At 46.2% G+C, this 57,671-nt stretch carries 45 protein-coding genes and 1 pseudogene (2 of these 46 cut by a window edge); 4 read left to right on the top strand and 42 right to left on the bottom strand.

Going from position 1 to position 57,671, the window contains the following annotated elements:
* On the bottom strand, positions 1 to 208 hold the 5' portion of the coding sequence (locus K401_RS0117520) for a hypothetical protein (protein ID WP_024294172.1). Its footprint begins 1,223 nt before the window's first position; the window shows 208 of its 1,431 coding nt (coding positions 1–208); the start codon lies at positions 206 to 208; the stop codon falls past the left edge of the window.
* Between the two features lie 254 nt (positions 209 to 462).
* Here K401_RS0117520 and K401_RS0117515 point away from each other — a divergent pair, with 254 nt between their 5' ends.
* Positions 463 to 5,601 (top strand): DUF7601 domain-containing protein, encoded by a 5,139-nt coding sequence (locus K401_RS0117515; RefSeq protein ID WP_024294171.1) that lies wholly within the window; start codon positions 463 to 465, stop codon positions 5,599 to 5,601.
* A gap of 158 nt (positions 5,602 to 5,759) precedes the next feature.
* Here the strand turns inward: K401_RS0117515 and K401_RS31950 are convergent, their stop codons facing one another.
* Positions 5,760 to 6,734, bottom strand: coding sequence for a DUF4489 domain-containing protein (locus K401_RS31950; protein WP_024294170.1), 975 nt, complete (start codon positions 6,732 to 6,734; stop codon positions 5,760 to 5,762).
* A gap of 227 nt (positions 6,735 to 6,961) precedes the next feature.
* Between K401_RS31950 and K401_RS32495 the strand changes: the two genes are divergently transcribed.
* Positions 6,962 to 7,450 carry a DUF4489 domain-containing protein gene (locus K401_RS32495; protein ID WP_024345159.1) on the top strand — a complete coding sequence of 163 codons (489 nt, stop codon included), beginning with the start codon at positions 6,962 to 6,964 and terminating at the stop codon, positions 7,448 to 7,450.
* A gap of 100 nt (positions 7,451 to 7,550) precedes the next feature.
* On the opposite strand, the gene K401_RS0117505 is transcribed toward K401_RS32495, so the two are convergent.
* The 10 genes from K401_RS0117505 to K401_RS0117460 form a co-directional block, all read right to left on the bottom strand.
* On the bottom strand, positions 7,551 to 8,867 hold the full coding sequence (locus K401_RS0117505) for an ABC transporter substrate-binding protein (RefSeq protein ID WP_024294169.1): 1,317 nt from the start codon (positions 8,865 to 8,867) through the stop codon (positions 7,551 to 7,553).
* A gap of 92 nt (positions 8,868 to 8,959) precedes the next feature.
* Complete coding sequence (locus K401_RS0117500) at positions 8,960 to 9,628, bottom strand: response regulator transcription factor (protein WP_024294168.1); 669 nt, start codon at positions 9,626 to 9,628, stop codon at positions 8,960 to 8,962.
* Positions 9,621 to 10,934, bottom strand: a complete 1,314-nt coding sequence (locus K401_RS0117495) for a sensor histidine kinase (protein WP_024294167.1) — start codon at positions 10,932 to 10,934, stop codon at positions 9,621 to 9,623. The genes K401_RS0117500 and K401_RS0117495 overlap by 8 nt, the downstream gene beginning before the upstream one ends.
* Before the next feature lie 8 nt (positions 10,935 to 10,942).
* Complete coding sequence (locus K401_RS0117490; RefSeq protein ID WP_024294166.1) at positions 10,943 to 11,890, bottom strand: sugar ABC transporter substrate-binding protein; 948 nt, start codon at positions 11,888 to 11,890, stop codon at positions 10,943 to 10,945.
* A gap of 99 nt (positions 11,891 to 11,989) precedes the next feature.
* On the bottom strand, positions 11,990 to 12,958 hold the full coding sequence (locus tag K401_RS0117485) for an ABC transporter permease (protein ID WP_024294165.1): 969 nt from the start codon (positions 12,956 to 12,958) through the stop codon (positions 11,990 to 11,992).
* 19 nt (positions 12,959 to 12,977) lie between these two features.
* Positions 12,978 to 14,465 (bottom strand): sugar ABC transporter ATP-binding protein, encoded by a 1,488-nt coding sequence (locus K401_RS0117480; RefSeq protein ID WP_024294164.1) that lies wholly within the window; start codon positions 14,463 to 14,465, stop codon positions 12,978 to 12,980.
* Between the two features lie 128 nt (positions 14,466 to 14,593).
* On the bottom strand, positions 14,594 to 15,688 hold the full coding sequence (locus K401_RS0117475) for a sugar ABC transporter substrate-binding protein (protein WP_024294163.1): 1,095 nt from the start codon (positions 15,686 to 15,688) through the stop codon (positions 14,594 to 14,596).
* A 119-nt stretch (positions 15,689 to 15,807) separates the two neighbouring features.
* Entirely contained in the window at positions 15,808 to 16,485 is a 678-nt protein-coding gene (locus K401_RS0117470) for a D-lyxose/D-mannose family sugar isomerase (protein WP_024294162.1), read from the bottom strand.
* 21 nt (positions 16,486 to 16,506) lie between these two features.
* The gene (locus K401_RS0117465; protein ID WP_024294161.1) at positions 16,507 to 17,367 is read right to left on the bottom strand and encodes a class II fructose-bisphosphate aldolase; all 861 of its coding nucleotides are present in this window, start codon (positions 17,365 to 17,367) and stop codon (positions 16,507 to 16,509) included.
* 30 nt (positions 17,368 to 17,397) lie between these two features.
* A complete protein-coding gene (locus K401_RS0117460) occupies positions 17,398 to 18,513 on the bottom strand; it encodes a carbohydrate kinase family protein (protein WP_024294160.1) in 1,116 nt (371 codons plus the stop codon).
* Positions 18,514 to 19,079: 566 nt separating this feature from the next.
* Here K401_RS0117460 and K401_RS0117450 point away from each other — a divergent pair.
* Positions 19,080 to 20,855 (top strand): methyl-accepting chemotaxis protein, encoded by a 1,776-nt coding sequence (locus K401_RS0117450; protein WP_024294159.1) that lies wholly within the window; start codon positions 19,080 to 19,082, stop codon positions 20,853 to 20,855.
* Positions 20,856 to 20,931: 76 nt separating this feature from the next.
* On the opposite strand, the gene K401_RS0117445 is transcribed toward K401_RS0117450, so the two are convergent.
* The 9 genes and pseudogenes from K401_RS0117445 to K401_RS0117405 form a co-directional block, all read right to left on the bottom strand.
* Complete coding sequence (locus tag K401_RS0117445) at positions 20,932 to 22,815, bottom strand: ABC-F family ATP-binding cassette domain-containing protein (protein WP_024294158.1); 1,884 nt, start codon at positions 22,813 to 22,815, stop codon at positions 20,932 to 20,934.
* 58 nt (positions 22,816 to 22,873) lie between these two features.
* On the bottom strand, positions 22,874 to 24,175 hold the full coding sequence (locus K401_RS0117440) for a DUF1576 domain-containing protein (RefSeq protein ID WP_024294157.1): 1,302 nt from the start codon (positions 24,173 to 24,175) through the stop codon (positions 22,874 to 22,876).
* Positions 24,176 to 24,285: 110 nt separating this feature from the next.
* Positions 24,286 to 26,889, bottom strand: a complete 2,604-nt coding sequence (locus K401_RS0117435; protein ID WP_024294156.1) for a cation-translocating P-type ATPase — start codon at positions 26,887 to 26,889, stop codon at positions 24,286 to 24,288.
* A gap of 366 nt (positions 26,890 to 27,255) precedes the next feature.
* Positions 27,256 to 28,272: a zinc-dependent alcohol dehydrogenase gene (locus K401_RS0117430; RefSeq protein WP_024294155.1), complete on the bottom strand. Its 1,017-nt coding sequence runs from the start codon at positions 28,270 to 28,272 to the stop codon at positions 27,256 to 27,258.
* A 264-nt stretch (positions 28,273 to 28,536) separates the two neighbouring features.
* Positions 28,537 to 29,025 (bottom strand): annotated as a pseudogene (locus tag K401_RS0117425) (ABC transporter ATP-binding protein); the annotation flags it as partial.
* The gene (locus K401_RS0117420; protein ID WP_024294153.1) at positions 29,018 to 29,833 is read right to left on the bottom strand and encodes an ABC transporter ATP-binding protein; all 816 of its coding nucleotides are present in this window, start codon (positions 29,831 to 29,833) and stop codon (positions 29,018 to 29,020) included. The gene K401_RS0117420 and the pseudogene K401_RS0117425, both read right to left, overlap by 8 nt.
* Positions 29,823 to 30,794, bottom strand: a complete 972-nt coding sequence (locus K401_RS0117415; protein WP_024294152.1) for a branched-chain amino acid ABC transporter permease — start codon at positions 30,792 to 30,794, stop codon at positions 29,823 to 29,825. Before K401_RS0117415 ends, K401_RS0117420 begins: the two co-directional genes overlap by 11 nt.
* 11 nt (positions 30,795 to 30,805) lie before the next feature.
* On the bottom strand, positions 30,806 to 31,672 hold the full coding sequence (locus K401_RS0117410; protein WP_024294151.1) for a branched-chain amino acid ABC transporter permease: 867 nt from the start codon (positions 31,670 to 31,672) through the stop codon (positions 30,806 to 30,808).
* A gap of 70 nt (positions 31,673 to 31,742) precedes the next feature.
* On the bottom strand, positions 31,743 to 32,954 hold the full coding sequence (locus K401_RS0117405) for an ABC transporter substrate-binding protein (RefSeq protein ID WP_024294150.1): 1,212 nt from the start codon (positions 32,952 to 32,954) through the stop codon (positions 31,743 to 31,745).
* 389 nt (positions 32,955 to 33,343) lie between these two features.
* Here K401_RS0117405 and K401_RS0117400 point away from each other — a divergent pair, with 389 nt between their 5' ends.
* Positions 33,344 to 34,030: a GntR family transcriptional regulator gene (locus K401_RS0117400; RefSeq protein ID WP_024294149.1), complete on the top strand. Its 687-nt coding sequence runs from the start codon at positions 33,344 to 33,346 to the stop codon at positions 34,028 to 34,030.
* An 82-nt stretch (positions 34,031 to 34,112) separates the two neighbouring features.
* Here K401_RS0117400 and K401_RS0117395 read toward each other — a convergent pair whose 3' ends face one another.
* From K401_RS0117395 to K401_RS0117290, 21 genes are all read right to left on the bottom strand, one after another.
* The gene (locus K401_RS0117395) at positions 34,113 to 34,502 is read right to left on the bottom strand and encodes a DUF1667 domain-containing protein (RefSeq protein WP_024294148.1); all 390 of its coding nucleotides are present in this window, start codon (positions 34,500 to 34,502) and stop codon (positions 34,113 to 34,115) included.
* Positions 34,496 to 35,758, bottom strand: coding sequence for an NAD(P)/FAD-dependent oxidoreductase (locus tag K401_RS0117390; RefSeq protein WP_051464056.1), 1,263 nt, complete (start codon positions 35,756 to 35,758; stop codon positions 34,496 to 34,498). The genes K401_RS0117395 and K401_RS0117390 overlap by 7 nt, the downstream gene beginning before the upstream one ends.
* Positions 35,743 to 37,221, bottom strand: a complete 1,479-nt coding sequence (locus K401_RS0117385) for an NAD(P)/FAD-dependent oxidoreductase (RefSeq protein WP_024294146.1) — start codon at positions 37,219 to 37,221, stop codon at positions 35,743 to 35,745. Before K401_RS0117385 ends, K401_RS0117390 begins: the two co-directional genes overlap by 16 nt.
* A 191-nt stretch (positions 37,222 to 37,412) precedes the next feature.
* Positions 37,413 to 38,087 (bottom strand): FadR/GntR family transcriptional regulator, encoded by a 675-nt coding sequence (locus K401_RS0117380; RefSeq protein WP_024294145.1) that lies wholly within the window; start codon positions 38,085 to 38,087, stop codon positions 37,413 to 37,415.
* 83 nt (positions 38,088 to 38,170) lie between these two features.
* A complete protein-coding gene (locus K401_RS0117375; RefSeq protein ID WP_024294144.1) occupies positions 38,171 to 40,300 on the bottom strand; it encodes a polyribonucleotide nucleotidyltransferase in 2,130 nt (709 codons plus the stop codon).
* A 352-nt stretch (positions 40,301 to 40,652) separates the two neighbouring features.
* Positions 40,653 to 40,919, bottom strand: coding sequence for a 30S ribosomal protein S15 (gene rpsO / locus K401_RS0117370; protein WP_024294143.1), 267 nt, complete (start codon positions 40,917 to 40,919; stop codon positions 40,653 to 40,655).
* 273 nt (positions 40,920 to 41,192) lie between these two features.
* A complete protein-coding gene (locus tag K401_RS0117365) occupies positions 41,193 to 43,079 on the bottom strand; it encodes a sigma 54-interacting transcriptional regulator (RefSeq protein ID WP_024294142.1) in 1,887 nt (628 codons plus the stop codon).
* Positions 43,080 to 43,198: 119 nt separating this feature from the next.
* Positions 43,199 to 44,158, bottom strand: a complete 960-nt coding sequence (locus tag K401_RS0117360) for a D-2-hydroxyacid dehydrogenase (protein WP_024294141.1) — start codon at positions 44,156 to 44,158, stop codon at positions 43,199 to 43,201.
* Positions 44,159 to 44,175: 17 nt separating this feature from the next.
* Positions 44,176 to 45,078 (bottom strand): sugar phosphate isomerase/epimerase family protein, encoded by a 903-nt coding sequence (locus K401_RS0117355; RefSeq protein ID WP_024294140.1) that lies wholly within the window; start codon positions 45,076 to 45,078, stop codon positions 44,176 to 44,178.
* Between the two features lie 63 nt (positions 45,079 to 45,141).
* Complete coding sequence (locus K401_RS0117350) at positions 45,142 to 46,053, bottom strand: sugar phosphate isomerase/epimerase family protein (RefSeq protein ID WP_024294139.1); 912 nt, start codon at positions 46,051 to 46,053, stop codon at positions 45,142 to 45,144.
* A gap of 6 nt (positions 46,054 to 46,059) precedes the next feature.
* The gene (locus K401_RS0117345; RefSeq protein ID WP_024294138.1) at positions 46,060 to 46,992 is read right to left on the bottom strand and encodes a transketolase family protein; all 933 of its coding nucleotides are present in this window, start codon (positions 46,990 to 46,992) and stop codon (positions 46,060 to 46,062) included.
* Positions 46,989 to 47,819, bottom strand: a complete 831-nt coding sequence (locus tag K401_RS0117340; protein WP_024294137.1) for a transketolase — start codon at positions 47,817 to 47,819, stop codon at positions 46,989 to 46,991. The genes K401_RS0117345 and K401_RS0117340 overlap by 4 nt, the downstream gene beginning before the upstream one ends.
* A gap of 4 nt (positions 47,820 to 47,823) precedes the next feature.
* Positions 47,824 to 48,489, bottom strand: a complete 666-nt coding sequence (locus K401_RS0117335; protein WP_024294136.1) for an aspartate/glutamate racemase family protein — start codon at positions 48,487 to 48,489, stop codon at positions 47,824 to 47,826.
* 18 nt (positions 48,490 to 48,507) lie between these two features.
* On the bottom strand, positions 48,508 to 49,338 hold the full coding sequence (locus tag K401_RS0117330) for a sugar phosphate isomerase/epimerase family protein (RefSeq protein ID WP_024294135.1): 831 nt from the start codon (positions 49,336 to 49,338) through the stop codon (positions 48,508 to 48,510).
* Between the two features lie 19 nt (positions 49,339 to 49,357).
* Positions 49,358 to 50,344: a Bug family tripartite tricarboxylate transporter substrate binding protein gene (locus tag K401_RS0117325; protein WP_024294134.1), complete on the bottom strand. Its 987-nt coding sequence runs from the start codon at positions 50,342 to 50,344 to the stop codon at positions 49,358 to 49,360.
* A 21-nt stretch (positions 50,345 to 50,365) separates the two neighbouring features.
* Positions 50,366 to 51,883 (bottom strand): tripartite tricarboxylate transporter permease, encoded by a 1,518-nt coding sequence (locus K401_RS0117320; protein WP_024294133.1) that lies wholly within the window; start codon positions 51,881 to 51,883, stop codon positions 50,366 to 50,368.
* A gap of 16 nt (positions 51,884 to 51,899) precedes the next feature.
* Positions 51,900 to 52,349: a tripartite tricarboxylate transporter TctB family protein gene (locus K401_RS0117315; protein ID WP_024294132.1), complete on the bottom strand. Its 450-nt coding sequence runs from the start codon at positions 52,347 to 52,349 to the stop codon at positions 51,900 to 51,902.
* A 22-nt stretch (positions 52,350 to 52,371) separates the two neighbouring features.
* The gene (locus K401_RS0117310) at positions 52,372 to 53,379 is read right to left on the bottom strand and encodes a PdxA family dehydrogenase (protein ID WP_024294131.1); all 1,008 of its coding nucleotides are present in this window, start codon (positions 53,377 to 53,379) and stop codon (positions 52,372 to 52,374) included.
* 352 nt (positions 53,380 to 53,731) lie between these two features.
* A complete protein-coding gene (locus K401_RS0117300) occupies positions 53,732 to 54,853 on the bottom strand; it encodes a glycoside hydrolase family 18 protein (protein WP_024294130.1) in 1,122 nt (373 codons plus the stop codon).
* Positions 54,798 to 56,615 carry a polysaccharide deacetylase family protein gene (locus K401_RS0117295; protein ID WP_024294129.1) on the bottom strand — a complete coding sequence of 606 codons (1,818 nt, stop codon included), beginning with the start codon at positions 56,613 to 56,615 and terminating at the stop codon, positions 54,798 to 54,800. The genes K401_RS0117300 and K401_RS0117295 overlap by 56 nt, the downstream gene beginning before the upstream one ends.
* A gap of 14 nt (positions 56,616 to 56,629) precedes the next feature.
* Positions 56,630 to 57,671: the 3' portion of a glycosyltransferase family 2 protein gene (locus K401_RS0117290; protein ID WP_027352407.1), read on the bottom strand. 830 nt of this gene lie beyond the right edge of the window; 1,042 of the gene's 1,872 nt are visible here — the last part of the coding sequence; the start codon falls outside the window, past its right edge — the gene reads right to left on this strand; the stop codon is at positions 56,630 to 56,632.

The following is a 57,671-nucleotide window of genomic DNA, read 5'->3' as shown; positions in this document are numbered from 1 at the left end:
TTAAATAACAGCCATGTCCATACAGAACTTCTGCAAAATATGCGGCGGCCTGCCGGCAAAATGCCCTCTTTTCCTTCAGAAAAGGCAGCCTTCCCCCTTTCAGAATCTTGCTTAATCCACTTGGAGTCATGTTCATGCTGATTGCAAAATCTGTTTTCGGAATATCCGCAATTTCGATCAAATCCTCCAGCAATTTACCGGTTTTCATTTCCTGATCCCCACTTTTTCTTATTTTGGAAAATATTGTAACACGATTTTTTCTTTTTGTCTATTTCGGTGTAACTTTTTTTCTGCATTTTCAAGCACCAATAAACAGGACCTTATATAATTTTAACAGGATTCCTTTCGCCAAGGCAAGCAGGGCCGGCGGCAGAGGAATCACTTTAAATATAAAGCCGCGATTCTCACTCAGGCACACGCTTGAAATCGAATGAAGGGCATTAACAAAAGGAGGAATGAGAATTGAAAAAAGGGAAACAAAGGCGGCTGATCAGCTGGCTGTTGATCCTGATGATCGTGTTGAATGTGTTTTCGCCGCTCAATACGGTATGGGCCGAAGGGCTTGGAATATCAGATGAAAACGCAGTCAGTGCGGACACAGGAACACCTTCCAATGCGGACAAAGATCCTGCGGCCACCGGCAATGAGAAAACCGATCCCACAAAAGGAACACCTTCTGATGCGGATCATGGTTTAAGCAAAGGCTCATCAGGTTCTCCAAAGGCAACACCTTCCGGTGCAATGCCTTTGCTGTTGAATGCAGGGCCTCAAAAGCTGATCGACTCAGCAATACTGGAACCGGAAATTGAAGTAAAGAAAAACGGTTCTCCGCTTAATGACGGTGACACCATCATAAACACGGATACCCTGGATATTAAGTTTAAAATAAAGGTACCGGTAAAATATGATACTCCTGAACCGCCGGTATATGTCAGCAAAGGCGATACTGCCACCGTTGAACTGGGCAAAGGCTTTACATTAGCTCCGTCCACAGCAGTGCTGAAGACAGATGATGGGACTGTCATCGGTCATGCAACGCTGTCAGCCAATGGGGAAGGCATGATGACCGCCCAGATCCTATTTGACTGGGATGACAGTGTTGACGATGAAGAAGACCCTGCAATCAACATAGCGGCCGGTTTCAACGCAACATTGAAATACGATGAAAGCAATGCGGAAACCGAAAACGGAAAAAAGGTCATTAAAATTCTGGAAAAGACCTTTATCGTTACCACTCCGGCCGCCGAGATTATTTATAATGTAAGTAAGGAAGGCACTGTAAACTGGAGTGATAACACGGTGGAATGGGAGGTCGTGATCACTGCAACACAGGGCGGTAGCTCCGTTGACTTAGAGGGCTATAAGTTCAGTGATAACCTGGCTGCTGTAGGGACGTATAAGGCCAATTCATTGATCGTAGGCACCAGTTCTGTCACACCCACTGCCCTATCCCCGCTTACATACCTCTTCCCCAGCGGCTCTATATCGCCGCAGACTGTAAAATTTAAGACAGAAATCCCGGAGAGTAAATTTTTCTCCAACAGCGAGCCCTCCATCACGAATAACGCCAAACTCTTAAATTCAGATGACCAATCTGTGAAGGAAGGTTCCGATACAGTCAAGCTTGAAAAGAAATGGATTACTAAAAAGCATGTTAAGACCAATGATGGTACAGGAGATATTTATAATCCCGCAAACCGTACCATTGAATGGGAGATCATCGCCAACCAGCGCGGGGCCGACCTAAAGGGTGTTGTGATTACCGATATTGCCGATAACGGGCAGGCCATCGATTCGGTAGAGTTGTTTTTTTCTGATGGGTCGGGCGGCTGGATAAACAAAGTCACCCTTACCCCTGATGCAGAAGGAAAGATCACCGTAGGTGACATCACCACTCCCATCAGGCTGCTCGTTACAACCAAAGTGCCGGATGATGCAAGCGGTTCTGTATCAGGCATAAAAACGTACAACAATCAGGCTGCCATCACATGGACAGGCGTACCTGACGGCACGGTTATTGGCACCGGAAACGTGGGCATTGGGGTCGGTTATAACCCCATTTCAAAAGATGGTACTCTGGTCGGCAGCAGATCGGACCGCCAGATTCAGTGGACCGTAACGGTGGACCCTAAGGGGCAAACACTTGCTTCCCCCAGTCAGGCTTTAAAGGTCTACGATTTGTTGGTTTATGGCAAGGATAATGCTGGTCTAAGCGGCAGCACCGGCTGGCCGGAAGACATGAATCACAACAGTTTTACTCCCAGCTTTAACCAGAAATATATCACAGGAAGCTTTGCGAATACCACAGGAACTCCCAGTCTGACTAAAGTCTATACAATTAAGGACAGCAACGATGCCCCCATTGCCGACTTACTGGAGGTCTCGGTAGATAAGAACGGGAAAAACAGTTACACCTTCAATTCCCAAGTGGTAAACCCGGCGATCTTTGCCGGAAATGAAACAAAAAGTGTTCGGAATACCGCTTCCCTGTTCCGTGATACCACTTATTTAAACTCCAATTATAAAGATGTAGATATCACAAACAAGATTCTCAAGAAAGATATTCTAAAGCGGGATACGGAAGTAAACGATGCTGCCGGCGTCAATGGAGGAAACATCGGCGATGCTGATTCCGGATTTGACCATGAAACCAAAACGGCAATTTTCCGTCTCAGCGTCAACGCCGACAGCCTGAATTTCACTGATGCCGCAGGAATTAACAGCGGTGCCGTTACAATTACAGATACTCTGCCAAAAGGATGGGTATTTGACAAGACCTTTTACAAGATTTTCGAAGGAACGACAACAGGAGGTACGGTGAATGCAGATAATGATGTAACCGGTACGATCGGAATCATTCCGTCCTTTACAGATTCCAATGAAACCGATGGTGCAAAAGCGTCCTTTGTCTTCACCACACTGGACCGGCCCTATGTCATCCTTGTAAAGGCCCAGTTGACCGACAAGGCCTACGAAGAGTATTTGCAGTCAAATGATTCACATAAGACAGACCTCAATACGGTTACGCTTAGTGCCGAAAAATGGACACATTCTGTAACCGCCACCCAGGATGTAAAGATCATTACCAGAGTACTGGACAAAACATTCAAGTTCAGCGAAGAGGAGGCAAGACTGACCTGGACCGTAGATTACAATCCCTTTGACTTAAGTCTTACAAATGTAAAAATTGAGGACACCATGTCAGAAGGAATGGAACTTCCTGTTGATTCTGCAGGCAAGCCCGTATGGGACAATATTACGATTACCAAGATGGTTATGGGTTCAGACGGAAAATTGACCGCAGCCGGCGATACGGTGAACCCTTCAACCTGTGTCACCTATGATGCTGCGATCCGTACGCTGACCTTTACGGTTCCCGATGTAAAACAAGCTTACCGCCTGACCTACATAACCGATATTACCCTTGAATCAAATGGACAGGTCAAGAATACGGTCAAGCTGACAGGCAGTGAAGCCGGCGGGGCAAACACAGGCCAGATCCATCCCGTTACCTATCAGAGCGGATGGGCGACGCTGGAACGGGGAGGCAATTTAACCATCACTAAAGTGGATGGCTCCAGTCCTGCCACTCATCTCCAGGGGGCACAGTTCACCCTTTATGCACAGGATGGGGTAACAGTAATCCGTAAGGGTACCACAATTGCTGACGGCACGCTTAAGATGCGCGCAATCCCTGTTGGAACTTATACTTTAAAAGAGACATCAGCGCCTGCCGGCTATGCACCTGACACCAACGCTTATATTGTAGTTGTCTCTAAGGGAACAGATAACAAGATTAACACCTCCATCAGCGGTAAAACCGGGGAAAGCTCCAATAAACTTACGGTAAAGAACTACCTGGACGGCTCTGCTGTTGATTCAGGGAGCCTGACCATTTCGAAAAAGGTTGTGGGAAATGCAGACGATAAGACCAGAACATTTGAATTCAAATTGATTTTAAGCGATACAGACAACGAGTATTTCTATACCGGAAGCGGGGTCGCAGACGGATTTATTAAGAGCGGGGATCCGATTTATCTGGCAGATGGGCAGAGCATCACCATAACCGGGCTTCCAAAGGATATTACCTATCAGGTGACGGAAGAAAATTACTCCGGTGATGGATATGAGACTCTCAGTACAGATGAATCCGGTACTATCGTTGCCGGAGAGAATCAGACAGCTGCCTTTATCAACACAAAATTCAAGCCCGGAAGTCTGAATATCATAAAAACCGTTAAAGGAAACAGCAAGGAAACCGGTCCGTTTGAGTTCACTGTAACCTTCACAAAACCGGACGGTACACCGGATGGCAATACATATCACTACAGCTACGCCGGATCAGGTGAAACCAGACAAATTAAGAGCGGTGATAAAATTTCTCTCTCTCATGGGCAGATCATCACCATTACAGGACTTCCAAAGGATACTCATTATACGGTAGCTGAAAAGGATTATTCCGAAGACGGCTATGCCACTTCTGTCTCCGGCAATCCATCCGATACCATTGAAACAGATGCAGCAAAGGCAGTTACCTTTACCAACACAAAGTACATTGGAAGCCTGACCATCAAAAAAACAGTCGCAGGAAACAGCAATGAAACCGGCCCGTTTGAGTTCATTGTAAGCTTTACAAAACCCAACGGTTCACCGGATGTCAGTACATATAACTACAGCTATACCGGAACAGATGAGATCAGGCAGATTAAGAGCGGTGACAGTATTTCTCTCTCCCATGGGCAGAGCATTACCATCACCGGACTGCTAAAGGATACTCACTATACAGTGGCTGAAAAAGATTATTCAGGAAGCGGTTATACCACTGCCTCTGATCAGGCATCCGGCACCATTGATGCAGTCACGGAGAATATAGCCACCTTTACCAACACAAAGCTTTTGCCCGGAAGCCTGACTATCAGTAAGACCGTTGCAGGAACAGGAGCCAGCACAACAAAGAAATTCGATTTTAAAGTAACCTTTACAAAGCCGGACAAAACAATTGATACGGCTCCTTACAAATTCACCGGAAAAGGCGAATTCCCAGCCGATGAAATTAAGAGCGGGGACACGATTTCTCTTGCTGACGGGGAGAGCATCACCATTACTGGACTGCCTGACGGTACGGGATATCAGGTGACTGAGTCCGATTATTCTTCTGAACGGTACACTGGGACCAAAACAGGAGATGCAGGTACGATTGACACGCTTAAGACGTCAGTTGCAGCATTTACCAACACTTACCGAAGACCCACTGGCGGCGGCGGTGGCGGGGGTGGCGGCGGCAGTGAACCCAAACCACAGCAGCCCTCTCCGACAACTCCCTCCGGACCAGGCATATCTCCTCCAACATCAACGCCTGCGGCAGCACCCACGCAAAAACCCAGAGAAGAAATGACTCCTCAGGAACTGTATGACATATACGGCGAAGTGCCGCTGGGCTATATGGTAGACGTGGATGGGCAGCTTATTCCTCTTGGCCTTCCAAAAACCGGGGATGCCGGATCCGGCGAAATAGCAATTTACGTCCTGCTCTGCTTCTCAGCAATTTTAGGCTTAACGTCTTCCATAGGCATACTGAGAAGAAAACATGTTGACAAATAGCTGCTAAAACAAATTTAAAGAAAACATCTGTTCAATAACCAGATACCTCAGAAACAGGATTAAATCTAATAAAGAAAGAGTGTCTTAACAGCCGGCAGATATTAACCTGGCGACTTTAGAGACACTCTTTTTGTATACCGTATCTGAATCCATTTTTGCTAACAAGGGCAGTCAATGATGGTAGCCCGAAGAGTGGAATTTCTAAACAGCGTTGCTGCCTCCCCAATAGCAGACTGAACTGTCAGAATTGCGTAATAAGTACAGCATCCTTCCTTTTTGTCTAAACAATCGTGAATATGGAAAGTAAAGGTGTTATAATTGGATTCCGGCAACGCATGTTCCAGCAGCCATACAGGGCCAATCGGGATTTGGGCCATTTGGCAATCACATTGTTTGTATATCTGAATAAAAGCAGTTAATAATGATTCAGGAAATACAGTATTAGTAGAAAATTCCAGCTCAATACATGGATGATTGAACTTTTCGGTATTAATTGATAAAGATACAAGTGTGACAGTGGTTCCCGCCGGTGTTTCATCAGCTATGGAAACATTTGACAGAGAGCTGCACTTTGAAAAGATCCTGCCGCACAGCTTTCCCCAACGGCATTTGCATACGAACGGATTTATATCATTGCTGCAGAACAGTTGTTTATCAGCTGAACAATAATCTACAGAAACCAAGGCACTTAAATTGGCATTGTTAATAGATATTGTGCCTTCCGTGACAGCTGAGGCAATTGTTACAGCAACATAATAGGCACAGCACTCATCATATATTTCATCACATGCCTTGAAAGAAAATGCAATTGCTTCTGAGCTTATAAATATATTTGTGTAACTCCAGACTGAACCTACAGGTATAGGTACTATCTGTTCAGGACATTGCTTGAATATCTGGAAGTTGACCGTCCCAATAAATGCATCTGTAACCAGGTTGCTTGAAAAATTGAATCGGATTTTAGATTTTCTTCCGTGTGAACTGTCAATAATAAGGGATGTAATACGAAAAGACGTCCCCACACTTGTACCTGCTGGAATTGAGAGGGTATCCGTCGAGCTGTAGCTTAAGAAGGCATCATAAGTTACTATAAGATTTTCAGTTTTGTTACAATCACATGGCATATCCAGCATCAATAACCTCCATTTATTTGTGAAACCATGAAGGACTCACTCTCTTTATGGTATAGTATTATTTTTTTATAATGTATGTGAATGAAAACTTAGAAAAACACAGACAGTCAAAGAATGGCCTTTTCAGATTAGTTCACCAATTATGAATCACCTTAGCCGGTTTTATTAATATAATGTAATATAAATAAATTCAGCTATAATATTCCCAGAAAAACGGAGGTAAAAATATGGATGGGAGACAATGTTGTTTATTAGAGGATTGTCAGGGAAAATATGAAAAACGTAATAAATTTTTAATAAAATGCAGCTCATCTAATAATCTGATCGTACCGGCCGGCATTACTGCGGGAACAACTTACATTGTTGCATCACTTGATCTGGACTTAGCTTGCTTTTGCAATCCGTCTGTCAATCTGGAATTCAGCAGTAACATTCTCTCTCTCATTTCTTTTATAGAAATTGATTTTCAGGTTTTCAGACAATGTAAAAATGAATTGAGCCCGACTGCAGTCAGTTCTATATGGACATATAATTCATTGACGCCGGGTTCAAACAGCAGCACATTTACATTTTTATCTTGTGATTGCGATCTCAACAATTGTAGCTGTTGTACTTACACGGTTATTGCAACAATAAGATCCACCGTGGAGGCTAATCCTGCGACTGTTAATAATGCAATGCTTGATGCCTTTGTTACAGAAAATTTGGTCTGCTGATTGTTAGGTATTTGTCAGAGTGCATGATAAATATAAGCATGAAAAAGGAGGCCCCATGTCATGAAATGACAGAAAGAGGCCTCTTATTTATAAAACACTTTCATTTCTGCTGCTGCAAATACTTGCTGATCGTCCTCTGAAATATTTTCATGCTGCTGTCAACATTCTTATTTTCCTGCAGGATCTTTGACACCTCTCCATCGGCCAGATTCATGACCTGCTGATACTGCAGAAGTTTAGGCTCAATGATGCCATCCTCTATCACATTATACAGAAGGGTGCTGCTGATTACCTGTTCCCCCTCATCCATATCTTCCTGTATGATATTCGCCCCTTCCTTAGAGGAAGCCACGCTTTTTAAAGCCGGAACTCCCTGGGAATACAGGTACACATCCATTTGCATCTCTTCTGTGTAAGTCAGCTGCTTTAAAAATTCCCATGCCAGTTTATCATTCTTTGTTTTGCTGTTGATCCCCATCAAAAGAGCCTCAACCTTTGATATGTTTTCTCCTTCTTTTCCGGCAGGAAAAGTGATGCAGTCCCATTGAAATCTGGTGTATTTCTTGATCCGGTAAGGATAGGTCTTGTAGGTGCGGTATTCCGCAAAGGTCAAAGGCATGAAGGCCACCCTGCCCTCATTAAAATCTTCCTGAGTGACGCTCTGGCCCTGGTTTAAGTCGCTGAGCCGCTTAATGTATTTGATGGCATCCAGCACCCGGCTGTCTGTAAAGGAAAGCTGGTCCTGATTCTCGTCATACAGCTTGCCTCCGCTGGTGTAAAAGGCATCCCGCCAGCTGTAATTATAAGTGCCAAACTGATCCAGAAGTCCATCCTTGTCCGTGTCCTTTGTCACCTTCCTGCATATTTCATACATATCCTCCCAGGTCCAGTCCTCCTTGGGCATCTGGATCCTTTCCTTAGCCAGCAGGGACTTGTTTACAAACATGAGAGACGGAACAGTTTCATAAGGCAGGGCATACTGGCGTCCGTTGCGACGGCCCGTATTTAAGGCCGTAGTAAAAAAGTCCTCTTTATGAAACTCCCCATCTCCTGCCATCATTTCGTCTAAATCCTTCATGACTCCCAGGGAAGTGAATTTGTCAAAGTCCGAATCCAGTATCATAAACACATCCGGCATCTTCCCCTCCAAAAGCTTTCGGGCGCACCATTCAGAATAGTCCTCCTTTGCGATTCCGCTGTAATAATGGATCTTCACATTTGGATGAGACTCTTCAAAACGTCTGACTGCCTTGTCTATGATCTTAAAGCTGTTGGCACTGGCCACATCCCAGTTGCTTCCCGTAAACATGCCGAATTCCAGAATTATTTCCCTGTTCTGACTGCGGTAAATCAAGGCCCCCGTTATCAGTGCGGCTATGGCGGCACTGATGCAAAGGCTCTTTTTCCACTTCCCCATTCCCGCTTCCCCTTTGCCTTTGATTTGTTATTGTCTTCTATACTCTGCACTTTTTTGTTTCTGCTGCTCTTTTCGTTTTCCTCTTACCTTTATTAAGTCTCTACCCGCTTTCTCACATTGGTCTGGACCGCCCATATGGCAAGCTGAGTCCTGTCCCTTAAATCCAGCTTGTTTAAAATTGTGCTTAAGTAATTGCGGACCGTTCCCTCAGAAAGGTTCAAAGCCTTTGCGATCTCCTTATTGCTGGCCCCCTTCTCCACCTGGGCGATGATCTTCCATTCTGTCCTGGTCAATTCCTCCATGTTCTTTTCCATGACTGATATGGTATCATCCGCCTGGGCCATCTGGGAAAAGAAACGCAGTACCTTTGCCGCAATATCCGGATTGATCATGGCCCAGCCGTTGTAAACAGTGGTTATGGCCCCTACCAGCTCTTCCATGGAAACACCCTTTAACATGTATCCGCTTGCCCCGTATTTTAAGGCGTTATACACGTATTCATCATCATCAAAGGTAGTCAGTATGATGATCTTGATTTGGGGATAGCTTTCCTTTATGATCTTCGTGCACTGCACTCCGTCCATCTTTGGCATCCGCACGTCCATTAAAATCACATCCGGCACATTCTTCCTCACACACCGGATCACCTCCTGGCCGTCTGCGGCCACATCGGTCACCATGATATCCTGTCTGCTGTTTAACACGATCTGCAGGCTCTGACGGATCAACTCCTGATCATCCGCGATCAATACTTTAATCATAGGTCTCCCCCCTCCGAATCGGTATCCTTGCGTTGACGATAAACCCATTGCTTCCGTCAAACGTCACAACTCCGCTTAACATCCTGATCCGTTCTTTCATGTGCTTCGTGCCGAAGCCGTTCTTTATTTCCTTACAGCCGATTCCGTTGTCCTTGATCTGGATCAGGATGTCCTGATTTTCTCTTTGTATGGTGATCCATATCTCCCTGGCGTGCCCGTGGCGGATAGCATTGGTAATCCCTTCCTGGACAACCCGGTAAATGGCATTTTCCTCATCTTCATCAAACTTTAAGTTCTGGACCTTGCAGTCAAAATATACCCTTGTCTCAGACACCGCATTAATATCCGTGACCATTTTATTAATGGCATATTCCAGGCTGAAACGGTCCAGGGCATCGGGCCTTAGTTCACTGACAGAACGGCGGATATCCTTTATCCCGTCTCTGGTTACCTTGGAGATCAGCTCCAGCTGCTTCTTTGTCTGATCCGGCGACGTCCCGATGATGGCAAGACAGGCATCGATCCCCGCCGCAATCCCGGTCAGGGTATGGCCCAGGGTATCATGGATCTCCCTGGCCAGGCGGTTTCTCTCCCTTGTCTCAGCCATTTTTTCAGCCATAAGGGAATATTTTTGAAGCTGTTCGTTGACCTCCTGAAGCTTTTCATTAAGCCCATGGATCTCATCTAAGTTTCCCTGCTGCTCATTGATGATATTGACACAATATACAACAAACACAATTACATTTAAGGATATTAAAATATTGTATACACTTAAAAGATACTGCTGCACCGACGCACTGTAATAGGAAATATAATCCTGAATGGAATACAGGCGGTAGGAAATGGACAAAAGCTCATAATCAGCCAATATGAAGCTTCCGATGGCAACGGCAGCCAGGATATACCTGGACTTTCCGTTTTTCACATACATAATGACGTTGGAAAATACCAGGAGCAGGATTCCGTTATAATTAAAATTCAAAAGGATGATGATCCCAAAGCAGATGAGGAAATCCGCCACCAGACTGGTGAGGATGACCTTGCTGTTATTGGGAAACAAACGGTCCCGGATCACCATGCTTAAGGTAAGCAGCACCAATAAAAGGGCGCAGAGCCAGATCTTTGCATAAGGATACCAGACAATGGCCTGGATCTCGTTTAAGAATTCTCTTGCAGCGTATGCCCTCCGGATTTTTTCAATTGTCCAGTAAATAAAAATGCTGATTCCCATGACCGATATCATGTTTAAGGCCAGGATGCCCACCTGAAGAAGGCCGATCCGGCTGTTAAATTTTTTCTCTTCCATCTCTCTACCTACTGCCAGCCGTCAATTTCGTAATTATCAAGATTGTCCTTTGTAATAAGGGTGCTGGGAAGGCTGATGTATTGATCCACCGGCTCCCCTGCCAGATACCGGTATGCCGTTTCAGCCGCCACCCTGCCGATGGACTTGGGACTCTGGGCACTGGTCCCGGTAACATAGCCCATATCCAGAATGGCCTTAAAATCAGGGGAACCGTCGATTCCATAAATCAGGATCCCCTCCTCTTTCCTGGCCTGCTGCAAAGCCGCAAGAGCTCCCAAAGCCGTGGGATCGTTGCCGCCAAGAATCACATCAAAATCAATGTTTTTACGCAGGACCTCCTCCATCACCTTGGAGGACACCTCAATTTCCCCGCCGGCCGCATGGCGGTACACCACCCGGTAGTTGCCGTTTCCTGCAATGGCATCGGTAAATCCCTGGGCACGGTAGGTGATGGACATTTGTATGGGGTTGTCCAGAATTACAATATTGGCGGATTTCTTCCGCTTCATCATATCCAGGGCGCAAAGCTGGCCTGCCTGGTAATTGTCCGTTTCTATGATGGATATGACAGAATCCCTGTCCTTTACAACGGTATCCACATTGATGACGGCTACTCCCGCCTTTTTGCACGCATCAAGGGCAGGAGAAACAGCCTCCCAGTCCACCGGATTCAAAAACAGCATGCAGATCCCCTCATCGATCAATTCCATGATCTGTTCATTCTGCTTCTCCTGGTCCTGAAGAGGGTCCCTGGTGAGAAGAATATCCCCATTGGCCTCAACCACCTCTTCGATTCCCTGGTTCAATATGTCAAAATAGGGGTTGTTTCTGGTCATATAGGTTGCTCCGAAAAGTTGGGCCTCGTGCTGCCTGGTCCTGCTCTCATTCCTCTGGCAGCCGGGCAGAAGGGCCAATATTCCAATGACCAGAAAAAATAATCCTGTCCTTGCCTTCATGCTTTTCACTTCCCAATTTGGTTTATTTACTGTAACGTGGATAGTATACCACAAAAAGCGTCTCTCCGTTAAGGAAACGCTTTTTGCAAGGACATAAATTTAATCCTTCTTTTTGTTTCTTAAATAATCGATGAATACAGCCAGAAGAATGACGATGCCTTTCACCACATACTGCCAGAAAGAATTGACGTTCATCAGGTTCAGACCGTTGTTTAAAACACCGATGATAAGGCCGCCGATAATGGTTCCGCCGATCTTGCCGGAACCGCCTGCCATGGAGGTGCCGCCTACCACGACTGCTGCAATGGCATCCATTTCCGCACCGTCACCTGCCGTAGGCTGCCCGGAATACATACGGGAGGCCAGGACCACTCCTGCAAGGCCGGCCATGATGCCGGAATAAGTATGAACCAGAAGCTTTACCCTGGCCGTGCTGATACCGGAGAATTTCGCCGCCTGGGCGTTGCCGCCCACCGCATAAATGTGCCGCCCCAGCTTTGTCTTATTCATAATTATTGCCGTAATAATCAGGACAAACACCAAAAGTATGACAGGCGTGGGAATTCCCCCGATGTAACCGGCGCCGAGAAACTGCCATGCCTTTGTAACCACCCGAACCGGGGAGCCGCCAGTATACACATACGCCAGACCTTTTGCCACGTTCATGGTAGCAAGGGTCACGATAAACGGGGGAATGGTCGTTTTGGAAATGACCACACCGTTCATCATTCCCACTGCCATGCCGATGAGCACGCCGATGATGATGGCCGCAAATATGGGAAGATTATAACGGGCTACACAGCCTGCCGCCACGCAGCCGGACAAGGCTATGATAGAGCCTACGGAAAGGTCGATGCCTCCCAAGATGATGACCATAGTCATGCCGCATGCCAGGAATAAGTTTGATGAAATCTGCCTTAATACGTTGAACATGTTTTTATGGGAAAGGAAGGCGCTGCTGGTCTTTGGAAATATGGATAAGAAAATACACAGGATCAGCAATGCCCCGATAATGCCGATATTGTCTTTCAAGTATTGTTTTATGTTTTTTTGAAGTCTTGTTGTCATTTGATTTTCCCCCTCTTTCCTACTTTGCAGCCAGCTTCATGATCTGTTCCTGGGTAACGCATTCCTCATGGCTGAAACAGCCTGTGATCCTGCCGTCGCACATGACATAAACGCGGTCGCTCATATTGAGTATCTCCGGCAGCTCGGAGGAAATCATGATGATGGACATCCCGTCCTTTACCAGATCATTCATGATTCCGTAAATCTCTGATTTTGCCCCCACATCCACGCCCCTGGTAGGCTCGTCAAGGATCAGGATCTTTGGCGAGGTGGCAAGCCATCTGCCGATCATGACCTTCTGCTGGTTCCCGCCGGATAAGTTTCCGATCAACTGCTCCTGGGAGGGCGTCTTGGTATCCATCATATCAATATATTCCTGGGTAATGTTTTCTTCTTTTCCCGAATCCACCCAGATTCCTTTTATAAAGGATTTCAGCACTTCAATGGTAGAGTTAAAGCGGACCGTCTGTACCTTGTAAATTCCCTCCTGCTTCCTGTCCTCAGGCACCAGGGCGATTCCGTACTTCATGGCATCAACAGGGGATTTGATCTTCACTTCCCTGCCTTCCACATAAATCTCTCCGGTAAAGCCGGGGGTAAGACCGAAAATGCATTTCATGGCTTCACTTCGTCCTGCTCCCACAAGTCCTGCAAATCCTATGATTTCTCCTTTACGCAGTTCAAAGCTGGTTCCTTTTACCATCTTTCCGTCTGCAATGTTTTCACATTTTAATACCACTTCCCCCGGTTGTAAGTAATCACGGGTGTAATATTTGGTCAGTTCCCGGCCGACCATCATGGCGATCAGCTTATCCCTGGTGGTATCCTGAACCACTTCCGTTCCTACGAACGCTCCATCTCTCAATACCGTTACCCTGTCACAAATCTGCTCCAGTTCATCCATTTTGTGGGAAATGTAAATGATCCCCACGCCCTTCTCTGTCAGCGTCCGCATGGTCCGGAATAAGAATTCCACTTCTTTATCCGAAATAGAGGAAGTAGGCTCATCCATGACCAGGATCCTGGAATGATAGGAAATGGCCTTTACAATCTCCACCATCTGCTGCTGGGCGATTGTCAGATTCTTCACTAATGCCTCTGCAGAAATGTTCATTTGATAGGCATCAAGTAATTTCTGGGCTTCCTTTTCCATAATATCATGGTTGACCCAGCCGCCCTTTCCAGGCTCCCGCCCCAGAAAGATATTTTCCGCCACAGTCATATGAGGGACCAGCACCAGCTCCTGATGGATAATGGAAATGCCGCTTGCATGGGAAGCATTTACTCCATCAATGACCACCTTCTGGCCATCAATGAAAATCTCCCCCTCGTCCGCAATATAAATGCCGCCCAAAACCTTTATCAACGTTGACTTGCCGGCTCCGTTCTCCCCAAGAAGCGCATGGACCTCACCGGTACGGAGTTCTAAATCCACTCCCTGAAGCGCTTTGACTCCCGGGAAGGATTTATGAATATTTTTCATCTGAAGCAGAATCTTTTCGCTCATAAACTCACCTGCCTGTTCTCACTTTTGCTTTGCCTTCTGGGTTTTCCCGTTAAAAAGCGCCCGGAGGGCGTCCCAAAAGCAATGTTTCTCCTGTTTTGAGACGCCCTCCCACAGCACTTTCTTTATTCTTACTGCCAGCCGTCTGTTCCGTAGTCTTTAACATTCTCAGATGTGATCAGGAAGGTTTCTACCGGATAACGGTCATCTACTGTATCGCCATTTAAATAAGAATACATTATATTTACTGCAGACTGTGCGATCTTAACCGGTGACTGTGCGCCGCTTCCTTCAATGAGGGAATCGCCGGAAGCCATCTCTGCCTTAATATCAGGAGATCCGTCTACGCCGTAGATCTTGCAGTCCTTAATGCCTGCCGCATTGGCTGCTGCCAGTGCTCCAAGTGCGGTGGGGTCGTTGCCGCCGAAAATAGCAACTACATCGCCGTGTGCCTGAAGAAGGTCTTCTGCAATGCCCATGGCAACCTGTAAGTTGCCCTTTGCATCCTGCTGGGCAACGATGTTAAAGTTATGTCCCTTGATCGCATCTAAGAAGCCGTTGGTTCTGTCCGTCACGGAATTCATGGTAGGGGAATCCAGAACAATGATATCTCCGCCGTCCGGACATTTCTTAACTAAGTCCTCGCCGCATACGAAACCGGCATTATAGTTATCGGAACCTGTGTAGGAAACCAGATAGGATAAGTCAGCCACTTCCGTGTCAAAGCCTACGATGGGAACATTTGCATCCTTTAACTGATCCAGGGCCGGAAGAATACCTTCTGCCTCAGCCGGGTTCATGAACATGGCATCAATATTCTGGGAAATTAAATCTTCCACCTGGGTAATCTGAAGAGTTACATCATTGGCCGGATCCACAGAAATAAGCTCATCACCCTGGGCCTCAACCATTTCCCGCATGGTCTTCTCAATGGTAACGAAGAACGGGTTTGTGCCATCCATACAGGTATATCCGAATTTGTAATGCTTGCTTGGGTCCTTCTTCTTTACATTGGCATCAGCCATGTTTGCACCGGAATCGGATTTAACTGGTGCCTTCGTCTCCGCAGCGGCAGCGGCGGTTGTTGTCTCTGCTGCCGTAGTTGCGGCTGCCGTTGTCTCAGGCACTTTTGTCTCCGGTTCCCCATTGCTGCAGCCTGCCAGTGAAAGTCCCGCAAGTGCTGCACAAACCAGCATTGCAGCTAATTTTTTTGTGCTTTTTTTCATGTTACGTCCTCCTTGTACACTTTTTATTTGTTTTAATTGCTACTTTTTCATCATATCATGACTTAATTTTTAAAACATGTGCACAATGTAACAAGTTTTATGTGACAATTGTAACATCTTTATACTGCCGGATATTCGTTGCAAAGAAGCCGGTAGGGAGGCTCATCCTCTTCTATCTTTGGAAAACGCCCGGCAGGTAAGTAAAACCGGTTATCCCCGTTGTCGTCGTTGCACATGGACACCTCTCCCAACAGGACAGGACCGGTTCCCGGCTCCAGTTCAAAATCGTGGTACAGATAGGGATATATGGTAATACTTTCTCCGGGACACAGCTTAATCTGGGTTCCTGCTGCTACCTTGTATTCCCTTCCATCGCTGTGAATGTTCACATCCTCATGGGCAAATTCCCCATCAGGGGTGGACTGGTAGACACGGATCAGCACATTTCCGCCTCCCCGGTTTATAATGTCCTCCATTTTATTCCAGTGGAAATGCATGGCCGCGGACTGACCCTCCTTAATATAAAGCAGCTTTTCCGCATAGGTCTTCGGATACTTCTCCATTTTCACATTGCCGTTTCGCAGGGTGATCAGGGAAAAACCCACCTTATCAAAGTCGCCCATTCCAAAATCCGTAATGTCCCACCCCAGCATGTTGTCACGGATCTCATCATAGTCATGCCCTTTTTCCTTCCACTCCTCCGGTGTAAAGCCGCAGAAAGGGGGAAGGGCAAAGCCGCATGTCTTTGCCATCTCTTCCATATCCTTTAATGCCTTGTTGATTTCTGAACGTTTCATTTAGGACCTCCTGTCCCTTCATTATTCCAGATTGGAAAATACCTTTATGGTATGAAGCACATCCTTTTTCATTGCCTCGATCCCCCATAAGGTCACATCATGATAATATACGTAGCCCTCCGCCTCTATGGCCTTTTCCTTAACATGCATTCCGCCTGCTTTGGCTAAATAAGTATAGTAATTGATCTTGCGGACTCCGTTTTCAATGCACCTGCGGAAATCCTGGTCACTGACACCGGAGCCTCCGTGCATGACAATGGGAAGCCCGATCCTGTTTCGTATCTGGCTGATCCGGTCAAAGTCCAGCTTGGGTTCCGTAATGTAAAGTCCATGGACCGTGCCAAAGGAGCATGCCAGGGCATCAACTCCCGTAGCCTCCACAAACCGTTCTGCCTGCTCCGGGTCCGTGTAACAGCCTTCCGTGGCTTCTCCTTCTTCTCCTTCCCCAATGCTTGAGAACTCCTGCCTTCCCATGGCGCCGATCTCTGCTTCTACAGAAGCCCCATATGCGTCCGCTATTTCAACGGCAATTCTTGTATTAGCCGCATTCTCCTCAAAGGACAGGGCGGAGCCGTCGTACATGACCGAAGTAAATCCCATATCCAGGGCCTTTTTTAACAGGTTTAAATCATCCCCGTGATCTAAATGCACCGCTACCGGCACCGTGGCCCGTTCCGCCATCATGACCATAATAGGACCGATGACTGACATGGGGATGATGGTCTCGTGTACAGGGGCAAACTGTAAGATTACAGGCTGGTTCAGTTCTTCAGAAACCTCAAGCACTGCCTGGATCCCTTCCAGGGAAGTGATGTTAAATGCCCCTATTGCTATGTTTTTTGCATCCGCCAGTTCTAAAATAGCCTTCATTGTGATCAGCATATCTTTTTCCTCCTGATTTTTATTTTTTTGTTATGGATGAATAATTTTTTGTTGTTCCCATCCCTTTTGTATCTTTTCTTTAAGTGTCTCAAAAGGCAGAAGTCCGCTGACGGCATCATACGCCGTCACGCAGGAAGCCCCGGTTGCCACCGCAAGCTCCAGGCATTCCTCCGGCCTTAATCCCTCCAGCATGGCCTTTATAAAAGCGGCAATGCTGGTATCCCCTGCTCCTGTTGCCGACAGGATCTTATCAGGCACAAAGCTGTTCTGAAAACAGGCAATGCCGCTCCAGCCCTCCATAAAATGCCCGGCAGAAGTCTTTAAATACATTCCGGCTGCCCCGCATTTTAACAATACGGTTTTGGCTCCCAGCTTTAAGGCCCGGTCCGCAAGGACCTCCACATCCTCGTTTAAGGAAAGTATGGATGTGATGTCCTCTCCTCCTGCCTTTTCCTGCCATTTGTCATACAGTTCCTTATCAAGCATGTACCCCAGTTCCTCAATGCTTGGAACAAAGAAATCCACATAAGGAAGCACAGATGCCAGGATCTTTTCCCAGTCACAGCCGGCCGCCTCAGAATCAGGATCCACTGCCGTCAAATCCAGGGATGTGGTAAGGGAAAGCTCCTTGACCCGACGAAAAAGCTCAACCAGCTCCTCTCCCTCATTCTGATAAAATCTGCGCATCAGCGTTGGATATCCGAAATGAAAATGGGCTGCCCCAGCCACCTGCTCAAAATCTACATCCCCGCAGCAAAACGTATCATTGCACCCCGGATCATGGAGAAAAAACCGGTCAAATCCCTTGGGTGCTATGACCACCGTATAGGAGGTGGATTCCCCTTCCACTGCCGGAATGCTGCTATCACAGCCGCTCTGTCTGATCTTTTCCTTTAGTATCAGGCCGAAATCATCATTTCCAACCTTTGCCATCAAAAGCACATCCCCGCCCAGGGCATGGAGCCCCAAACCCGTATTGGAGACGGCTCCGCCTGTGGATACCTGCGCCTTTCCCACCCGCAGGAGCTTTCCCGGTCGCAGCAGTGCAGAAAACTTCTGGCCGCCGCTGTTTTTAAAAACCGGCGTAATGTCCAGGGAAATATGTCCGGCCACCACAACTTTCTTCTTCCCTTCCTGATATTTCATGTTTTACCCCCTCTCTCTGTACTCATCATAACAATTCCAAAGGAAAAGTCAATATTTTTTATGCATTTATTACTATTGTAATGAACAATATGACATTTGTCATGTATATATTGCACAACACAAAAAACGAGTTTCTCTATCTCACGCTGTAGGGATCTTCATAGGGACCGGTCAAGAGGATATTCCCAATCCGCTCCGTTGTTTCATACTTTTCGCATTAATAATGGAGTACTTCCTGGATTCGGTAAAAAATTCACTTAAAAGCTTTTCATTTTCTATTAAAATGATTTTGAATTCTATCATTAACACTCTTTTTCTTTAGATTGACAAACAATAATCTTGTATTATATAATGAACAATGTCGATATTTGCCTAAAAATGGATGAAACGGCCTGTTTTGTAACCGCCATCCACCGATGTTCACAAAATATTAATTCATATAGTATACCAAACGGAGCTTCAGACGTTGTAATGCGTATACACCAGTTCGTGTTTTGAGGAACATGACAGACCAAATTGAAGCGATTATACATAAGAAACTGATGAGAAACCAGGAGGATATCAGTATGAAGAAATTCAGGGATTACAGTATTACCAGGAAATTACTTACAGCCTTTCTTGGCATGGTATTAATTATGCTTGTAATCGGCAGCATGGGCATATTTGGCATGGCCCGCATCAACCAGATGGATACTTTTTTGTATAAAAACCAAACAGCTCCCATGAAAGACCTGATCTTTGCCACAAAAAGCCTGTATCAGCTCCGTGAAGATTCCAATGCCATGATCATCCATGCCGGCGATACCATGGAGCTGGAAACTCTGGAACAACGCTATATAGAATCAAAGAACAACTTCCTTAACGGTTCTGCCGCATACCGGACCAGCATTCAAAACTCGGAAGCCCTCTCTTTGATCGACGAAGCGACCCAGCTGTTTACAGATACCTTTGATCCCGCCATACAAAAGTGCTTAAACACAGCCAAGCAGGGGTCTAAGAACACGGCATTGACCGCTTTTGATCAGGATAAAGACAAAATCCAGAAAATATATGATAATTTCGACCGCCTGGCGGAGATCCGGCTGGAAGATGCTCACCAGACCAGCAAAACCAATGATTCAACCGCAATCATCCTCACCGTTATGCTTTGTGTCATCCTTGCAGCAGGAACAGCCTTTAACATATTTTTAGGCTTCCGGATCTCCCATATGATCAGCCTGCCTATTGGACAGGTGGTAAAGGCTGCTGATAAAATCGCTCTTGGACATTTGGATGTGGATCTTACGGATGTGGATTCCAAGGATGAAACCGGCCAGCTTGCCTCTGCATTTACAGCCATGCTGGAAGGCATTAAAAGCCAGGTGCTCATTGCCGAAAAAATCAGCAACGGAGATTTTACACAGGAAGTTCCTCTCCGTTCCGAGGAAGATATCCTTGGCCTTGCACTCCGTAAAATTGAAAAGGATCTTAACAAGACCCTGCTTCTTATAAGCACGGCGGCTGACCAGGTTTACACCGGCGCAGAGCAGGTATCCTCCGCAGCCCAGGCCCTGGCCTCCGGTTCCACGGAACAGGCTGCAACCGTTGAAGAGCTTAACTCCGCCATTACCACAGTAGCAAGACAGGCCAGCCAGAATGCGGAGAATGTCCGCCTGGCATCTTCATACGTGAAACAAAACGGAACCGGAGTGACGGAAAGCAATTCTCACATGCAAAGCTTAAATACCTCCATGAATAAGATCAGCGCAGCTTCAGAAGAAATTTCCAATATTACGAAAGTGATTGAAGATATTGCATTCCAGACAAATATTCTTGCATTAAATGCCGCTATTGAAGCCGCCCGGGCCGGAAGTGCAGGAAAGGGATTTGCGGTGGTCGCAGATGAAGTCCGGAACCTTGCCACAAAATCTGCGGAAGCGGCAAAAGAAACGGCAAATCTCATCGTTCATTCCTCGGAAGCCGTTACCGAGGGCAAGAAGATGGCAGCCAACGCCGCAAGGATCCTTCAGGAAGTAGGAGAAAAATCCAGCCTTGTGGAACAGGCCATCCAGGGAATCCAAACCGCTTCTTCGGAACAGGTAATGGCAATCGAACAGATCAATCAGGGACTGTCACAAGTATCTGCAGTCATACAGACAAATGCAGCTACTGCAGAAGAAAGCTCCGCTTCCAGCGAAGAGCTGACCGCCCAGTCCCAGACCCTGCAGCAGGAAGTGGGGAAATTCAAACTAAACGGAGAACAAGTTGATTTTCATGAAGAGTACATTCCTTCCTCCAGGATCACGGAACCGGGATCATATACAAGAGCGGAACCAACCTATGATTATTCCGGAAAATATTAATCAAGAAATACATTCTCATATTACATAAGAAACGCAGGGCATTGGCGGATGATCCGTCAATGCCCTGCGCTTCTTTTTACATCTCTTCCTCATAAGCCGTATCAAACCATTCCAGACACAGCTCATGCCAGTTTTCCCATGCCTTCTGGCACTCTTTTTTCAGCTCCTCATACCGGCCGGATTCCTCCCACTCTTTTCCCTTCCAAAAGTCTTCCGATTCCAGCCACTCATCCTTCAGCCCTTCCATGGCGGCTGTCAATTCCATCACCAGGTCCCTTTCCGGCAAAAGCCGCTCCAGAACCAGGCCAAGCTTCCATTCCAGATAAGCTTCCTCCACCGGTATCTCTTTTAACCGGTGCCGTTCTGCCTTGGGAACTCCGCGCATTCCGGCGATCAAAGCCTGCTCCTCCGCTTTGATCTGCGCTGCGATTCCTCCTCCCCGCTCTGCCTTTCTGCGGCCTTCCAGATAATGCTCATAGCCAAAAGGATAGTAAAAGGCAGACTGATTCTCAAATATGAGAACCGACTCCGCCACCCGGCTTAAAAAGTAACGGTCATGGGATACGAACAAAATCGTTCCAGTATAAGCCCGGAACGCGGATTCCAAGGTCTCCTTTGCCCTGATATCCATGTGGTTGGTAGGCTCATCCAGGATCAGAAAATTAGGCCGGCTCTGCAAAAGCTCCGCAAGGACGAGCCTTGCCTTTTCCCCTCCCGACAAAAGGCCCACCCGTTTTCCCGCCTCTTTTCCGCCAAACAGATATGCTCCCAACGTGCTTCGGACTTCTTTTTCCGTTAAAGAGGGAAAGAGATCATGAAAATGCTGTGCCACGGATTTATCAGAATCAATTTCCGAAGAATGCTGGTCAAAATAACCTATGGTGATCTGATTTCCCAGGGAATACTCCCCGGAAACAGGAGAGATAAGGCCTGCCGCAGTCTTTAAAAAAGTGCTCTTTCCGGCCCCATTGGGTCCCAGGATCCCTATCTTCTGCCCTCTGCGGATCCTCATTGTCAGTTCAAGGAGAGGGCGGTCATAGCCGAGTTTTAAGTGCTCCGCTTCAAAGACCCATTTGCTTCCTAAAAAAGCCGGCTCCAAGGGTCCTGTGAACATGTGGATGTCATCCTCCTCCGGCTTCACTGCCTGGCCCAGCCTTTCCATTGCCTTTCTTTTGGACCTGGCAAATGCGGCCTTATTTGGCTTATGCTTAAACCGTTCCACCAGATCATTTAAGCGCTTCAGCTCCTCCTGCTGCCGCTCATAGGCCTTTGTCTGTATCCGTATGGCCTTTCTCTTCTCTTCCCGGTAATGGGTATAATTGCCCGGATATTTTGTCAGTTTTTTACCTGACAGCTCATAGATCACCGATGCCGTCCGGTCCAGAAAAAAGCGGTCATGCGATACCATGATCACCGCTTTTTCATATTGATCCATATACTGCTCCAGCCACTCTGTTGCCTGGATATCCAGGTGGTTGGTCGGCTCATCCAAGAGGAGGATATCCGGCTTTAACAGCAGATGGCGGATAAGAGCAATCTTCGTCTGCTCCCCGCCGGAAAACTGGGAAAGCCTTTTCTTTTTATCTTCCCTTGTAAATCCAAACCCGGTAAACAGCGTATCATATTCCCGTTCATACTCAAACCGTTCCATTGCAAAGGAATCCGCAAAAGGACAGGAGGACAGCAGCTCTTCCCCTACTGTCCTGCCCTTATCCTCAAATGCCTGCTGCTTTAAGTAACCCACCGTCAATTTTCTGGAGCTGGTGATCCCCGGACCTTCCCTCTTGTCATCCCGGTCCAGTTCCAATTCTCCTGCTATCAGCCTTAAAAGAGTGGTTTTTCCGGCTCCATTGTTTCCAACTACCGCTATCTTTTCCTTGCCATGTATTTCAAAATCAATATGTGACAGGATCAGGCTGCCCCCGGCAGTGACTGTCCCATCCTTTATCTGATACAACATTTCAAAATTTTCCTGTTCTTAAGTATTATTCTGTTCCGGCTTCCGTTTCCCATAAAAACTATAAGGAATCATGAACATGTGCATGTGCCTTTCTGTCCCGGATGGACTGGAGTACCGGCACCAGGAAGGTGGCTATGAGGCCTCCTGCAAAGCCATTGTTATAAAGGTTCATACCGCCGTAAACAATGCCTACATTAAGCGCTGCGGCAGAATGAAGAAATCCGGCTATAATCCCCGCAACAACACCGAACTCACCGGCAATGGGCGCAAGGGTGGTAGACAATAAAAGTGCCAGAAGGGCACTGGGATCCGTAATGCTCCAGTTCTGGACCAAGCCTCCCAGAATTACTCCCATCATAATGGGGAAAATGTTTCGGATATGCTTTCCCGTTGCGCTGAAGCCTACAATGGTGAATATTCCTCCAATAGTCGGTCCGTTTAAAGCTCCTCCTATCATGACAAGGATAAGGGTTGACATGACACCGTTAATCCCCATATTAAGAAGAGTAGGTGCAAATCCTTCGCTTTTTACATAATCCGTCCCGCTGAGGCCGTATGTTTTTAGTATGTCCAGATAACGCCTTCCAACATTCTCTGACAGCAGAAATGCAAAAATTATCATGCCAAAGAACAAAAACAGAAGCAGCTTTGCAAAAAGCTCATTGTTTCCCTCAGACCAGATGAGCCTTGCCTCTATATTAATTCCAAAGGACTTCATCAGGGAGACAATAACAACAGCAATGATTCCAGCGGAAAAACCCACATTATAAAGAGAATATCCCTTGTGGGCGTAATGCGTATGTGTGGATAAGGGCGGAAGCACAAATCCAATGGCCAATCCGACAAGAATGCTTAAAATCAGCCTGGAAGCCAGATGCAGATTACCGATCTGCATGATCTGAGTAATGATCGGTGACAAAGAAGTCCCGTAAAAGCCAACATAGATATAACGTGTTATGGAAGTTTTGTGATAATAAGAATACAGGCAAATCCCCATCATAATAGCCCATATATTCATGATATTTTTCCCGAAAAGGGAAAAACCAAACATGAGAAAGCATGAGGTTATAGTATGGCCGCTCATCTCCATACCAAGAAAATACACAATTGCAATACTTAATAAGGTCAATACACCCGCATTAACAAATGCAGCTCCTACTCCGCCAATAGCAAAATAATCCGTAATCAGGAAATCCGGTTCCCTGACAATCGTAATAATACCCCTCCAAATTCCATCAAACGGCTGCAGAAAGAAGCCTGCAACAATAAAATAAATCGGCACCAGGGCAAGAATCTGAAATTTCGTCCGCCTGGACAGCGGTCCGCAATTTCTTACTTTAAATGAAGGTTGTCCTGTCATGTGTCGTCCTTTCTCCCATATTAAATTTTTAATTACTGAAGTATTTTATCATTTTTAAAAAAGAGGTTCAACACTTTTTTTCGGTTGAACCTCTTTTTTTTTTGATGCAATTATTTCCTGTTTTCTTTTATGACCTTTGTAAGCTGTATGATTGCGGTCGGGATAACCGCAAGTCCGTATACCATGCCGATCTGGCCCCCGGTAAGAGGAGTTACGGAAAACAGCTTTTCAAGAACAGGTACAAACATGACAAGGCTTAATAAGGAAACGCCTGCCAGGAATGCTCCCAGGCTGTACCAGTTGGTTGCAAAGCCCAGCCGGAAAATAGAATGGCGGCTTCTGCAGTTAAATCCATGGAACAGACGGGAAAGGGTCAAGGTACAAAAAGCCATGGTGCTTGCTGTGGCAGCACTGCCCTGTCTTAAGCCTATATGGAAAGCAGTCATGGTACATGCGGCAATCAGTCCGCCCTGAACCAGTATCTTAAGTAAAAACTCTTTCGTCAGGATCCCTTCTTTTGGATCTCTTGGCTTCCGGTTCAGAAGGCCATGCTCCGCAGGCTCCATACCAATAGCAATAGCCGGAAGGGAATCAGTAAGCAGGTTAATGAATAACAGATGAACCGGGGCAAAGGGAACGGGAAGGGCCATAATGGAGGTGTAAAGGACGGAAAGGATTCCTGCCGTGTTGCCTGAGAGCAAAAACTGGATGGCATTTTTTATATTCCGGTACACGTTACGTCCATTGGCAACCGCCTTTATAATGGTGGCGAAATTATCATCCGCCAGAATCATGGACGCGGCATCCTTGGAAACCTCTGTTCCCGTGATTCCCATGGCAACTCCAATGTCGGCCTTCTTTAAGGCAGGCGCATCGTTGACTCCGTCTCCTGTCATTGAAACAACATTTCCCCGCCGCTGCCATGCGTCCACAATACGGATCTTGTTTTCCGGTGACACCCTGGCATATACGGAAGTCTTTGCTATATTTGAGTCCAGTTCTTCATCGGTCATGGCGTCTAATTCCGCGCCGGTTACCGCCATATCTCCATGTTCAAAAATTCCGATCTGCTTTGCTATGGCAGTTGCAGTGATCTTATGGTCTCCGGTGATCATAACCGGCCGGATTCCTGCCATTTTGGCATCGGCTACGGCCTCCTTTGACTCTTCTCTAGGCGGGTCCACCATGGAAATAAGCCCAAGGAAGATAAAGCCGTTTTCTGAGTTTAAGGAAAGCACGTGGTCCTCTTCCACTTCCTTGTAGGCAAAGGCAAGCACCCGGAGTCCATTTTCTGAAAATCTCATATTCTGATCTAGGATATCCTCCCGGTCCTTTTCCGTCAGCTCCTTAATTCCCTCTGAAGTACGGATGTGGGTGGTCCGGTACAGCAATACATCCACCGCGCCCTTTGTCAGTACGGTAGGAATTCCATGGAGCTGGTATTTGGTACTCATCAGCTTCCGGTCAGAATCAAAGGGAAGCTCTTCCAGACGATGCATCATTTCCCTGATGAGATCATGGCTTAAACTGATTTTCCCTGCCATTTCAAGGAGGGCAAACTCCGTAGGATCTCCGATCCCCTTTCCCTCCACAATGGAGGAATCATTGGTTAAGAGTGCATCATAAAGAATATACCGGTGAAGCTGATTGCGAAGGTCTAATTCATCCGGCTGACAGACTTTTCCATCCACATAGATTTCCTGTACGGTCATCTTATTCTGGGTCAGTGTACCGGTCTTATCGGAACAGATGACAGAAACGCAGCCAAGGCTTTCTACTGCCTTTAATTCCTTGATAATGGCATTTTCCCTGGCCATACGCTGGGTTCCCATTGCCTGTACAATGGTTACGATGGAGCTTAAAGCCTCCGGAATGGCAGCAACTGCAAGTGCCACCGCAAACATCAGGGAATCCAAAAGAGGCATTTTACGGTAAATGCTTATCAGGAATACCAGGGCGCAGATCACCATGATGACCATGGCAAGGCGGCTGGAAAACTGGTCCAGGCTGATCTGTAAAGGCGTTTTCTTCTCTTTTGTGGCATTCATTAAGCTGGCGATCTTTCCGATTTCCGTATCCATTCCGGTTCCGGTGACAGCCACAACCGCCCTGCCGTAAGTAACAAGGCTTCCGGAATAAACCATATTGGTCCGGTCAGCCAGGGGCGCTTCCATGTCAAGAGTCCCTTCTTCCTTGTCCACATTGGTGGATTCGCCGGTCAGGGAGCTTTCATTGACCTGTAAGGAATAATTATTAAGTATCCTTCCGTCAGCCACCACCATATCTCCGGCTTCCAGAAGAAGGATATCTCCCGGAACCACGCCTTTTGAGGGAATCTCGATCTTTTGACCGCTGCGGACCACCTTGGCCGTTGGCGATGATAAAGATTTTAAGCTTGCCAGGGACTTTTGTGCTTTTTCATGCTGCACCGTTCCAAGAATTGCATTTAATACAATGACCGCCACGATGACGATGGTGCTTTCCACATTTCCCGAAAGCATGGAAATGACAGCGGCTGCGATCAGAATGACCACCAGCAGATCCTTAAACTGCTCGGCAAATACCTGAAGGGTGCTTTTTTTCTTCCCTTCCTCCAGGACATTTTCCCCTTTGCTGGCAAGAAGTCCGGCAGCTTCCTCTGTGCTCAAGCCTTCCTTTGATGTACGAAGCTCTTCTAATACTTCCTCTTCTGTTTTCTGATACCAGTCTTTCAAACTTTCCTCCATTCTGCCATCCCAATGGGACAGCCTGCATCAACAAGTACTGTTATGACCGCTTGATTTATTATTGCCCTAAAAGGGAAAAGAAAAAGACTTTCAATGCATTTATTCTGGACAATATCAAATGTTCAGAATAAATACATTAAAAGTCTGGTAACCATTGTCTGGCATGCACCACCAGGCTGCCCTCTGGCAGTCAGGATGTTGATGATGCATTAAAACTACTCCCTTTTAATGAAGCATATTCAATTATAAATCAGTGACTTTATGTCTTCGATCCAGACAATTATACGTTCTAATGATACATTTGTCAACAATCATTTATCATAATTCTTTATAACCATCTTTCACGGCCATTTGCTACAGTATTACATTTACCTTCATGTAATTTCCGGAATTCCTTTCAATATCAGCGATCATTGCCGGAGCTTCTTCCATTGAAACAGTCCTGGTCAGTATCTTTCTCACATCCACCCTGCCCCTGTGGATCAGCTCAATGGCTTCTTCAAACTCATTGGCACTGGTGCGGGCTCCCCGGATATCAATTTCCTTTCTTGTGATCAGATCGGTGGGAAGAGGAGTCTCCTTTTTCGGCCAGCCCGTAAGGGTAACACGGCCTGCATTTGCCGCAATATCCAGGGCAGAACGAACTGCCGGATTCGCGCCGGAGCACTCCATGACAAGCTCTGCCATGCGCCCTTTTGTAAATTCCTCCACTCTCTCTGTCAGGCTCTCTTCTGCTGAGTGAATGGTATACTTTACTCCCAGACTCCTTGCAAAAGAAAGGCGCTCCTCCACAACGTCAATGACAATAGGCTCAGCTCCATAAGCAAGAGCCGACATGGCTGCCAGAAGACCTATGGGACCTGCCCCTATCACAGCCGCATGTTCTCCTTTTTTTAATCCGCCCCTGTGAATGCCGTGAAGGGCAATGGTCAGAGGCTCCGCCATGGGTGCGATGTCCCATGGCATATCCTCCGGAAGCTTCCACAGCATATCTGCGGGATGTACCATATAATCGGACATTCCTCCCTCCACATGGACGCCGAGAACCTTTAAACCGGTACAGCAGTTGGTGCGCCCGATGGAACAGGGGTAGCAGTTTCCGCAAAAAAGATAGGGATCCACAATTACATGGTCTCCTGCCTTGATTCCTCTCTTGTTCTCCGATGGAATGGATACGACTTCCCCCACCACCTCATGGCCGATAATCCTTGGATAGGATACCAGCGGATTGGTTCCCCGGAAAGCTCCTATATCACTTCCGCAAATACCGGCAGACCGCACTTTAATCAGAGCCTGCCCTTCCTTTGGTTCCGGTTTTTCAATATCAATACATGAAACGTTCCATGGTTCTTTTAAATAGATCGCACGCATGTTTCTTTTACCTCCATAGCTTATGCCGGCAGCAGCCAGTTATCAGCCTCCCAGATAGGCTTTTTTGATTTCATCAGAATCCATCAGCATTTTACTTTCTCCTCCGGCAACCAGGTTTCCCACCTCCAGGACATAGGTTCTGTCGGATATGGACATAGCCATAAATGCATTCTGTTCTACAATTACAATGGGTATGTTTCTCACCTTATTCACGCGGACAATAACGTCAAACATATCATCAACAATTACCGGTGCAAGGCCAAGACTGGGCTCATCCAACATCAAAAGCTCTGGATCAGACATAAGCCCTCTTGCAATGGCCAGCATCTGCTGTTCGCCTCCTGACAGGGAACCTGCTTTCTGCTTTGCCCGTTCCTTTAACCTTGGAAAGATATCGTACTGTTCTTCCAGATGCCGTTCCATTTCCGCCTTTGACATTTTTTTGGAATAGGCACCCATTTCCAGATTCTCCTGAACCGTCATATTGGGGAAAATTTCCCGGCCCTCCGGTACATAGACGATTTTTTTATTAACCACCTTATGGGTAGGGAGACCGCTTATGACCTGGCCATTGTATTCAATGGTGCCGTTTCTCGGCTTATTGATTCCCATAATGGACTTCATAAGAGTAGTCTTTCCCGCCCCGTTGGCTCCGATGATGGATACGATTTCCTTATCTCCAACCTCAATGGATACGTCAAACAGAGCCTGTACCTTGCCATAATATACGTCGATCCCATTTACCTTAAGCATTCCCGGCCCCCCTTGCCATATTCTGTTTATACCGGTCGCCTAAATATGCCTTTATTACCACCGGATCCTGCTGTATTTCTTCCGGTGTGCCTTCGGCAATCTTAGCTCCAAAGTTAATGACAGTTATGTAGTTGCTGATGTTCATGATCACATCCATATTATGCTCGATGAGAAAAATATCAATGCCGGAATCAAACACCTTCAGCATGATATTCACAAACTCCACACGCTCGGAAGGATTTAATCCTGCGGCAGGTTCATCCAGAAACAGCAGTTTCGGGTCCGACATAAGAGATCTGGCAAGCTCTGTAAGCTTCTGCTTTCCATAAGGCATATTGGACGGATATTCTTTTGCCAGATCCTTTAATCCAATAAACTCCAGGATCTGATCCGCCTTTTCGCTCATGAGCTTTTCTTCCCTGTAAGCTCCCTTAATGTCAAACAGAAAGGGAATAAAACCTTGCTTTTGGTCTGTCATATTTCCCATCATCAGGTTTTCCTTCACAGTCATGGAACGGTATAATTTTAAATTCTGGAACGTCCGGCTGCAGCTGGTCCGGGCAATCTGATGGGCGCTCATGCCGCTTATCTTCGTTTCCTCATGGTAGATTTCCCCCTCTGTTAAGGGAAGAAGACCGGTTATCATATTTATGGCTGTTGACTTTCCTGCTCCATTTGGACCGATCAAAGCATGAATGGTACGTTCCTTCATATCCAGAGTCAGATCATTTACCGCAACCAGTCCGGAAAAGCGCTTTGTTACATGATTCAGAGTTAAAATGGATTTTCCTTCTCTCTTATCTGCCATTTACCCGCTCTCCTTTCCCTGCTCTTTCCGTTCTCTTCTTTCCTCTGAATAACGAAACGATTCCATTTGGCATAAAGATGACAAACAGCAGCGTGATGATGGAAAATACCAGCCAGTAGTAATTTTCCATGAATCTTAAAAATTCCGGTACAAGAGTCACCAGGATTGCACCCAGAACATTGCCCGGCACAGAACCGATTCCTCCGATGACCAGCATGACAACGTAGTTGATAGAATATTCCAGGTTATATGCACTTGGATTGATGAATCCAATGTAGTGGGCATAAAGACTGCCCGCAACAGTGGCGTAGATGGCAGCAAGAGTAAATGCCAGGATTTTAATGGACGCAATGTTGACGCCTCCTGCTTCCACAGCATCAGGATTATCCTTAACTGCCAGGAACGCGCGTCCCCATTTGGAATTGACGATCCTGTATGCGTTGAAGATAAGAATCACTGCTATGATGAGGTAGAGATAATAAATCTCTTTATTTGTCTGAAATTTGTGTCCCAGGATGGAAAAGGCCGGAATTCCCGTTACCCCCAATGCGCCTCCGGTCAGACCTGTTAAATTGGTCATCAGGATGCGGACGATTTCCGAAAAGCCAATGGTAGTAAGGGCTAAGTATACTCCGGACACCCTTAAGGAAGGATAGCCCAGACCCATTCCGATTAAAACTCCCATGCCGATGGCCGCTGTCAGGCAGATCCATGGATTGATCCCAAGCCTCGTAGCCAGCAGGGAAGACGTATATGCTCCCATGGAGAAGATACCGGCTGTTCCCAGATTCATCTGACCGGTAAGACCGGTTATGAAATTAAGGCCCACAACGATGATGATATTGATCAGCACCTGGATCATCAGATTCAGATGATAGTTATTGGAAATAAACATGGGCAGAACTGCCGCCAGAACAATTGCAGCCACTGCAATCAATGATGCCGATTTATTGATTTTCATAGCGTTCCTCCTTAACGTTTATTTCCCAGGATCCCTGATGGTTTAATCAGCAGGAATATAATCAACAGTACAAATGACAGGCAGTCTTTATAAACAGACGGAATCAGCATGCTTCCAAAAATTTCGACCACACCCAGAAGAATACCGCCTGCAATGGCTCCGGGAAGGTAACCAAAACCGCCGATGACGCCGGAGGCAAATCCTTTTAAGCCGATCATGGAGGACATCTGCAGCTCCACATTGAATATGGGAATTACCAGAATTCCGATGGTGGCACAGATAATTGCTGATAAACCAACGGTAAAGGCGATGTTCATGGGCACATTGATCCCCATTAAGGAGGCCGCCGTCTTATTTTCCGATACACAGCGCATGGCTTTTCCGGTTTTGGTCGCTTTAAAGAAAACCTGCAAACTGGCGGTAATCAGGGAACAGACCACAATAATCACCAGATGGGATTTTGAGACAACCACGGAACCAAAGTGAATGGATCCTCTTAAAAAATTGTCCAGGGTAAAGGGAAGAGGGCCCCAGATCAGGCGGACCGACTCGATCATGATCCTGCCAAGAATCACGGTTCCGATTACAGCAAATAAATTGGTGGAAAGCCTGCTTAGGGGATTGAAAATTACAAATGCGCTGACAATACCAAGCAAAAACATGGTAAGGACAGTAAAAAGAATCGCCAATACCGGCGGAAACCCAAGACCCAGCACATAGGTACCGGCAAACATATAAGCTCCAAACAGGATAAACTTATCATGGCTGAAATTCAACAGTCCTGTTGCATTCCAGATAAGAGTGTACTCAATACCTACCAGAGCATAGATAAAACCCATAGCAACTCCGGTAATGAGCAGCTGTACAAATACTTGCATATGTAATGCCTCCTCATCATATACACCCGGCAGCTAAAAGCAGCCGGGTGCCGTTCATTCTCTTTCTATATCAGTTTAAAGACACCTGCTTGGATACAGACATATTCTTTTCCCCGTCAAACTCCAGAATATAAAGGTTGGTATTCATCTCCCCCTGCCCAGAGCAGTTAAGCTTGCCGAATACAGCATTAAAATCCTTTGTTTCGGAAAGAGCCTTGCGGATATCCTCCGGTTTATCGGAGCCGGCCCGTTCAATGGCATCGGCCGTTAAGTAGGCTGCAGTATAATACATGGCTGCATAACGTTCCACATCAGCTCCCCAGCGGGCCTTAAAATCATCCAGAAATTTCTTCATGGTCTCATTGGTCTGGTCTGCATAGAAATCAGTGGAAGCATAAGTCCCTTCCAACTGTTTTGCGTCGCATAAGTCATAAGTCTGGGACTGTGCCAGGGCATTTGGGCCAACGTGAGGCAGTTCTCCCATGCCCAGCTCGTCCAGCTGGCGCACGACCAAAGCCGCTTCCGCATCGTGGGAAAAGTCAAAAATCACATCCGGTCCCCAGCCCTTGATCTTGGAAAGCTGTGAAGTCAAGTCCTTATCCCCTGATGTAAAGCCTTCGGAATAATACTCAATTCCATTTGTTTCGCAATACTGCTTTGTGGCATTATCAGCTGCCACACCGTAATCATCCGTATCATAGAGCGCTCCTATCTTTTTGGCGCTGAATTGTTCCCTGGCAAACTCCACCATAGCCGGTCCAACCGATCCATCGGAAACGGATATGCGGAAAAAGTATGGATTCTGTGCGTCCAGAAGCTTTGGAGAGGTTGCCGCGCTGATGAATGGAACTCCTGCCTTCCGGTACAATTCCTGGGTTGCTGATGCCATAGGGGAAGTATGGGGGCCAATGGAAACCGAAACATTCTCTCCAAGAATCTTATTGACCGCATTCACTGCACCTGTGGGGGTTCCTGTGTCATCAACCAAAACCATTTCCAAAGGCCTGCCGCCCAGCACTCCTCCTTTTGCATTTATTTCTTCAAATGCCATGGTTACGGCCTGCTTCATGCGAAGCCCGCCTGCCGCCATAGGGCCTGTTACCATATTGGATACTCCAACCTTGATCGGAGTTCCGGTGGCAGTGGATTTAGCCCCTGCCTGAGTTTCTCCTGCCGCCGCTGCCTTCGTGGTTCCTGACGGACTGCTGCCGCAGGCAGCCAGGGATGAGACAGTCATACCGACCGCCATTGCCATGCATAAAACTTTTTTCATCCTTCTCATCTTGTAATCCTCCTCTTACACATTTTTATTTCATTTGAATGTGATCTAAAATATATTAATCAGTATGTAATATATTTTATTTGCATCAGTATACTACTCTCATATCTAAAAAGCAATAATAAATAATTTTTTAACAAAAACTTTGTATATTTTGTCTATTGTAACTATTTACATTTTATACACATCAACCATAGTATCTATTTTTTACGTAATTATCATCTATTTTTTTATTTATATTTATTATTTTCATCTATGGTAAAACCATTAACTATACAGTATACTATATCCGTTGTTGTATTTTCTTTTCAAGTAATATATTCATCTTGTGTTTATAGCACTCATATTTAGAGATTTTCCGAGACATTGCCACAATGCAAAGGAGCACTTAAATGACAAAAAACTTCACTCAAAACCCGGGAGAATCCGCTCGTGAATTTGCCCTGCGGTTTCTTCTGGACCAGATCATCAACCTGGAATTTGCACCAGGACAAAAAATCTCTGACATCGAGATTTCAAAGGAATTAAACATCAGCCGTACTCCGGTAAGAGAAGCCATTCTTTCATTGACCAACGGCCATCTGATCGAAAGCTACCCTCAAAAGGGGATTTTTATTTCTCTGATCGATTGTAATATTGTAGAACAGGTATGCACCATGAGAAGGATGATAGAGGGACCGCTGGCAGAAATGAGCTGCGATTTTATTACCCAGGAGCACCTGGACAATTTATATGACTATATAACCCTCCAAAAGGATTATGCATCCAATGGACCAAGAGAAAATTTCGAGAAATTTCTGGCTCTTGATATTGCTTTCCACAAAGAATTTTATGATATGTGCGGAATGAACTTTATCTATGATACCATGCAGACCATTATGCCTCACTTTGACCGTCAAAGAAAACTGAGTTACCAGATCAATGTATCGGACCGTGTCATCAATGATCATACCGCCATCTGCAAAGCCATTGAGGAAGGGGATAAAAAGAGGGCTTCCCAGGCCATGGTCCGCCATATATCCACAGCACTGGCAGATCAGCCTATGCTGAAGAAACAATTTCCTGACTATTTCATTTAGCAGATCCATACCATTTTTGTATCACAAGCAGCCGTAAGACAGAATTTGTTTTACGGCTGCCACCATGCCATCCGGTTTCCATTCATTCCGGCAGTTCGCCGGCCGGCACGGATTTTGTCACAATCACATCTGCATCATACCCAAGAATATTTTTCACCACAACCGTTCCGGCTGTTACAGGCGCAGTCAGACTGCACCTTTTTATCTCTTCCATGGCATCAAAAATCCTGCCTTTGGGGATGGGTTTTGTCAGGCGCACACTGGCTAAGGGCAGAATACCTCCTTTTACAAGAACTGAAGTTGCAATATTACGCCGGGGATCGGTCAGTTCCTGCCTTACATAAGTTTCCCCCCTGGGACAAAGAGCGCCGTCCATAGACCGTATCAGAATGTTTTTGCCTTCGTTTATTTCTATGTCCGCGGTTATTTCACATCCATTGGGGCAGATAATACAGGTAAATTCCTTCAGCATTCCACACACACCTCCAACTCTGAACCGGATACCAGCTTTTCATGAGAAATGCCAAAGCGGATCATTTCCGCAGGAATGGCTTTTTTCATCTTTTTTACGGCCACTTCCTTTCCTGCCTGGCGCACAACGATGCGGCAGTCCTTCATCGGTTTTTTTACCCTTAAGGACAGGATAAATTCTCTTGTCCCGCTGATCCGCTGAGGCACCGTATACGCGATATTGCAATCCGTTTTCACAGGGATGACAGCCGGATTGAGGCTGCCTTTTTTTATGTATTCGGCCACCGAATCAGCCAGGCTCTCCGCCTCCAAAGATACAAAATCAACCAGATCGTGTACATGAAGAACGTTTCCGGCTGAAAATATCCCGTCTGCCCTCGTCTGGAAATATTCGTCTACACAGGCCCCTCTGGTCCGTTCATCCAGGATGACTCCCGCATCTAAGGACAGCTCATTTTCCGGAATCAGGCCTACGGAAAGAATCAGCGTATCACACTGGTATTCCTTTTCCGTACCAGGAATGGGCATAAAATTCTCATCCACCTGGGAAGCAGTGACCCCCGTAAGCCTGGTATTTCCATGAATTGCGGTTATGCCATGACTTAAATACAAAGGAATGCCGTAATCGTTTAGGCACTGTTCAATATTTCGGGGCAGTCCGCTGGGGTAAGGCTGAATCTCAAATACTGCCTTCACATGGGCTCCCTCCAGGGTAAGGCGCCGGGCCATGATCATGCCGATATCGCCAGACCCCAGAATTACCGCTTCCCTGGCCGGCATGGTATTAAAAAGATTCATATAAGCCTGGGCAGCCCCTGCCGTAAATACGCCTGCAGGCCGTTCTCCCGGAATTCCGATGGCTCCTCTTGTGCGTTCCCGGCATCCCATGGTCAGAATCACCGCCTTTGCCTTCCATTGCATCATGCCTTCCCTGGAAGCTGCCGTCACCAGCCTGTCACGGGTCACTTCCAACACCGTTGTGTCGGTTATGTAAGGAATATGTAACTCCTCTATGGCATCTATGAAACGCTGGGCATATTCAGGCCCGCTTAAGGCGGTCTGAAAGCGGGTCAGGCCAAATCCGTCGTGAATGCATTGGCGCAGGATGCCTCCCAGCTGCTTTTCCCTCTCAAGGATCACCAAATTCCGGATTCCCTTATGGTAAAGTTCCGCTGCTGCCGCAAGTCCTGCAGGCCCTCCGCCTATAATCACCACATCTGCTGCCTTTGTTGGGATCTCCTTTAACTTTCCTTCCATGACTCCACCTCCTGCCGCACTTTTCCAAAGAACATGTAAGAACCCTTTCTGGCATATTGGATTTGATCTTCTTTCTTTCCAAGCTCCTGCTCCAGCATCTGTGCAATACGCATCTGACAGTAACCGCCCTGGCAGCGTCCCATCATGGAACGGGTCCTGTATTTGATCCCGGCCAGGGTATCCACTCCCAGCGGATTATAGATTGCCTGAAGGATTTCTGCTTTTGTCACCTTCTCACAGCGGCATATTACCTCCCCATAATCGGGATTTTCCAGAATTTTAAGGTTCTGCTCCTCTTTCGATAGCTCCGAAAACCGCTGGATTCCCCTTCGTATGGGATGAAAGGAGGTGTTGAGTTCCAGCTTTTCTCTCTCTGCCATAAGACCGACAGCATATCGGGCAATGGGGACAGCGGCAGTCAGGCCCGGAGATTCTATGCCTACCAGGTTTATGGCACGGGGCGCCACATCATCCTGTACCTCAATTTTAAAGTCCTGTATAACGCCATTCTCATCCACCCATTTAGGAAGGATCCCGGAATAATTGCGGATATAATCCCTCTTATTGATACAGGGCCACAAATCTGAAGCACTTTCTGCCAGATAATCCATATTTTCCTGTGGTACCCCATAATATGAAAAATTCTCAGTCATATCAGCATTTGGCCCCACGATAACATTGCCATCTGTTGTATTGGTCACATGGATCCCCATATAGGTGTTGCTGGGAACCGGATATACGGGCATGGGAAGCAAAGGACCGGTCCTTTTATCCAGAATGATATAATCTCCTTTGGAGCCTATGATTTTATAACCTTTGATTCCCAATAGCTCCGATATTTTTCCGCAGCCCAGGCCGGCGCTGTTCACCACCCAGCGGCTGAAAAATTTCCCGCCTGAGGTCGTAAGGACATAGTTGCTGTCCGAATCCTTCCCAATGGCCCTCACCTCACAGTCAAAGAAATAATCCACACCATTTTCCGAGGCATTCTCAGCCAGAGCAATGGTATAGCCAAAAGGATCCACAATCCCGCTGGCAGGAGAATACATGGCAAATTCCCCCACAACAGCAGGCACCAGTTCGTGAAGCCGCTCTTTGTCTATAAGTTCCAGTCCCTTTACTCCATTGGCTTCGCCCTGCTTTATGGTCTGTTTCAGCGCTTCCCGGTCATCAGGGGTATTTCCTACCAGCACCTTGCCGCAGCGGTGAAAGGGAAAATCCAGTTCTTCGGAAAGTCGTCCCATGTTTTGGCTGCCTTCCACGCAGAGCCTTGCCTTTAGAGAACCTGTGTCATATGCAAATCCTCCGTGAACCACTCCGGAATTACGTCCGCTGGTCTCGCAGCATACATCCAGGTTTTTTTCCAAAACACCTATTTTCAAGCTGTATCTGGACATTTCCCTTGCAATTGCACTTCCAATTACCCCGCCGCCGATAATGAGTACATCATATAATTGTTTCAATGTTTTTAACCTCCTGGAAAAAATGACGATTACCATGCATGTATTCGTCCCATGAATATTCTTATTATAATCATGCTTGGGGAAATAAGTCAAGAAAAATCGAGAAAAAGGTACATATTCATCCCATGAATATGTACCTTTTTCTCGATTTAAGTTTTCTCTTCCTGATTTAGGCCTGTGAATCAGTTTCTTTACCGGCCTTCTTCCTTATAACGGTTATCGTTATACATCAAATGGAAATTCATTGCCTGCTGTGCCTCCACCGGTTTCCGGTCCCTGATGGCTTCAAATATTCTGCGGTGTGACAGGAGTGTCTGCTCATACTCCGTCTCCCGGACTGAAACAGCAAAAATATGGACCCCATCCGTGATCACGGGTACCAGATTTGCCATGACCAGATTATGGCTGCAGTTGGCAATCTGGGCATGGAACTGGGAATCCTTCTCCGAATAATCCTCCCGGTTTTCTATCATTTCCTCCAGATCCAGAAGGATCTGCTCCAGACACCGGATATCCTCTTCCGTGGCGTTCTGGGCTGCCAGAGCTGCAATCGGAGGTTCCAGCATGACCCTGACCTGAATCAGATCCTCCGTCAGCTTTCTTCTGTCTTCTATCATGGTAAAACCCAGAGGATCATCGGCCACACCATTTTTATCTGAGAGAAAGGTTCCCGATCCCTGCCGGATGGTGACAATATTCCGGGACATCAGGATTCTCAACGCTTCACGGACCGTATTGCGCCCCACCTCCAGGACCTCAGACAACTCCACCTCAGTAGGCAGCTTGTCTCCTGGGACATACCCCTTTTCCTGTATCATCTGCAGCAGCTTTTGGGAGGCAACTTCTGCCAGTGTCTGTTTTTCCATGGTATTCCCCTTTCCTATGATAGAAAAAACAGACAGCAGATGGATATGAATCTGTCCGCTGTCTGCCTTATGGCATCATTATTTTATTCTGACACTTTTTCTTCTTTCTTATCTTCTGCCTTAGCAGCCAAATCTGCCGGCTTCATGCTTAAGTTGATTCTGCCCATCTTGTCAACTTCAATGACTTTAACAGTCACTTCATCGCCGATGTTGACCACATCTTCAACCTTTGCCACTCTCTTTTCAGACAGCTTGGAAATGTGGATCATTCCATCCTTGTTGGGAGCCAGCTCAACAAAGGCGCCAAAGTTCATGATCCTGACAACCTTTCCTGTGATGACCTGACCTGCTTCGATCTCTGTTACAATGCTCTTTATGATCTGGATCGCGCGGTCGATCATAGCCTGGTCGGTTCCGCATACAGATACACTTCCGTCATCAGAAATGTCGATCTTTACGCCGGTCTCTTCGATGATCTTATTGATCACCTTACCCTGCTTTCCTACCACATCGCCGATCTTCTGAGGATCAATGGAAATCTGATCGATCTTCGGAGCATACTTGCCAACTTCCTTACGCGGCTCTGCAATGGCTTTTGCCATAACCTCGTCAAGGATATAAAGTCTTGCTTCTCTGGTGGTTCGGATAGCTTCCTCAATGATCGGTCTTGTAAGGCCGTGGATCTTAATATCCATCTGGATGGCAGTTATACCCTTATGGGTTCCTCCCACCTTAAAGTCCATATCGCCGAAGAAATCTTCCAGTCCCTGAATATCGGTCAGAACGATATAATCGTCATCCGTATCTCCGGTAACCAGACCGCAGGAAATACCTGCAACAGCCGCTTTAATGGGAACACCTGCCGCCATTAAGGACATGGAGGAGGAACAGATGCTTGCCTGAGAGGTGGAACCATTGGACTCCATGGTCTCGGAAACGGTACGGATTGCATATGGGAATTCTTCTCCTGAAGGAAGTACGGGGATCAATGCCCTTTCTGCCAGCGCGCCATGACCGATCTCCCTGCGTCCCGGTCCTCTGGAAGGCCTTGTCTCTCCTACAGAGAAGGACGGGAAATTGTAGTGGTGCATATATCTCTTTGATGTTTCCATATCATCAATGCCGTCTAATCTCTGGCTTTCTGATAATGGAGCCAGGGTACAGATATTTAAAATCTGGGTCTGGCCGCGGGTGAACATGGCGGAACCATGCACTCTTGGAAGCATATCGATCTCTGCTGCCAGATGGCGGATCTGATTCATGGCACGGCCATCAGGACGCTTGTGGTCTTTTAAGATCATCTTGCGGACGGTCTTTTTCTGGTACTGGTAAATGGCTTCTCCTAATACGGACAGCCACTCTTCCTTTTCTGCAAAGGCTTCTTCCAGTTTCTGGGTGATCTTGCGGATGTTTTCTTCTCTTACCTGCTTTTCATCGGTAAATACGGCAACTTCCATCTCTTCCGGAGTGACAATTTCCTTAATGGCAGCAAATAACTCTTCCGGCACTGCGCAGCTGGTGTATTCATGCTTTGGCCTTCCGCATTCTGCTACGATGGTATCAATGAATTTGATGATTTCCTGGTTTACTTCATGAGCTTTGAAAATGGCCTCGATCATCTTATCTTCCGGAACCTCATTGGCTCCTGCCTCGATCATGATGACTTTTTCTCTTGTGGAAGCCACCGTAAGAGCCATATCAGATACCTGCTTCTGAGCCTGGGTCGGGTTTACCACAAGTTCTCCGTCTACAAGGCCGATCTGGGTGGAAGCACAGGGACCGTCAAAAGGAATATCGGAAATGCAGGTGGCAATGGCGGAGCCTAACATAGCCGTCAGCTCCGGGCTGCAGTCCTGGTCTACGGACATGACGATGTTGTCTAAGGTCACATCGTTACGGTAATCCTTTGGAAACAGGGGTCTCATGGGACGGTCAATGACACGGGAAGTTAAAATGGCGTTTTCAGACGCTTTTCCCTCTCTTTTGTTGAAGCCGCCGGGAATCTTTCCTACGGCGTATAATTTTTCTTCATATTCCACGCTCAGGGGGAAGAAGTCGATTCCCTCCCTTGGCTTATCAGAAGCAGTTGCAGTGGCTAATACTACGGTGTCACCATAGTGCATGAACGCTGCGCCGTTTGCCTGCTTTGCTACTCTGCCGACATCAACGGTCAATGTCCTGCCGGCCAGATCCATACTAAAACTCTTGTACATACTGGTATCTCCTTTAATTGGATTAATAATTTATATTAACAGTAGAAGACGCCGAAACTACTGATCTGCGCGCAAAAATGAGTTTGCTTATGCAGCCCGTCAGGGAGAATAAGCAGAATCTGCCGCAGGCAGAATCTGCCGCCGCAAACTCGGGACCTTTGGTCCCTCGTTCGCGGTGGCTCGCCAAAAGCCGGAAACAGGGGATGGATATGCGGGCATATCCTTCCCCTGTCTCCAACTTTTGGCTCTGCTTTTACGCGCACATCAGCGGTCTCGGGGAATGCTTCTACTTTTAATATTCTTTTCTTAATAGACAGATAGGGTGGAGAAGTTCTCCACCCTAAATGGTTTATTATTTTCTGATTCCCAACTTCTCGATTAAGGAACGATAGCCTTCTAAGTCTGTCTTCTTTAAGTAATCAAGAAGACCTCTTCTCTGTCCAACCATCATCAGAAGGCCTCTTCTGGAATGATGATCTTTTGGGTTCTTCTGAAGGTGATCAGTTAATTCTGTGATTCTCTCTGTCAGAATTGCGATCTGTACTTCCGGTGAACCTGTGTCGCCGGCCTTTCTGCCGAATTCAGCGATAATAGCTGCTTTCTTTTCCTTTGAAATCATGTTGATTTCCTCCTTTAGTCTTTAAGTCTCACCTCATACCAAGCATTGGCTGGAGTATCCGAAATACCGGGTATCGGCGCGTATTTGTACTGATACAGTTTACCACAGGGAGAAGTGGTTGTCAATTATTTCTATTTGAGAGCAGGAACAAATTATAGTGGCAAAAACTCCCTCTATGCCTGTAATTTACCCATAAAAATGCCATTTTATACGTACCCTAAAGGCTTTGGCTTATCGGTTCTGACCATCGTCTTTCAATTCGTATTTTCCATTTCAACTGTTTTCTTCCTGTCTTTTTATCATTCTCCAGAGAGTTGTCCTGCTGACCCCCAGCTCTTCCGCCAGATCCTTTTTTTTCATTCTGGGCTGCAGGCCGCAGCATTGGTTAAATTCCGTACATTGGAGTATTGGGCTGAGCATATTCTCTTTTTTTTCTGCTTTTTTAAAGATTTTAAGCTGACTGATATCATTTTCCAGAATGATACCCGTATCATTCAGAACCGTTAATCGCTCGCAGATGTTGCGGAGCTGGCGGACATTTCCGGGCCATTCATATTCCGTCAGCAGCTTACCGGCTCCGGCGGAAATTCTGGGCGCCGATTTACCGATTTCACAGGCAAAGCGCAGCATGTAAAAATCGACCATGGTCATGATATCTTCTTTTCTTTCTCTGAGCGGGGGAATGATAATATCCAGCAGATTCAGCCGGTAATAAAGATCCGAACGGAAATTCCCTTCTTTGATTTGTTTTTCTATATCAATATTAGTCGCCGAAATCACCCTGACATCCACTGGAAGCACCCGGTCACTGCCGATCCTCCTTATTTCCTTTTCCTGCAGTACCCGAAGCAGCTTTGCCTGGAGTGCAAAAGGTATTTCTCCGATCTCGTCTAAAAATATGGTTCCCTTGTGGGCAAGTTCAAAAAGACCGATTTTTCCATTTCTGGAGGCACCGGAAAAGGCTCCCGATTCATATCCGAACAATTCGCTTTCCAGCAGGTTTTCAGGCAAAGCCGCACAATTTAATGCGACAAAGGGTTCATGACTCCTTTTGCTTGCCCTGTGGATGCTATGGGCAAAAAGCTCCTTCCCGGTTCCTGTTTCCCCTATGATCAGTACGTTGGAATCCACGCTGCTGTATCTTTTTGCCATGGATATGTTATCTTTGATTGCCCGGCTGTTTCCGATAATATCCTCAAAGGTATATTTGGAGGTCAATCCTTTTTCGCTTAGCCCCCGGCGTATTTTGGTTTCTGTTTCCATGATTTTCTGGGCATTCTGGGTAATGATCATGGTTCCGGCACTATGATTATCCACCATAATGGGTTTGTACTGAATAAAATAATTTTTTCCGTTTATCTTCATCAGCTCTGAAGTTTCTTTTTCTGACTCCATGGCCTGCTGCCACTTTAACTCTTTATGAATGACCTTCAGAGGATTGTTGATGTAATGGTCCTGGGTGGACAGCTGGTAGGCAATATAGGCCTGGTTGTTGATCGCAAGAATTCTCCCCGCTTCATTGACCGCTATGATGGCATCTTCACTGCTGTTTAGGATCATGCGCATCATATCGGCTTTGGCCCTTTCATTATTAATGGTTCTTGCTGCATTTACAGCTTCTAAAAGCGCCTGCTCAATTGCCATGTCTTTTGTTTCAATATGAATTCTCGGTATTCCGCTTTTGTCACACAGTCCGCAGATCGTTCCTGCTCCCACCACCACATCAATTCCTTTGATTTTCAGGTCTTTGATGGCCTGTTTGCAGCTTTCCTCATCCGAAATGTCGTAAAATTCGATCCCTGCACCACACAGCACCTCCAGATTCTTTACAGAGGCAAATTCCTGCTTCTGAAGGCATAGGGCGATCCTGTGCGGTGCGAAGGTTTCTTTGCATCTTACAAGAGCATCCACAATATCAAAGCTGGTTAAGCGAAGCTCTACGATATGCTTCTTTGGGAACAGCTTTTTCAACCTGTCATAAGTCATTCCCCTGGCCACCATAATTTCTGCGTCCTTGTTTTTGGAAAGAGAATCCGGCGTTCCAAAAACATGAATCAGCTCCATTCTGATGTCTTCTCCTTTGGGACTCAATTTTGAAACAGCCCTCTCAAATCGTTCTCTCATGTTATTACGGGGCATAAATATCAGAATTTTTACCATACGAACATCCATCCTTTGCAAAAAGCATCCAACAATTTTACTGATATTGTAACACAGTCAGATGCTCTTTTGCATTGAAATCATGAATACCCGGCTGGAAGTTATATCCTGGCCGGATTTTATTTATTTACTACATTCTGCGGGGTGCCTGCATGATATGCCCTTAAATTGTCCACCGCGATATCCATCAGTCTTTGTCTGGATTCTTTTGGCGCCCAGGCTATATGAGGGGTGATCAGGCAGTTTTTTGCACTTAGCAGCGGATTATCCATTTTAATCGGCTCGGTGGATACTACATCCACCGCAGCTCCGGCCACCTTTCCGCAGTTTAATGCATCACGTAAATCCTCCTCCACAATCAGCGGCCCTCTGGAATCATTTATAATTATGACTCCATCTTTCATCTTTGCAATGTTTTCTTTGTTTATAATCCCTTCTGTGGAAGGAAACAGCGGACAATGAAGCGCAATGACATCAGAATCCGCCAGAACTTCATCCAGTGATGCATAGCGGCACGTCTCTGCTTCCAGTGCCCTATTCTGATATTCGTCAAATGCAAGTACCTTCATTCCCAGAGCCTGGGCTATTTTTGCGGTTCTCTGCCCGATTCTTCCAAATCCAATAATACCCATTGTTTTTCCGGCAAGCTCAATGAGCGGATGGTTCCAGAAACACCAGTCCTGATTATTGGTCCAATCCCCTCTTTTCACGCATTGGGAATGCTCCCCAATGTGATGGCACAGCTCCAGCAAAAGTGCAATGGTATACTGGGCAACTGCATCCGTCCCATAAGTGGGAATATTGGAAACAGGGATTCCTGCCTCCCTTGCAGCTCCAACATCCACCACATTGTATCCGGTAGCCAGCACCCCGATAAACTTAAGGTTAGGGCAGGACGCAATGGTCTCTTTTGTAATGGGTGTTTTATTGGTATAAACTACTTCTGCATCGCCGATTCGTTCCACGATCTCAGAAGCAGGAGTCCTGTCGTATACGGTCAAACTTCCAAATTCCTCAAATCCTTCCCATGATAAATCTCCAGGATTTTCTGTGTATCCATCCAAAATCACTATTTTCATCTTTCCAGCCTCCCTTATCAATCTTCTACCAGCGCCCAGGCCCGGTTAATGACACGTTTTGTATTGGCCAGGATAATATCCCCGTCTTCCTCTCCCCACGGCTTAACTTCCAGGGAAAGAACGTATGGATTTTCCTTTTGAAAAAAACCTTCCTCCTTTAAAACAGTAAAGAAATCCCTTAATTCTTCCACATCATTGGCACTGTCCGGATATCCGAATCTGGGATGCTGGTCTCCATAGGCCTCACAGCCCTTCTTTACTACTGCATTGCCAATATGGAAATGGGTAATATAAGGGCGAAGGGTCTGTACGGCAAATTTACTGGTTTCATACGTTGTTGGAAAATGGGAAAGATCCACCAGAAGGCCGAAGTTGTGATTGGTCATGCGCATATCCGCCGCAAATCTGGCTGCATAAGGAGCCGGACCGATCAATGCTGCTTTATCCATATCATAATCAAATACTTCCAGTTCGATCATCATTCCTTTGCCTGCCGCATAATTGCAAAGATTTCTGGTTGTTTTTAAAAGCTGTGCATATGCCTGCTCCTTTGTTTCCTCCTCCCATTTTCCTGCCAGAAACGCGACTCCCTTTGCTCCCATGTATTCCGCTTCATCCACCGCCTCCATCAGCGTTGCTTCCGCCTTCATTCTTCCCTCTTCATTAATGTCATTGGGATTCAGTTTCGGTCCAAGCAGTCTTGGCTGAGCCCCATAGCAGACCTTTAGATGAGACTGCTCCAGCATGCTTTTTACTTTGACTCTTGTTGCGTCGTCTTTTATTTGCGTAATTTCAAATGCACTGAAATATTCGTCACATGCAATGGTCTTTACAGAATCCACTATATTATAGGAAACCGGTGGATGAGTCATCCACTGTATGGTTCCTATCTGAAAATATTTCTGAATTGGGTCTTTCATCTTTTTTTACCTCCATCTCTTCCCCGCCATGGGGTATGTTCCTGTCCTGTTTTCTGAAACTGATTATATCATATCCCATGCTAGATTCAGAGTCCTTTTTGCATTTGCGATCACCACTTCACTGTCTTCCTCTTTCCACGGTTTCACTTCAAAGCTTACAATCGGCCTGCTCTGTTTGCTTAAAAAACCGATCTCCAGTAAGACCTTTAAGTAATGGGCCAGTTCCTTCACATCATTTTCGCTGTCCGGGAAACCGAACCTTGGGTGCTGATCTCCATAGGCCGGTAAGGAAGGCTTTCGGATCACGGTATTTCCCATATGGGCATGCTTAATATAGGGTGCAACAGGCATCAGATTCTCTTCAAACGTTTCGTGAAGCATGGGGATATGGCTGCAATCCACCAGAAGACCAAAATTATCAAATTCTGAGGTCATGATCTCTGCATACTCTTTTACAAGCTTAACCGGTCCCATCAGGGATCTCTTATCAATGTCATAGTCAAATACTTCCAGAGTGACCGGCATATCTCCCTTTGCCTTTGCATAGCGGCAAAGCTCTCCGGAACTCTTTAAAAGAGCTTCCAGGGACTGCCTCCTGGTGGCTTTCTCGTAATTCCCGGCAAGGAAGGAAAAACCTGCAGCCCCCATTTCGTAAGCCTCATCAATTCCTTCCTTTAAGGAAGCAAGTGCCGCAAGCCTCTTTTCCTCATCCAGATGGTTGATGTTTCCGCCGGTAGTCAGCATCCTTGGCTGTCCTCCGTAAGCAACTTCCATATGGCCGCACCGAATCATATCAGCCGCCTGCTTTCTTACCTCCTGATCCCGGATCCAGGTCACTTCCACTGCCTCAAAATACTCATCGGTCACAATCTTTTTCAAACATTCCAGTATGGGGCCTTCTCCGGAAGCCAACCCACGGAAAGCCATATGTAAAATGATACCGACCTTCATATATTTTCTCATCGATTCATTCATTCCCCATCACTTCCTTGCCATCACCTTCCTGCATGCTGCACCAATCGCCTGACTGCTGTATCCGTATTTTTCCAGAAGCTGTCCGTAATCCCCGGATTCTGCAAATTCCTCTGCTCCAATCATTTCCAACGGAGCAGGATATTCCTGTACCAATACCTCTGCAACCGCACTTCCCAGTCCGCCATGGATGCTGTGCTCCTCTACAGTCACTATGGCTCCGGTTTTTCTTGCAAAAGCAGTTATCAGCTCCCTGTCAACCGGCTTAACGGTATGCATATCAATCACAGCTGCCTCAATTCCTTCCTCCCTTAACAGCTTTGCTGCTTCCAGGGCTTGGTGCAGTACCGTACCCGTTGCAATGATGGTAACATCCGTTCCTTCCTTTAAGACAATTCCCTTCCCGATTTCAAACTTCAAAGTTTCATCATAAATGACAGGAGCAGGCGCTCTGCTTAAACGAAGATACACAGGTCCCTCATATTCCGCCAGCGCAAATACCGCTTTTTCCGTTTCCACCCCATCGGATACGCTTACCACGGCAACCCCAGGAATGGCTCTTACAAATGCCATATCCGTGATACTGTGATGGCTTGCTCCATCATAGGAGTCAGACAGTCCGCAGTAGGTTCCTGCCAGTTTTACATTCAGCCTGTCATAAGCGATGAGGCTCTGGATGGGATCTGCTCCTCTGGTTGTTAAAAAACTTGCAAATGTATTGACAAACGGAACGAATCCTTCCAGGGCAAAGCCTGCCGCCATGGCAGTCATATTCATCTCGCTGATCCCCACATTAAAATAACGGTCCGGAAACTCATTTCCAAAAACGGCGCTTTTTGTGGATGCCCCAACATCAGCCTCCAGTGCAATTATTTTTTCATTTCTCTGTCCCAGCTTTTTTAAAGCTTCTCCATATGCATCCCGAATCGCAACCTTTTTCATGCCGGTGTACCTCCCAGATCAATCTTTGCTGCCTTATAATCCTCTTCTCCAATGGGTTTTCCATGCCAGATATTCTTCCCTTCCATGAAAGAGACTCCCTTTCCTTTCACCGTATCTGCTATAATAATGACAGGTTTTCCCTTACAGGCCACGGCCTTGTCCAGGGCATCGGAAATGGACTTTACATCATGTCCGTCACAGGTCAGTACATTCCAGCCAAATGCCGCCCACTTTGCAGAAATATCGCCCATTGGCATGACTTCTTCCAGTGTTCCGTCAAGCTGGACCCCATTATTATCCAGAACGGCAATCAGATGGTCCGCCTGGAATTTGGAGGCTGCCAGGGCAGCTTCCCAGACAGAGCCTTCCTGGATCTCTCCATCTCCAAGTACAACGTAGGTATAAGCTTCGCTGCCCTTTAACCGTTCTGAAAGACTCATTCCCAGGCCTGCCCCCAGCCCAAGTCCAAGGGGGCCGGTGGACAATTCAACTCCTGGTGTTTTATGTAAACACGGGTGCCCCTGGAGATTGCTGTTAATCTGCCGAAGGGTCTTTAATTCCTCCTTTGGAAAATATCCCAGTTCTGCAAGGATGATGTAGAGAATGGGAGCCGCGTGGCCTTTGGAAAGGATCAGCCGGTCTCTTCCCTCCATATCCGGCTGCCTGGGATCCTGCCTGATTTTTTCATAATACAGCGTTGTCAGTATTTCGGTACAGGATAAAGATCCGCCTGGATGACCGGTCTGTATGTGGTAAAGCAGATCAATCAGCTGGTTGCGGAATCTTAAACATAAGCGTTGTAATTCCTGCTGTCTTTCAGCATTCATATTGTTACACTCCTTTTGCTTTTAAATATTCATTTACCTGTCTGATACATAAGGCAGGGCTGGATAAGGTTACAATTTTGCAGATATCTTCAATATCCTTCTGAAGATGTGCCATAGAGGCCTGGGCAAGAATTACACAGTCATAATTTTGGATTTTTCCTGCCTCTTCCCTTAAAATGCTGTCGTGAACATTCATTTCCAGTTCCTTCATAGCGCGAAATGCCTCTTTACAGACGATCTGATCTAAGTCAATTTCTACACCCGCCGCGGCAGCTTCTTTTTTAAGCTTCTCCCTGGTGGGTTCAACCGTACTCTCTGCCGTTGCCATAATGAGGATTCTCCTGCCGTAAGTTATCCCCTTTGCAGCCATGGCATCATCAATGGCGATTACCGGCACCTTTATAAACGGCCGGAGCATATCCACAACCGGTGTCAAGGTTGAGCAGGTGGTAACGATAAGATCCGCACCGGTCATTTCCTGAGCCTTTAAATCCAGAAACAGGCGGTTTCTGTTATTTATGGTAAATTCACCAACTTCATTGGGATGATCGGCCAGATAATCATCCAGCAGATTATAAACTCTGATCGTTTCTTCCACTCCGTCCCTAAGCGCCTCTTCAAATGTTTTTGCCACATTTTTTACCGTATGGATCAATGCCACTGTCTTCATATCCGTTTTTCCCTCTTTCTATGTCCCATACACCTTGTTCAGGATCGGTTTTAAATACATGGCCGCCCTCTTTGCCGCCTCATACTGACTGGGTATCTGATAAATTTCCGTACAGAAATTCCCTTTATAGCCGCATTCTTTGAAGGTATGAATGATTTTTTCAAAATCCAGTCCGCATTGGCCCGGATACCTTCGGTTATTATCTGCCAGATGCACATGGATGTTATAAGAACTGTATCTGCGGATGGCTTCACAGATATCTTTCTCTTCCAGGTTCAAATGGAACACATCCATCATCAGCTTAAAATTCCCCCGGTTCACCCGGTCTGCCAGCCTTGCACCTTCTTCCAGAGTATTAATAAAATTGGTCTGCATGATGGTAACCGTTTCCAGAGCTATTTTAACGTCCCTTGGCTTCGCATACTCTGAAAGCTCCTGAAATGCCTTGACAGCCAGCTCTTCCGTCTCATCCCTGGACAGCTCCCTGGAATACTGGCCTCTGACACGTCCAATATTTATATCCGCTCCCAGAAAACAGGCAAAATCAATAATTTCCCTGGAGCGCCTGATGGCTTCTGCCCGTATTTCCGCCCTGGGATCCGTATAGCTTAACCCAAGCTGGCCGAATATCTCTCCGGTACAAACAAGAACTATTGACAATCGGTTCTTCCTGGCTTCTGCTTTTACCTCCTCCCAGTCAAGCCGGGACGGATCGAGAGTCATAAGCTCAACCCCATCATAGCCAAGACCGGCAAGAGCCTGAAAGCTTTCTGAAAGTGATCCCTGATAAGCGGTTACCGAATCTGCTGCTGCTACATCCGGAGTCGCTACCTGATAGCATAGTTTCATGATATTTCCTCCTGATCCGCTATTTTATCCCATTAGCCGCCATGAAGTCCGCCTCGTATCTGGCTACATATTCTGCTGCTGCCGCCATATCTTTATAATCAGCAATCAATTTATTCTTCTCCAGATAATCCGTCTTCCACTTATCCGTCTGGGCAACCTTTCCCAGTAAATCGCTCCAGTAAGCAGCGGCAGCGTCACTCATGGCCGCCGGAGCCGCCACACCGCGCCACACAGGAATCTCCACATTCTTATAGTCACCGATCTCACTTAAGGTAGGAGCATCTGCCAGATTACCGGAATAACGTTCCTCAGCCAAAGCCAGAACCGGGATCAGGGAACCTGCCTCCACATACTCCGAGGCTGCCGCAGGCTTGGATATCACGAATTCTATATGGCCTCCAAGAATCGCCGTAATGGCATCACCGGTGGAATCATAGGTAATATAACTCATCAGATCCTGGGTAAGCCCGATTTCAGTAAGCATGGCTTCATAGGTTGCGATGTCGTCGCCCTTTGAACCGCCTATCACTACCTTAGTCCCATTCTTTGCAGCTTCGATTGCCTGGGAAAAATCCTGGTACTTTGTTTTTTCTCCTTTAAAAATCAACTGCTTGTCAACTGCCATAATTGCAAGAATCCTGAAATTTTTCGAACGGTTGGCCGTATTTTGTATCATTGGCATCAGATCTCCGCTGTTAAAGGTCAAAAGGGTATAATCCGCTTTCTTTCCTTTTGTGTTGGCCACCTCATTTCTTCCGATCTCACCGCCTCCGTCCGTTTTATTTGTGACCAAGATGGTTTGATCCAGCATTTTTTCACTTACCATGATATCGGAAATCATACGGGTATAAATATCACTTCCGCCTCCCGGCTTGCTTGTTACAACCCATGATACGTTTTCCTTTGGAGCAAACGGACCGTCTGCCGCCTGATTGCTGTTACATCCTCCTGTAATCAAAGCGGCTGCAATCATCCCTGCTGCTAAAAATATCTTCCTTCTTTTCATTGTAAACTCCTCCGTTTTATTTTATTTTAAGGCTTTTCCTGCCATCTTGTTTTTCATCATTGATTTGACGGCAGGGGCTGCCACTACACCCAAAAACACAACCATAAGTACACAGGTGATGGGCCTTGTAAAGAAGATATCCAGACTTCCTCCGGATATGATAAATGCTTTACGCATATTTGATTCCAGAAGCGGCGCCAATACAAAGGACAGCAGCATGGGCGCTGTGGGATAATCATTCTTATTTAACAGATACCCTGTAATGCCGGACAAAAACATGATCAGAACCCCATACATGGAATAACTGGAACTATATGAGCCCACAACACAGACAACGGTAATGCACGGAATCATGTATTTCACCGGTACGGACAGTATTTTAAGCAGAAACGGGATCACACAGACCGCGATTGCCAGTGTCAGAATGTTTGATAAAAACAGAGAGGCAATCAGTCCCCACGTAAAATCCGGTTCATTTGTAAATAACAGGGGCCCAGGATTCAATCCCCACATCATCAGTCCTCCCAGCAGTACAGCTCCGGTTCCCGATCCGGGGATTCCAAGAGCAAGAAGCGGAGCAAACGCCCCTGCTGCCGCTGCATTATTGGCAGCTTCACAGGACGCAATTCCTTCAATGGCTCCGGTTCCAAGTTCTTCTTCGCTCTTCATCTTCTTCTGGACCGCATATCCCATAAAAGAACCTGTTGTTGCACCCGCCCCTGGAAGCACCCCTATAAATGTGCCGAGAAATCCGGAACGCAGAGCCGGAGGAAGCAGACGTCTGAAATCATGCCTGGTGATCATGCTGCCCCGAATGGTCAATTTCATATCAGAAGCCGCCCCATCCTTTCCCTGGTCACGCTCCATGATAAGCTTAATAACCTGTGAAAATCCAACAGCTCCAATGATATAAGGAGTAAACGGAATGCCTCCAAGCAAATACATGTTTCCAAAATCATACCTGGGAACACCTGACAACGTATCCATGCCAATGCTTGCCAGTATAATCCCGAACATGGTAATGACCACACCCTTTGTAGGATTTTCCCCCACAAGCCAGCTGATGGAGGTCATGGCAATCAAAAGAAGAGCCGTCATTTCAGAGGGACCGAATTTCAAGCCCAGATTTGCCAAGGCTGGACCGGTAAATGTGAGTATGCAGATACCGATGGTTCCTCCGATAAAGGAGGATAAATCGGCAGTCATAAGCGCCTGCCCCGGCCTTTTTTTCTTTGAAGCCATTGGATAGCCATCCAAGGCCGTCATGATTGCCGGTGAATCTCCCGGAATGTTTAAAAGGATTGCACTGAAGCTGCCGCCATACATATTGGAATAATACAGGGCACCCAGCATAATGATCGCAGTTGTGGGATTGAACTTATAGGTCAATGGCAATAAAAGAGCCACCCCTGCAAGGCTGCCGATTCCCGGCATTGCTCCTACAATGAGGCCCAATACTGCTCCTATCAGTGCCGCTCCCACATTTTGGAACGTAAGGGCCGTCTGAAAACCATGAAGTAAAAGTTGTAAATTCTGCATCTTTGTTTTTCCCCCTTTATAAAATGTATTCCATCAGACCCAGGGGAAATTGAATCCCCAGCCACAAACCAAATACTCCGATCACAATAAAAGCGACCACAGCCAGAATAATCAGTGTATCCTTCCAGCTTGCTTTTTCAAAGACTTTCAGCCATAAAATAATATAAAGAAAGCAGCTCCCCACAAGCCCTATAAGAAAGGTTGCAAGAATAATTCCTGCTCCTGATGCGATGACCAGTAATTCCTGCTTTTCGTATTTCACTGTCCCATCTTCTTTGAAAGACTGGATAAAAGCAAGTATACTGGTTAAAAACATAACAACCGCCATGATTGACGGAAAAAACCCTGGTGCCGGCCCCTGAGCAGGCTTCCAGAAGCCCAGTTTAAAAACGCCCACCCATCCGAAAACAACGGCAAATCCTGCCATAAACAACGGTATCATCTGTTTTGTGCGAACCCTCTTCATTGTAATAACCCTCCCCAAAATATTAATCCATATTTTTGATCGTCCTTGCCATCTTTGCGGCCATCTTCACAGCATTTTCAAACGCAGACGTCTTTGCCACTCCTTTTCCCGCAATATCGTAAGCAGTACCGTGGGCACAGGTAACAATAGGTGCCGGAAGCCCGCCTGCAATAGTGATTCCCTGATCAAATCCTTTTAATTTCAGTGCAATCTGTCCCTGATCGTGATACATGGTAACAACCCCGTCAAATTCTCCGTTAAATGCATTGATAAAAAGTATATCCGATGAAAATGGCCCTCTTGCATCAATTCCCATCCGTGTTGCTTCCTCAATGGCCGGAGTGATTACGTCAATTTCTTCTCTTCCGCACTTCCCTCCTTCCCCGCAGTGGGGGTTCAATGCTGCAATGCCGAGAACCGGTTTTTCAATGCCGGAATTTTTCAAAGTAGTGTTTGCAAGAGTGATTGCTCTCATAATGGTTTCCACGCTTAAGTGATCACTTACCCTGGCAATGGGGATATGGCTGGTGGTTCTTGTTGTCCACAAATCCCCCAGAACATTGATCTCACCAAAGGGAGCCGTCTGATGGAATAAATCGGCCAGATAATGATGTTCACTTTCCTTTGTGCAGCCTGCCTTGATCATGGACTGCTTATTCAGCGGCCCGAAACAAAAGCCGTCTATTTTGCCGGCCTGAAACAGTTCCACTCCCAGCTTCAGCAGCTCAAGACATGCTTTCCCGCTTTCAATGCTAAGCTTTCCATATTCGATTTCCGATGGATCCAAATTCTTCTGGTCCAGGACCGGAATCCCGTCTTCCCACGTTGCTTCCGAAACATCGGATATTGCCTGTACCTTAATATTCAGGCCATTCATTTTTTCCGCTTTTTTTAAAACCCTTAGATCTCCCATAATCAGGGGCCTGCAGTGCTGATTTAAAAAACCGTTTGCAGCCAGTCTTGCAATCATTTCAGGCCCCACCCCTGCGGCATCTCCAAGTAAAATTCCCAGTACAGGTTTCCTGCTCATATACTTATTTCTCCTTCTTTGTAATTCTTAAAAGAAAACGTCGACGTATTTTCTATACTCTTTAATAAAGCAAGTATCATGCCAACTATGGAGCGGTAGCCTTTTTATTCATAACTTTATTAAATTACCAGTATTTTTGTGCCTTTTTTCTATCATTGGGATCCTGTGTCCGCTTTCTACATGAGATTATTACGTTTCCCGATGAAACATTTTGAAACATATGTTTTTAAAATGTTTCAAATCTTTTTCCTGCAGCCTGAGATTCAGAACAGGAAAGAACCATTAAAATGGAAAAATTACAATAAAAATAGTCTTCCATGAATTTAATCACAGAAGACTTTTCTGTTAACCCTTAGCCGCCAAGCCGCCACAAGGACAGCCCTTTTGCACCTTCTCTCTCTAAAATGCCGTACCAAAAATTCAGAGTTTCGTCATCGGCATACCAAACCTCATGCTCCCGGCCTTTGGTGTCCCAATAAGAATAAACCCTGCAGCCGCTTTTTTCTTCCCGCCGTATATCCTTATCCCCTGCCTGGCTTTGCCTTAAGACAGCTTCTTCCGTTGAAATCTGCTCTGCTTCTCCGGTGGCTTTTATAAAATCAAATCCGCCGTTTGCTACCGCAAAGTAAGTTTCTCCCGGCACAGCCTTTCCTTTCTCCACCATGGAAATCAAAAAACTTTCATCTGCCTTTGGCCCTGGCTCAGTACCATAGCCGTATAAATTATAACACATAAAAACGTATTCCGGCCCTTTTACAAAGCCCAGTTCTTCCACTGGCGCCCCGGGTTCTAAAATCACTCTAAGCTTCAGTTTTTTCTCAGAAGTCTTTCCATACAGCTCATTGACAAAAGAAGTGAACAGCCTCCAAAGCTCCATATCCTTTTTCATCGCTTCATAGTCGATTTCTACCCCGTCAAAACCTCCCTGTTCTGTCATCTCCAGAATATCTCTCATATGCTCTTCCCTGGATTCCTTTGAGGACAAAAGATAATAAAGTAAGTCTCTGTCTTTAAGAGAAGAGCCCCCTTCTTTTTTCAATAAGTCATTTACAAAAGTCAAATAGCTGTCCATCTTTCCGTTTTTACCGCTATTCTCTACAGCCGCCTTCATATCCATGACGTTTTCTGGAAGAAACAGCTTTTTTTCGCTGTCAAAATATGCGGCAAAATAGCTGATCCCAGCCACCTCTTCCTTTAAGCCTTCCAGCCTTTTTAATACTTCTTTATTATCCCAGTAGACTGCCCAGACATGGACCTTCCGGCTTACGGCACTTACACCGTTCCCTTGGCTTCCCACAAAACCAGAAGCCTCTTGCTGCATTTCGCCCTCTACATGCATCTCCTTTTTCCTTCCTGCACATCCTGCAAGAATCAGCATACAGCCAAAAAGGAAAAGAAATACCACGAAGCGAGCTTTATTACAATGCTTTGATAAACCAGTTGATAACCCGGTTCCAGGTTTCCCTAATTTCATAAAATGCCCGTTCCCCCTCTTTCAATCGATTATCATAAAGAATATTCCCGCTGCTGTCCCTGATCACAAGGTTCTCAAAAACACCATCGTAAACATCATCTGCAATGTTTCTCTGGCTGTAGCCAAAGTTTTCAAATGCCGACTCCAGGCAAAGGGCACCTGCCTCCACATTGGATACAGACAGATCTGATACCGCATTTCTTCCATCAATATTAACGGAAAGATGGCTGCCCTTTAAAACGATATCAAGCTTCCGGCTCCCTGTCTCATTGATTTGGTAATCCGGAACATAATCCCTGTCCGGCAAATCAGATTCCTCCTTCTGCCTTATTTCCTCCTCTACCTTTTCTATAGGATAGCTTAGCTGGCTGTTCTTTTTGTACAAGGTATCCGCTCCCTTTAAAGCTTCCAGTTCATCTTCCCTGACTGTTTTAAATACCTTTCCATCAAATTCTGCCAGATTTATTTCACAGATACTTGAACCATTGTCGTACACAGACAGCACATTATTCTTCACTTCAACGATTACAGCCTTTTCCGGAGCATCTCCTGTTCTCAGCCAGATCCTCTGTATTCCCAATATGTTTCCTGTGAAATCAGCGGAAAGGGAAAGATCCCGGAAGGTCCTGCTTCCTTCCAGACGCAAAAGGCCATTTCCTTCCGGCTCAGAAGTCAAAATGATCTGACTGTCTCTAAATTCCACGGCTCCCTTAAGAATCTCCCAATCAGCTTTTCTTTTTTCATCCCCCTCTTCAAAAATCATATCCTTGCCTGTGTCAGCCTTAATTCTCATTAACAGATGATTCGGATACCAGTAAGCCTGAGGCTGCAGCCTGGTCAAATCATAGGGGTTGGTCTCTCTGTTATTTTTAGAATCTCCCTCTCTGTTAAAATTCATGGAAAACAGCTCTTTGATCCATTTTTCATTTACCTCGCTGACTTTCTCATGATTTCCAAACCTTCCTGTATTGGCATGCATCAGAACATAAAGATCCGGAAGCTCTCCCAATTCCTTTGTATACAAATTCTTCATCAACTGATAATCCTTACTGATCCGTTCCTTCATCTGTTCCGGGGTCTCCTTTGGAATGGCTTCCTCATCACGGATATAATCCATTAAATACTGATTGTAATTTCTTCCCAGATACTGACTCATATAATTGAACTCCTGTAGGTTCAATTCTCCCAGATAGTGATCATACCTGTCAAATACGTTGATATAAGACAGGCGGTAGCCATTGGTTCCCCATTCCCAGAAGCTGGATTTTTTTAGTTTTTTTAAATCCTCAGGCATTAAAAAGGCGTCATCCTTGCCTTCTAATTTCTGACCGTAGCTCAATATTGTAGCAAGGTAATTGTACTTCTCCAATATTTTAGCAGAATAGACAGCCGTATCCCGCCTTCCGTCTTCAAACATCAGGAACAGGGAATTTTCAGGCAAAGGAATATCTTTTTCATAGTATTCCATCATGTCTTTCTGCGATATCGTCACATATCCGTTCCGCTTTAAGGCATTCATATGTTCTTCCAGTCTTTGAGTGCTGATTAAAGACGAAGTTCCGGCCCGATCCACTCCAAAATAAGACAACGCAATGAAACCCGGATCTCCCTGTTTTAAACCATCTCCCTCCTGAAAAGGAATATACTTTTCAACTACGAAAAAAGCACGGAATAAAAGTACAAGAAGAGCGGCCAGAATGATGGCCTGTATGACACTCCGCACTGCTTTTCTCTGATCCTTTGATAATCTAAGCACCTTCATAAGACTCCTTTAGTTCAATCCGCCGGCCTTCGCTCTGCTTTTTTCCGTTTCGTTCCCCTCTTCTTTTCATCTTTCCTGCGCTCCTCATCTACATCCCTTTGAGTCATTCTGGTACCCCATGTGGATTTCCAGAAAGTAACCCAGGCCACCGGCATCTGCCAAAGTAAAACAGCTTCATAGTACAGACAGAAGACCAGGCCAAAAATCCAGGTAGTGCTCCTGCGCAGCAGCATCTGGGCCATACTCATGAGAAACGCCATCAGCAGAAGACCTACCAGAAATGTGGTAGGAAATACATGGCGGGTGACCGGAACATAAACCAGATTATACAAAACAACAACAGGTGCCAAAACAGGCACAAGCAGGCCTATGTAAAAGAGTACGGCGGCGAATGGTTCCTTTTTAAACATAAAGCTTCCTGCAATTAATGATTCCCTCAGCCACGAGCGTTTCCATCTCATCTGCTGTTTTAAAAAGACCGGGTATTTGTTCGGCACTATGGTCTGGCAGACTGCACTGTCCTGATAAGAAGTCCTGTGGTGTCTTAAAACAAAGTTGGTCATAGCCCGGTCATCTCCAAAGGTTGCTTTCTGGCCTAAAAAGCTTTGATTCAGCCATCGTTCCATATTGTCCATGACAATCTGCTTTTTATAGCAGGCCAAAGGGCCCGACAAGCAGGTAACTACGTCAAAATAAGCTTCCGCCGCTTTCAAAATCCGAAAGGCGATATAATATCTGACAGACTGCATCTTTGTCAGGCCATTGGTATAGGTATTTGCTACATCCGTCCTGCCGGACACCCCTCCCATTTTAGGATCCTTAAACGGCTGTACCAGGTTCCTGATGGCAAAAGGATCTAAGAAACTGTCTGAATCCACAAACACCAAAAGCTCATGTTTTGCCTCCAGAGCACCTGCTGCCAGGGCTTCCCTTTTCCCTGAGTTTTTCTTTAATACAATATATTTCAGCCTGGATCTGGTTTCAAACTGCTCCCCCTCCCGGTAGAGCTTTTGGACGATCTCATCTATTTTTTCCACAGACTTATCGCTGGAGCAG

This window comes from Lacrimispora indolis DSM 755, from assembly GCF_000526995.1.
Lineage (GTDB): Bacteria > Bacillota > Clostridia > Lachnospirales > Lachnospiraceae > Lacrimispora > Lacrimispora indolis.
Note: the sequence above shows the minus strand (reverse complement) of the source record. Positions and strands in the feature narration are given on the sequence as shown.

What these genes read in the sequence shown, in the direction of transcription:
- K401_RS31950 (WP_024294170.1), bottom strand. Translation starts at nt 6,734, where the DNA reads ATGCTGGATATGCCATGTGATTGTAACAAAACTGAAAATCTTATAGTA.
- K401_RS32495 (WP_024345159.1), top strand. Translation starts at nt 6,962, where the DNA reads ATGGATGGGAGACAATGTTGTTTATTAGAGGATTGTCAGGGAAAATAT.
- K401_RS0117505 (WP_024294169.1), bottom strand. Translation starts at nt 8,867, where the DNA reads ATGGGGAAGTGGAAAAAGAGCCTTTGCATCAGTGCCGCCATAGCCGCA.
- K401_RS0117500 (WP_024294168.1), bottom strand. Translation starts at nt 9,628, where the DNA reads ATGATTAAAGTATTGATCGCGGATGATCAGGAGTTGATCCGTCAGAGC.
- K401_RS0117495 (WP_024294167.1), bottom strand. Translation starts at nt 10,934, where the DNA reads ATGGAAGAGAAAAAATTTAACAGCCGGATCGGCCTTCTTCAGGTGGGC.
- K401_RS0117490 (WP_024294166.1), bottom strand. Translation starts at nt 11,890, where the DNA reads ATGAAGGCAAGGACAGGATTATTTTTTCTGGTCATTGGAATATTGGCC.
- K401_RS0117485 (WP_024294165.1), bottom strand. Translation starts at nt 12,958, where the DNA reads ATGACAACAAGACTTCAAAAAAACATAAAACAATACTTGAAAGACAAT.
- K401_RS0117480 (WP_024294164.1), bottom strand. Translation starts at nt 14,465, where the DNA reads ATGAGCGAAAAGATTCTGCTTCAGATGAAAAATATTCATAAATCCTTC.
- K401_RS0117475 (WP_024294163.1), bottom strand. Translation starts at nt 15,688, where the DNA reads ATGAAAAAAAGCACAAAAAAATTAGCTGCAATGCTGGTTTGTGCAGCA.
- K401_RS0117470 (WP_024294162.1), bottom strand. Translation starts at nt 16,485, where the DNA reads ATGAAACGTTCAGAAATCAACAAGGCATTAAAGGATATGGAAGAGATG.
- K401_RS0117465 (WP_024294161.1), bottom strand. Translation starts at nt 17,367, where the DNA reads ATGCTGATCACAATGAAGGCTATTTTAGAACTGGCGGATGCAAAAAAC.
- K401_RS0117460 (WP_024294160.1), bottom strand. Translation starts at nt 18,513, where the DNA reads ATGAAATATCAGGAAGGGAAGAAGAAAGTTGTGGTGGCCGGACATATT.
- K401_RS0117450 (WP_024294159.1), top strand. Translation starts at nt 19,080, where the DNA reads ATGAAGAAATTCAGGGATTACAGTATTACCAGGAAATTACTTACAGCC.
- K401_RS0117445 (WP_024294158.1), bottom strand. Translation starts at nt 22,815, where the DNA reads ATGTTGTATCAGATAAAGGATGGGACAGTCACTGCCGGGGGCAGCCTG.
- K401_RS0117440 (WP_024294157.1), bottom strand. Translation starts at nt 24,175, where the DNA reads ATGACAGGACAACCTTCATTTAAAGTAAGAAATTGCGGACCGCTGTCC.
- K401_RS0117430 (WP_024294155.1), bottom strand. Translation starts at nt 28,272, where the DNA reads ATGCGTGCGATCTATTTAAAAGAACCATGGAACGTTTCATGTATTGAT.
- K401_RS0117420 (WP_024294153.1), bottom strand. Translation starts at nt 29,833, where the DNA reads ATGGCAGATAAGAGAGAAGGAAAATCCATTTTAACTCTGAATCATGTA.
- K401_RS0117415 (WP_024294152.1), bottom strand. Translation starts at nt 30,794, where the DNA reads ATGAAAATCAATAAATCGGCATCATTGATTGCAGTGGCTGCAATTGTT.
- K401_RS0117410 (WP_024294151.1), bottom strand. Translation starts at nt 31,672, where the DNA reads ATGCAAGTATTTGTACAGCTGCTCATTACCGGAGTTGCTATGGGTTTT.
- K401_RS0117405 (WP_024294150.1), bottom strand. Translation starts at nt 32,954, where the DNA reads ATGAGAAGGATGAAAAAAGTTTTATGCATGGCAATGGCGGTCGGTATG.
- K401_RS0117400 (WP_024294149.1), top strand. Translation starts at nt 33,344, where the DNA reads ATGACAAAAAACTTCACTCAAAACCCGGGAGAATCCGCTCGTGAATTT.
- K401_RS0117395 (WP_024294148.1), bottom strand. Translation starts at nt 34,502, where the DNA reads ATGCTGAAGGAATTTACCTGTATTATCTGCCCCAATGGATGTGAAATA.
- K401_RS0117390 (WP_051464056.1), bottom strand. Translation starts at nt 35,758, where the DNA reads ATGGAAGGAAAGTTAAAGGAGATCCCAACAAAGGCAGCAGATGTGGTG.
- K401_RS0117380 (WP_024294145.1), bottom strand. Translation starts at nt 38,087, where the DNA reads ATGGAAAAACAGACACTGGCAGAAGTTGCCTCCCAAAAGCTGCTGCAG.
- K401_RS0117375 (WP_024294144.1), bottom strand. Translation starts at nt 40,300, where the DNA reads ATGTACAAGAGTTTTAGTATGGATCTGGCCGGCAGGACATTGACCGTT.
- rpsO (WP_024294143.1), bottom strand. Translation starts at nt 40,919, where the DNA reads ATGATTTCAAAGGAAAAGAAAGCAGCTATTATCGCTGAATTCGGCAGA.
- K401_RS0117365 (WP_024294142.1), bottom strand. Translation starts at nt 43,079, where the DNA reads ATGGTAAAAATTCTGATATTTATGCCCCGTAATAACATGAGAGAACGA.
- K401_RS0117360 (WP_024294141.1), bottom strand. Translation starts at nt 44,158, where the DNA reads ATGAAAATAGTGATTTTGGATGGATACACAGAAAATCCTGGAGATTTA.
- K401_RS0117355 (WP_024294140.1), bottom strand. Translation starts at nt 45,078, where the DNA reads ATGAAAGACCCAATTCAGAAATATTTTCAGATAGGAACCATACAGTGG.
- K401_RS0117350 (WP_024294139.1), bottom strand. Translation starts at nt 46,053, where the DNA reads ATGAATGAATCGATGAGAAAATATATGAAGGTCGGTATCATTTTACAT.
- K401_RS0117345 (WP_024294138.1), bottom strand. Translation starts at nt 46,992, where the DNA reads ATGAAAAAGGTTGCGATTCGGGATGCATATGGAGAAGCTTTAAAAAAG.
- K401_RS0117340 (WP_024294137.1), bottom strand. Translation starts at nt 47,819, where the DNA reads ATGAATGCTGAAAGACAGCAGGAATTACAACGCTTATGTTTAAGATTC.
- K401_RS0117335 (WP_024294136.1), bottom strand. Translation starts at nt 48,489, where the DNA reads ATGAAGACAGTGGCATTGATCCATACGGTAAAAAATGTGGCAAAAACA.
- K401_RS0117330 (WP_024294135.1), bottom strand. Translation starts at nt 49,338, where the DNA reads ATGAAACTATGCTATCAGGTAGCGACTCCGGATGTAGCAGCAGCAGAT.
- K401_RS0117325 (WP_024294134.1), bottom strand. Translation starts at nt 50,344, where the DNA reads ATGAAAAGAAGGAAGATATTTTTAGCAGCAGGGATGATTGCAGCCGCT.
- K401_RS0117320 (WP_024294133.1), bottom strand. Translation starts at nt 51,883, where the DNA reads ATGCAGAATTTACAACTTTTACTTCATGGTTTTCAGACGGCCCTTACG.
- K401_RS0117315 (WP_024294132.1), bottom strand. Translation starts at nt 52,349, where the DNA reads ATGAAGAGGGTTCGCACAAAACAGATGATACCGTTGTTTATGGCAGGA.
- K401_RS0117310 (WP_024294131.1), bottom strand. Translation starts at nt 53,379, where the DNA reads ATGAGCAGGAAACCTGTACTGGGAATTTTACTTGGAGATGCCGCAGGG.
- K401_RS0117300 (WP_024294130.1), bottom strand. Translation starts at nt 54,853, where the DNA reads ATGAAATTAGGGAAACCTGGAACCGGGTTATCAACTGGTTTATCAAAG.
- K401_RS0117295 (WP_024294129.1), bottom strand. Translation starts at nt 56,615, where the DNA reads ATGAAGGTGCTTAGATTATCAAAGGATCAGAGAAAAGCAGTGCGGAGT.